49 protein-coding genes and 1 tRNA gene (1 of these 50 running past the window's edge) are annotated in these 57,671 nt (G+C 61.4%); 27 read left to right on the top strand and 23 right to left on the bottom strand.

The features are described from left to right. The 5 genes from QMC96_00250 to QMC96_00230 form a co-directional block, all read right to left on the bottom strand. Positions 1-250, bottom strand: the 5' end (the start) of a protein-coding gene (locus tag QMC96_00250; protein ID MDI6875189.1) for an Mrp/NBP35 family ATP-binding protein. The gene continues 695 nt to the left of window position 1, outside the view; the window shows 250 of its 945 coding nt (coding positions 1-250); its start codon is at positions 248-250; its stop codon lies off the left edge, out of view. 713 nt (positions 251-963) lie between these two features. Then, positions 964-2,004 (bottom strand): fasciclin domain-containing protein, encoded by a 1,041-nt coding sequence (locus tag QMC96_00245; protein MDI6875188.1) that lies wholly within the window; start codon positions 2,002-2,004, stop codon positions 964-966. A 181-nt stretch (positions 2,005-2,185) separates the two neighbouring features. Next, entirely contained in the window at positions 2,186-2,494 is a 309-nt protein-coding gene (locus QMC96_00240) for a cupredoxin domain-containing protein (GenBank protein MDI6875187.1), read from the bottom strand. Positions 2,495-2,709: 215 nt separating this feature from the next. Continuing rightward, positions 2,710-3,144 carry a tRNA (N6-threonylcarbamoyladenosine(37)-N6)-methyltransferase TrmO gene (gene tsaA, locus QMC96_00235; protein ID MDI6875186.1) on the bottom strand — a complete coding sequence of 145 codons (435 nt, stop codon included), beginning with the start codon at positions 3,142-3,144 and terminating at the stop codon, positions 2,710-2,712. Beyond that, positions 3,141-3,689, bottom strand: a complete 549-nt coding sequence (locus tag QMC96_00230) for a ribonuclease HI family protein (protein ID MDI6875185.1) — start codon at positions 3,687-3,689, stop codon at positions 3,141-3,143. The genes tsaA and QMC96_00230 overlap by 4 nt, the downstream gene beginning before the upstream one ends. A gap of 104 nt (positions 3,690-3,793) precedes the next feature. Between QMC96_00230 and QMC96_00225 the strand changes: the two genes are divergently transcribed. From QMC96_00225 to QMC96_00190, 8 genes are all read left to right on the top strand, one after another. Continuing rightward, positions 3,794-4,504, top strand: coding sequence for a phosphoribosyltransferase family protein (locus QMC96_00225; GenBank protein ID MDI6875184.1), 711 nt, complete (start codon positions 3,794-3,796; stop codon positions 4,502-4,504). A gap of 99 nt (positions 4,505-4,603) precedes the next feature. Beyond that, the gene (locus QMC96_00220; protein MDI6875183.1) at positions 4,604-5,074 is read left to right on the top strand and encodes a YbhB/YbcL family Raf kinase inhibitor-like protein; all 471 of its coding nucleotides are present in this window, start codon (positions 4,604-4,606) and stop codon (positions 5,072-5,074) included. An 894-nt stretch (positions 5,075-5,968) separates the two neighbouring features. Next, positions 5,969-6,211 (top strand): hypothetical protein, encoded by a 243-nt coding sequence (locus QMC96_00215; protein MDI6875182.1) that lies wholly within the window; start codon positions 5,969-5,971, stop codon positions 6,209-6,211. A gap of 559 nt (positions 6,212-6,770) precedes the next feature. Then, positions 6,771-7,469 (top strand): PrsW family glutamic-type intramembrane protease, encoded by a 699-nt coding sequence (locus QMC96_00210; GenBank protein MDI6875181.1) that lies wholly within the window; start codon positions 6,771-6,773, stop codon positions 7,467-7,469. A 289-nt stretch (positions 7,470-7,758) separates the two neighbouring features. Beyond that, on the top strand, positions 7,759-9,198 hold the full coding sequence (locus tag QMC96_00205; protein MDI6875180.1) for a tetratricopeptide repeat protein: 1,440 nt from the start codon (positions 7,759-7,761) through the stop codon (positions 9,196-9,198). Positions 9,199-9,238: 40 nt separating this feature from the next. Then, positions 9,239-9,904, top strand: a complete 666-nt coding sequence (locus tag QMC96_00200) for a VTT domain-containing protein (GenBank protein ID MDI6875179.1) — start codon at positions 9,239-9,241, stop codon at positions 9,902-9,904. A gap of 607 nt (positions 9,905-10,511) precedes the next feature. Further along, positions 10,512-12,071 carry an MFS transporter gene (locus QMC96_00195; protein ID MDI6875178.1) on the top strand — a complete coding sequence of 520 codons (1,560 nt, stop codon included), beginning with the start codon at positions 10,512-10,514 and terminating at the stop codon, positions 12,069-12,071. A 1,011-nt stretch (positions 12,072-13,082) separates the two neighbouring features. Next, a complete protein-coding gene (locus QMC96_00190; GenBank protein ID MDI6875177.1) occupies positions 13,083-14,165 on the top strand; it encodes a mechanosensitive ion channel family protein in 1,083 nt (360 codons plus the stop codon). A gap of 617 nt (positions 14,166-14,782) precedes the next feature. On the opposite strand, the gene QMC96_00185 is transcribed toward QMC96_00190, so the two are convergent. The 4 genes from QMC96_00185 to QMC96_00170 form a co-directional block, all read right to left on the bottom strand. Then, the gene (locus tag QMC96_00185; protein ID MDI6875176.1) at positions 14,783-15,199 is read right to left on the bottom strand and encodes a hypothetical protein; all 417 of its coding nucleotides are present in this window, start codon (positions 15,197-15,199) and stop codon (positions 14,783-14,785) included. Beyond that, positions 15,186-17,081, bottom strand: coding sequence for a malto-oligosyltrehalose trehalohydrolase (gene treZ / locus QMC96_00180; protein ID MDI6875175.1), 1,896 nt, complete (start codon positions 17,079-17,081; stop codon positions 15,186-15,188). The genes QMC96_00185 and treZ overlap by 14 nt, the downstream gene beginning before the upstream one ends. Before the next feature lie 84 nt (positions 17,082-17,165). Beyond that, positions 17,166-18,323, bottom strand: coding sequence for a glycosyltransferase family 4 protein (locus QMC96_00175; protein MDI6875174.1), 1,158 nt, complete (start codon positions 18,321-18,323; stop codon positions 17,166-17,168). A gap of 322 nt (positions 18,324-18,645) precedes the next feature. Next, complete coding sequence (locus QMC96_00170; protein MDI6875173.1) at positions 18,646-19,077, bottom strand: HEAT repeat domain-containing protein; 432 nt, start codon at positions 19,075-19,077, stop codon at positions 18,646-18,648. Positions 19,078-19,709: 632 nt separating this feature from the next. Here QMC96_00170 and QMC96_00165 point away from each other — a divergent pair. After that, positions 19,710-20,576, top strand: a complete 867-nt coding sequence (locus QMC96_00165; protein ID MDI6875172.1) for a hypothetical protein — start codon at positions 19,710-19,712, stop codon at positions 20,574-20,576. Between the two features lie 139 nt (positions 20,577-20,715). On the opposite strand, the gene QMC96_00160 is transcribed toward QMC96_00165, so the two are convergent. Next, positions 20,716-21,258, bottom strand: coding sequence for an arginine decarboxylase, pyruvoyl-dependent (locus QMC96_00160; GenBank protein ID MDI6875171.1), 543 nt, complete (start codon positions 21,256-21,258; stop codon positions 20,716-20,718). 1,013 nt (positions 21,259-22,271) lie between these two features. On the opposite strand from QMC96_00160, the gene QMC96_00155 reads away from it, so the two are divergent. Further along, positions 22,272-23,183 (top strand): tyrosine-type recombinase/integrase, encoded by a 912-nt coding sequence (locus QMC96_00155; GenBank protein MDI6875170.1) that lies wholly within the window; start codon positions 22,272-22,274, stop codon positions 23,181-23,183. An 82-nt stretch (positions 23,184-23,265) separates the two neighbouring features. Here the strand turns inward: QMC96_00155 and ilvA are convergent, their stop codons facing one another. The 3 genes from ilvA to QMC96_00140 form a co-directional block, all read right to left on the bottom strand. Further along, positions 23,266-24,489 carry a threonine ammonia-lyase gene (gene ilvA / locus QMC96_00150; protein ID MDI6875169.1) on the bottom strand — a complete coding sequence of 408 codons (1,224 nt, stop codon included), beginning with the start codon at positions 24,487-24,489 and terminating at the stop codon, positions 23,266-23,268. Between the two features lie 224 nt (positions 24,490-24,713). Then, the gene (locus tag QMC96_00145; GenBank protein ID MDI6875168.1) at positions 24,714-25,145 is read right to left on the bottom strand and encodes a CBS domain-containing protein; all 432 of its coding nucleotides are present in this window, start codon (positions 25,143-25,145) and stop codon (positions 24,714-24,716) included. A 188-nt stretch (positions 25,146-25,333) separates the two neighbouring features. After that, entirely contained in the window at positions 25,334-27,304 is a 1,971-nt protein-coding gene (locus QMC96_00140; protein ID MDI6875167.1) for a beta-propeller domain-containing protein, read from the bottom strand. A gap of 318 nt (positions 27,305-27,622) precedes the next feature. Here QMC96_00140 and QMC96_00135 point away from each other — a divergent pair, with 318 nt between their 5' ends. Further along, entirely contained in the window at positions 27,623-28,222 is a 600-nt protein-coding gene (locus QMC96_00135) for a PH domain-containing protein (GenBank protein MDI6875166.1), read from the top strand. A 238-nt stretch (positions 28,223-28,460) separates the two neighbouring features. On the opposite strand, the gene QMC96_00130 is transcribed toward QMC96_00135, so the two are convergent. Both QMC96_00130 and QMC96_00125 read right to left on the bottom strand, forming a co-directional pair. Next, the gene (locus QMC96_00130) at positions 28,461-28,919 is read right to left on the bottom strand and encodes a hypothetical protein (GenBank protein ID MDI6875165.1); all 459 of its coding nucleotides are present in this window, start codon (positions 28,917-28,919) and stop codon (positions 28,461-28,463) included. A 79-nt stretch (positions 28,920-28,998) separates the two neighbouring features. After that, complete coding sequence (locus QMC96_00125; GenBank protein MDI6875164.1) at positions 28,999-29,271, bottom strand: hypothetical protein; 273 nt, start codon at positions 29,269-29,271, stop codon at positions 28,999-29,001. Between the two features lie 512 nt (positions 29,272-29,783). On the opposite strand from QMC96_00125, the gene QMC96_00120 reads away from it, so the two are divergent. Beyond that, a complete protein-coding gene (locus QMC96_00120) occupies positions 29,784-30,086 on the top strand; it encodes an Hsp20/alpha crystallin family protein (protein MDI6875163.1) in 303 nt (100 codons plus the stop codon). Positions 30,087-30,216: 130 nt separating this feature from the next. Here QMC96_00120 and QMC96_00115 read toward each other — a convergent pair whose 3' ends face one another. After that, the gene (locus QMC96_00115) at positions 30,217-30,576 is read right to left on the bottom strand and encodes a hypothetical protein (protein ID MDI6875162.1); all 360 of its coding nucleotides are present in this window, start codon (positions 30,574-30,576) and stop codon (positions 30,217-30,219) included. Positions 30,577-30,878: 302 nt separating this feature from the next. Between QMC96_00115 and QMC96_00110 the strand changes: the two genes are divergently transcribed. Both QMC96_00110 and QMC96_00105 read left to right on the top strand, forming a co-directional pair. Further along, positions 30,879-30,951, top strand: a tRNA-Gln gene (locus QMC96_00110). A gap of 621 nt (positions 30,952-31,572) precedes the next feature. Further along, complete coding sequence (locus QMC96_00105) at positions 31,573-32,022, top strand: CBS domain-containing protein (GenBank protein ID MDI6875161.1); 450 nt, start codon at positions 31,573-31,575, stop codon at positions 32,020-32,022. Here the strand turns inward: QMC96_00105 and QMC96_00100 are convergent. From QMC96_00100 to QMC96_00090, 3 genes are all read right to left on the bottom strand, one after another. After that, on the bottom strand, positions 31,988-33,178 hold the full coding sequence (locus QMC96_00100) for a cation:proton antiporter (GenBank protein MDI6875160.1): 1,191 nt from the start codon (positions 33,176-33,178) through the stop codon (positions 31,988-31,990). The genes QMC96_00105 and QMC96_00100 overlap by 35 nt on opposite strands. A 530-nt stretch (positions 33,179-33,708) precedes the next feature. Then, the gene (locus QMC96_00095; GenBank protein MDI6875159.1) at positions 33,709-36,468 is read right to left on the bottom strand and encodes a NosD domain-containing protein; all 2,760 of its coding nucleotides are present in this window, start codon (positions 36,466-36,468) and stop codon (positions 33,709-33,711) included. 410 nt (positions 36,469-36,878) lie between these two features. Beyond that, positions 36,879-37,760: a metal-dependent hydrolase gene (locus QMC96_00090; GenBank protein ID MDI6875158.1), complete on the bottom strand. Its 882-nt coding sequence runs from the start codon at positions 37,758-37,760 to the stop codon at positions 36,879-36,881. A 903-nt stretch (positions 37,761-38,663) separates the two neighbouring features. Between QMC96_00090 and QMC96_00085 the strand changes: the two genes are divergently transcribed. Next, entirely contained in the window at positions 38,664-39,104 is a 441-nt protein-coding gene (locus tag QMC96_00085; GenBank protein ID MDI6875157.1) for a peptide-methionine (R)-S-oxide reductase, read from the top strand. Here the strand turns inward: QMC96_00085 and QMC96_00080 are convergent. Genes QMC96_00080 through QMC96_00065 form a run of 4 tightly spaced genes read right to left on the bottom strand, consistent with a single transcriptional unit; the run spans position 39,088 to position 43,090 of the window. After that, positions 39,088-39,678 (bottom strand): molybdenum cofactor guanylyltransferase, encoded by a 591-nt coding sequence (locus QMC96_00080; GenBank protein ID MDI6875156.1) that lies wholly within the window; start codon positions 39,676-39,678, stop codon positions 39,088-39,090. The two genes, QMC96_00085 and QMC96_00080, sit on opposite strands and share 17 nt — an antisense overlap. Further along, positions 39,675-40,607, bottom strand: a complete 933-nt coding sequence (locus QMC96_00075; protein ID MDI6875155.1) for a 2-dehydropantoate 2-reductase — start codon at positions 40,605-40,607, stop codon at positions 39,675-39,677. Before QMC96_00075 ends, QMC96_00080 begins: the two co-directional genes overlap by 4 nt. A 24-nt stretch (positions 40,608-40,631) precedes the next feature. Then, the gene (locus tag QMC96_00070) at positions 40,632-41,096 is read right to left on the bottom strand and encodes an MGMT family protein (protein MDI6875154.1); all 465 of its coding nucleotides are present in this window, start codon (positions 41,094-41,096) and stop codon (positions 40,632-40,634) included. After that, the gene (locus QMC96_00065) at positions 41,084-43,090 is read right to left on the bottom strand and encodes an ATP-dependent DNA helicase (GenBank protein ID MDI6875153.1); all 2,007 of its coding nucleotides are present in this window, start codon (positions 43,088-43,090) and stop codon (positions 41,084-41,086) included. Before QMC96_00065 ends, QMC96_00070 begins: the two co-directional genes overlap by 13 nt. A gap of 211 nt (positions 43,091-43,301) precedes the next feature. On the opposite strand from QMC96_00065, the gene QMC96_00060 reads away from it, so the two are divergent. From QMC96_00060 to QMC96_00005, 12 genes are all read left to right on the top strand, one after another. Then, complete coding sequence (locus QMC96_00060) at positions 43,302-44,255, top strand: mechanosensitive ion channel (protein ID MDI6875152.1); 954 nt, start codon at positions 43,302-43,304, stop codon at positions 44,253-44,255. Positions 44,256-44,495: 240 nt separating this feature from the next. Further along, positions 44,496-45,839 carry an adenylosuccinate lyase gene (gene purB / locus QMC96_00055; protein MDI6875151.1) on the top strand — a complete coding sequence of 448 codons (1,344 nt, stop codon included), beginning with the start codon at positions 44,496-44,498 and terminating at the stop codon, positions 45,837-45,839. Then, on the top strand, positions 45,827-46,837 hold the full coding sequence (locus QMC96_00050; protein ID MDI6875150.1) for an asparagine synthase C-terminal domain-containing protein: 1,011 nt from the start codon (positions 45,827-45,829) through the stop codon (positions 46,835-46,837). The genes purB and QMC96_00050 overlap by 13 nt, the downstream gene beginning before the upstream one ends. Positions 46,838-47,546: 709 nt before the next feature. Next, entirely contained in the window at positions 47,547-47,816 is a 270-nt protein-coding gene (gene gatC / locus QMC96_00045) for an Asp-tRNA(Asn)/Glu-tRNA(Gln) amidotransferase subunit GatC (protein MDI6875149.1), read from the top strand. Beyond that, positions 47,816-49,123: an Asp-tRNA(Asn)/Glu-tRNA(Gln) amidotransferase subunit GatA gene (gene gatA / locus QMC96_00040; GenBank protein MDI6875148.1), complete on the top strand. Its 1,308-nt coding sequence runs from the start codon at positions 47,816-47,818 to the stop codon at positions 49,121-49,123. The genes gatC and gatA overlap by 1 nt, the downstream gene beginning before the upstream one ends. Further along, positions 49,114-50,538 (top strand): Asp-tRNA(Asn)/Glu-tRNA(Gln) amidotransferase subunit GatB, encoded by a 1,425-nt coding sequence (gene gatB / locus QMC96_00035; GenBank protein ID MDI6875147.1) that lies wholly within the window; start codon positions 49,114-49,116, stop codon positions 50,536-50,538. Before gatA ends, gatB begins: the two co-directional genes overlap by 10 nt. Positions 50,539-50,541: 3 nt before the next feature. Then, complete coding sequence (locus QMC96_00030; protein MDI6875146.1) at positions 50,542-53,391, top strand: DNA topoisomerase I; 2,850 nt, start codon at positions 50,542-50,544, stop codon at positions 53,389-53,391. 7 nt (positions 53,392-53,398) lie between these two features. Then, positions 53,399-54,088, top strand: coding sequence for a phosphoglycerol geranylgeranyltransferase (locus tag QMC96_00025; GenBank protein ID MDI6875145.1), 690 nt, complete (start codon positions 53,399-53,401; stop codon positions 54,086-54,088). 11 nt (positions 54,089-54,099) lie between these two features. Continuing rightward, the gene (locus tag QMC96_00020) at positions 54,100-54,816 is read left to right on the top strand and encodes an RNA methyltransferase (protein ID MDI6875144.1); all 717 of its coding nucleotides are present in this window, start codon (positions 54,100-54,102) and stop codon (positions 54,814-54,816) included. 5 nt (positions 54,817-54,821) lie between these two features. Then, a complete protein-coding gene (gene dcd / locus QMC96_00015; protein ID MDI6875143.1) occupies positions 54,822-55,385 on the top strand; it encodes a dCTP deaminase in 564 nt (187 codons plus the stop codon). A 48-nt stretch (positions 55,386-55,433) separates the two neighbouring features. Beyond that, on the top strand, positions 55,434-57,266 hold the full coding sequence (locus QMC96_00010; protein ID MDI6875142.1) for a threonine--tRNA ligase: 1,833 nt from the start codon (positions 55,434-55,436) through the stop codon (positions 57,264-57,266). Positions 57,267-57,345: 79 nt separating this feature from the next. Next, positions 57,346-57,645 carry a YunC family protein gene (locus QMC96_00005; GenBank protein ID MDI6875141.1) on the top strand — a complete coding sequence of 100 codons (300 nt, stop codon included), beginning with the start codon at positions 57,346-57,348 and terminating at the stop codon, positions 57,643-57,645. The last annotated feature ends 26 nt before the right edge of the window (positions 57,646-57,671 follow it).

The raw sequence follows: 57,671 nt of genomic DNA, 5'->3' as shown, positions 1-57,671 counted from the left end.
CCAAATTAACGGAAACTGTACTCTTTCCGACGCCTCCCTTTCCGCTCAGAACCAGAATGACATGTCTGACGCTGATCCGGGCTTTCTCCGGCATTCCTGCCTGAACAGCCCTTTTCTGCTCGGGAGGACATCCCTGGGCATGCGGACAGGTTTCACAGGTTCCCGGGCACTCTTCCGCTCCGGGATTCTGCTTCTGCTCTGCCGCATTTTCTGGATTTTTTCTGCCTGTGTTCGAGGAATTTTTTACCATTTTCATCCTTCCTCTATTCTTGATATGCCAGATTATATAAATTTGGCTGGACAGTCCCGGAATCGGAGCCATATTCGTTCTTTTCCAAATTTTCGATACCCCGAATCTGCGCACCATCCCCGGATGGGCAGGCGCCGGCTGCCGTCCGACCCTCCCGAAAGGCGGCAAGAGCGGCAGTGCGAGCGTCCCTGAACAGCGAATCGTCCGCTCACCGGGGGAGCGGAATTCATGCGGGCGCAGGTGGGTTCTGCCGAATGCTCTGGCAGGCGGGCAATCTGACGCTGTTCGCAGGATTGCCGTTCAGAAGAGGTCCTCATCGCCCCCGTTGCGGGATCGGTCTCCGCCGTGCTCGCGGCGAAGCGGTGAACCGCGGCTGCGGGAGCCTGCTCTATCCGGAAACGGGGGTGCCAACGAATGGACCCGGTATGACGTCCTTACGTGCCTGGCTGAAAGGAAAAGGGCGGTTCAGCCCCTGTCCCCCTGCGGATATGAAAGGCCTGATCTGGAGAAAGCGGGGGATCCGGCGTTGCGAGCAGCCGAATTCTGCCGTGACAGTCAGGGGAGATCCTCGGGCCGGGGCAACGGACCGGTGGAATCGGATATCTGCTCTCCGGCAGCCTGCAAATGTCTTCGGGGGAGGCAATCCCTCCCCCGAAGACCGTTCGCCCGATTTCCTCTGCAGTCGCTGCTCTGGGTTATGCCGGTCGACGATCCTATTCCACGATGAACTCGCCAGTCATGGTGTCGGGTCCGGGACCCACCTCGAAGGCGTACGTTCCCGGCTCACCGGGAGCAATGAACGTGAACTCTTCCGTATTCCCCGCAGGGATCATCGTGCTCTGGAACAGGATGTCGTCACGGTTGTCGGCACGGTAGACGATGATATTGTGCTCGTCGTCGAGATCCTGGTTCTCCACGGTGAGACTCACCTGCGCACCGCCCGGAACCGTGACCGTCGCGGGGGTCACGGACTCGTTTGTAATTACCAGACTCGCATTCGCCGTCAGCTCAGACGGGACCGTCTCATTCGCGGTCACATTAGCCTCTCCCGGCATCAGAACGGCATCGATGGTATAGACGAACCCATTGCTGGCCGGGATAATACTCTCGACTGTGGCGTTGTTGACCGTGAGGTTGCCGTTTACTGTCCCGATCGTGAGATTCTCCCCCTGGAGCGTCTGCAGAGTGGTGAGATTCATCAGCTCCATCTCGCTGTAGTTCCCCGCCACGACATGGTAGAGCAGGATATCGGTTAGGTTCCCGGTCTGGTTTCCGGTCATGTTCTGCTGTTGTGTCATGTTCTGCTGTTGTGTCATGTTCCGCTGTTGTGTCATGTTCTGCTGCTGGGTGAGGTTCCCGGTCTGGTTCTGGGTAACGTTCTGCTGCTGCGTCATGTTCCGCTGCTCGGTCGCATTCCGCGACGCGTTCTGGAGCAGCGCATCCAGAACGCCCGGGGGCAGGCTGTCGAAGGCGGCATTTGTCGGGGCGAAGACCGTGAAGGGACCCGGCTCCTGGAGCGTCTGGTTGAGAGTGGTCGCCTCCAGGGCTGTGTTCAGTGTGGAGAGATCCTCGGTGGCGTTGACGATCTCTGCGATGTTCCTCTCCAGAGTCACATTCCCGTCGGTGAGGTTCATCCCTGCGGCCGTCTCGTTGGGGGTCACATTCCCCAGCCCCTCTTGAGCCCCCGCTACTGCGAGCAGGGCGAAGACGATCACTACCGCCAGGGATGCCAGGGTACGATAATGTCTCTTCATACGCCCGGCAGAGATCACCATCTCGTTTAAATGCTTTTCGGAGAGACCGGCAAGGGTTATGCACGATGCGAATCCGGTCGGGACTCCCGGATGCACCCCGGAAGTATGCCGAGCACCGCAGGAACGGGCACCCGGTCGTGAAGGAAAGAATTCTCCGGGCAGCCTCATCACGGCGTTTTCCTTAAACGCCCTCCTCCTCGACGATGAACTCTCCGTACATGAGGTCGGGGTACATATCGCATTGAAAGTAGTACGTGCCCGGCTCCCGGGGTGCCGTGAACGTATAGCTGGCGATCCCCGGACCGGAGATGGGCTCTCCCCTGAAGATCGTGTCCACCCGATCGGGCGAGCGGTAGACGGAGAGATTATGGGAGATTCCGTCGTCCAGGTTCCGGAACTGAACGGTCACCTCGGCAGCGGCGGGAACCGTTATGCTATCCGTGTCAAAGGCCATGTTGCGTGCGGTCAGGCATACAATCACCACAGACATCCCTCCCTGATGGGATCAGAAAGAGCCGGAACCCTGTAATAATGCTTTGGTGCATGCCTCGATGCCTGGAATCCAACCAGGTTGCCGGATCGAGGCGGATACGTTCGAAACGGATGAATATTCAATGCCGGCATGCGGCATCGACTTCGGATGCCTCGGTCCGTGAACGATGGTGTCGCAGCGGTATGGGAGAGAATCGCACCGCGTTCCGCTCTTCAGCGAGACGTACCTCTTTGCGTGACGTTCTCCTCCTGGTTCACGCAATCCAGATCGCGAGAGAACGGCTTGATATCGAGGAGAGGAGTGCCGTCGATCGCATCCAGCCACTGCACGAAGATTCGGTTTTTCTCTATGCCCAGCAGTTTCACTAATGAGATCCCTATGGGATTCGGTCGGTCGGGGGATCGGGTTGCAAAGACCCCGTGCTCTTCCTGCCGGTGCGGGGGCAGGACGCGCAGCGTGTGCCGCTCGGCGAGATGAAACCAGGTAAGAACGATCAGGTACCGGTTTCTCTCCAGGAGGTGGAGACCCTCGGTGTACTCGGGATAGATCTCCAGCTCGGAGACCGCATCGCCAAACCGCCCCTGACGCGGCGCATCCGTGCGGGTTCGGTAGAGAGAATGCACCACCCCTATCGGCTTCAGGATCAAGCAGTGCTCACCCCGCTCCGTCGCCTCTCTCTGTGCTCGTCCAGGCACCGGTTGCAGAGCGCATCCGCGCGCTGGATGTAGCGCTCTGTCCGCGGTGCGTGCTGGAAGCGCACCTGTTCGAAGCGGCGGGAGAGCGAATGAACCTGTGCACACAGGTCAGCCAGGTGGTCCTTTCGTATGCGGTACTCCCCCGTGATCTGGCGGATCACGAGCTCGCTGTCCGAGCATACCACGATGCGCGCACCACCCTGCCGCGCCGCCTCCATGAGCCCATGGATGATCGCCCGGTACTCCGCCACGTTGTTCGTCGTTACACCGGCATATCCGTGCCCTTCGAACAGGATCGCTCCTCCCTGCACCAGAACGAACGCGAAGCAGGCCGGCCCCGGATTGCCCCTGGACGCCCCGTCGGCATATATCCACACCTCCTCCTCGGCGCGCATCGCATCCACCGCCACGGCTGAGAACCGGTAACCGTACCCTTCGGCTATTGCCGGATTGTCGGCGCCCCGCGCCCTGAAGGCGGGCAGGGGACGCCGAACCATCCTGTCAATATGAGCTGCAAATATACATAAACTCCTGCGTCGTTCACCCCTTGCCGTCGGCTGGCGCAGGAGTGCGCTGTACCGGCGGAGTGAGGAAACCAGCCATGGGAAGAATAGTCGAAGATCCGGATCTGCGCAATAGAGTGCATGTCTTCGTCGATCGAGCTGACGCGGGGAGAAGACTGGCAGCGATGGTAAGGGAGATCCCCGAGATCCTGAATCCGGTAGTCTGTGCCATACCGTCGGGGGGTGTGCCAATCGGTCTGGAGGTGGCACGGACCCTGAACTGCCCGCTGAATGTGGCCGTCGTCCGCAAAGTGCATGTACCCTGGAACCCGGAGTCGGGTTTTGGTGCCGTGGCGTGGGACGGCAGGGTGATCATCGACGAGGATCTGGCCAACCAGCTCCGCCTGAACGAACGGGATATCCGCCGGGAGGTGGAAGCAACGCGGGCGAACGTGCAGGATAGAGTCAGAGCGTTCAGCGGAGGGAGACCCGTCCTGAACGTGGAGGGGAGGGATGCCGTCATCACCGACGACGGTCTCGCTGCCGGATATACTATGGTCGCGGCCATCGAATCGATACGCAGTCTCTCACCGGCACGCATCATCGCCGCCGTTCCAACGGGCCCGCCTGCCACCGTATCGGAGGTCGCGGAGAAGGTCGACGTGGTGGTGTGCCCGAATATCCGGAGCGGCCCCTTCTTTGCGGTTGCAGAAGCCTACGAACACTGGCACGATCTCACCGAAGGCGAGGTGATGCAGTATCTCCGACAGGCGAGGGCGATCGGTCACGCAGGAGCGGAGGCTGCCTAGCCGGAGGGAGATACCCTGGCCGGATTGCACCCGCACGGATGTATTCGTATGTGGGGGGTGGGGCTTTCCCGTTCCTGCCGCCCCGGCAGTCTTTATGGGATGGGAGAGCGAGAGGGGGATATGGAGGCGATCACCGTCCGGCTGGGGTTCAGCATTTTCCCCGCAGAACATACCTGCGAGGGAGGGAACCTGTCCCCTCAGATCCGGCTGAAAGGGCTGAATGCGCCCTCGATAGCAATCGTGGCGGTAAACCCATATGAGAGAGGCTGCTCCTTCTGCCCCTGGGCAATCTGGAACATTCCTGCAACTTTCCTGATACCCGCCGGCATACCCCACGAACCTATCGTCGAGTCACCCATCCGCGCGATTCAGGGGGTGAACGACTACGGCAACGTCGGGTATACGGGACCCTGCCCGCCTCCCGGAGAGACACACCGGTATTACTTCAAAGTCTACGGGCTGGACACGATGTTGGATGTGGCGCCCGGCTCGAACAAACACGATCTCCTCCATGCGATGCGGGGACATGTCCTGCAGTTCGGGAGCACGTTTGCCATGTGTACCCGCTGAATGCTCTGCCGAACAGACCCTTCCCTGGCAGACTCCGGCAGGATCCCTCCTATCGTTCGTCACCGGACGGGAGACGGTCGACCCTCTCGAAAATCGGGTCGGCGGAGAACCCCCTGTCCTCCTCCCGCAATCACATCGACATCCGCAGTTCCCCCTTCCGATGCCTCCGTGGCGATGCCAATGGCACGTCCGAGACGCTATCCGCTGAAGGCTCTCGACCGGACAGTTCCCACCTGCCGGCAGTGCGCTATCCCTTCGGGTCCCCGCATCCGCGTGAGCCGCTGCCTGCCCTTGTTCCCGAACACCTGAACCCCAAGATCTATCGTGATCCTCTCAAGGGCGGAAAATTTACCGGGCTGGCCGGCCCCATCCGCTAGCGGCCCCCCTTCAGCATGCGATCCCGGAGGAGAGGCTGTCTGCCCGGGACGCATCTAGCGCAGGATTCCTCTCCCCCGGGACGCGACCCGCAGGACGGATACATGCTGCGCCGTAGAGCGTTTCTCCGTGGAACCGAAGGTCCCCTCGCAGCTGAGCCACGGTCTCTCCTTCGTTGGGGAACCAGAGGTTCCTAGCCGGCTGAACCCCGGTGCAGCCATCAGCATTCCGATGCAGCACCCGTTTCCTGGAACCCCAGGGACGGCATACCCGGGACGGGTTGGAAAGCGAGGTATGCGATGAACACCGATCCTCAACCTTCCGCATGGGCCCGTGCATCGATAAACGGGTGCCAGCGTACTAGACTGGAGGCCTTTTAAACTACGTTTTGAGGACAACGGCAGGCAGACCTGCGAGGTGCTGCACCAACCAGGCATATTCACGCGGAGACTTCCAGAATCAGCATGGCTGCAGCAAGGATTTATATTTGTACGTTTTTATGTACGGTAAGATCGATACATGACATCGGTTGCAGCCCCGTATCCCCTGCCAGGATCCTACCTCTCTGCCGCCGACCTATACACGCTCCTGCAGCTCACAGATATGGCCGTTGCAGCACTGGAACGGCAGGACTTCGTTCAGTTGGATGCCGCCCTGACTCGAATCTGCGGTATCCGGAGGCGGTACGGAGACGTGCGCAGACTGGTCGATTCGCTCTCCCGCCGCCGCTCCATTACTCCGGCAGGAGTCCCCCACGATTAGGCCCGGTCCAGCTCGCTCCCATCCATCCGCCACTCCCATGCCGGCGTTCAGGGCGGAAGCAGGTAGGGAGGCCGATGCCATCGCAGCTGCATTCTCTCCGTGCGTCCCGATGACCCCTGCACAGTGCATTGCACGGATTCCGGGGGATACCCCGCCTTCGCAGGTGTTCGCAATCCTCCTGTCTGCCGCCTCCCGGTATTCGAATGTGCCGCACGCGGGGTAGGGAGGGAAGGGCAGTCGCCCCTCCATGTCCCCCTCACCGGGTCCCGGAAGGCCGGGGAGACTGAAACGCCAAATCGGGGACCTGGGGTCCCCGTTGCGCATCCGAACGGGATCGTGCAGACTGCCAGCCTCCGATTTCTGTGGAAGCCCGCTCTGACCGCCGGGAGAAGGGGTTCAACCCGCGATGGTTCGGACTGCCCCGACGGGGCCGACCTCGCCCCCTGCCCGCCGGGGGGCTTATCTCGGAGTTCACCCATTCCCGGTACCGGGGAACGGTCGTCTTTGATCGGACCACCGGGAACATTTTTCAATGCGCAGGGTGTGATCGGTGGCGAAAATGCATATTACGCTCACCGTATTTGCCATCGGCTTTGCACCCGGCGTCTTCTGGCTGTGGTACTTCTATTCCCGGGACAGAATCGAACCGGAGCCGCGGGCGATGGTGGCGAGGATTTTCCTCTACGGGATCCTGATCGCGTTTCCCGTCGCCATCATCGAAGGCATCCTGGCAGGGGTGGCCGGAATTCTCTTCACATCGGCGATCGGCGCATTCCTGCTTGCCGTCGCGATAGCGCCCCTCGTCGAAGAGTATGCCAAATTCTGCGTCGTCCGGAACACGGTGTACGAGAACAGGGAGTTCAGCGAACCCATGGATGGCATCCTGTACGGCGCCGCAGCAGCGCTCGGTTTTGCCGCCATCGAGAATGCATGGTACATCCTCTACGCGTTCCTCTCCTCGCCGGTCGATGCAGTGACCACATACACGTTTCGCGCACTCGTATCCGTCCCCGCACATCCGCTCATATCCAGCATGTGGGGTTTTTCCCTCGGACAGGCAAAATTCGGGGCGGCTCCGAATCCCGAGGGAGCGATCGTGCGCGGCCTGCTCCTGGCAATGTTCTTCCATAGTGTCTTCAATCTCCTGGCCAGCATCCAGCTCTTCATCGGTCTTGTCGCTCTCGTATTCTTTCTGGTGCCGATCCTGTGGCTCCTGGTGAACCGCAACATCCGCACCGCATTGGAGGAGAACCCATAGCGGCATTCTGTTGTTCCATCCGGAAATCCCGTCGATCGTTTCCGACCTGCAGAACCCTCCTGGAGAACATCCCGGCGGGAGGGCCGGCAGACGGGAATCATACCGGTTTTTAACCCAGCAGGTCCGATTCTATCGGCGGAGCATGAGCGAGAGGATCGGGAGATGGAGGGGGCTGTTGCGCCGCGGGCATCTACCGGGCAACCCGGATCTTCCGGAAAGTGCCTCCACGGTGCATCCCCAAAGGATACCGGCTGGCCATGACTGGCCAGCCGGGCGACCGCGAGAAGCGGTGCCGATCGTCTGGATCGAGCCCGCCCGTGGAAAGACGGAACCGCAGGAGAGGCATGCCGTCGCGGAGGGGCAGGATACAGGATCGGCCCGGCTCCGAAGAGACGATCCCGTCGAGGGGGATCCGCAGGCGGACGCCTCCCGAGAGATCAGGATCGCTGATCCTGTTGAGGATGCCGTTGCCGCAGTGAGAGCGGGAGTCCTGGAGGCAGCGGACCTGCTGCTATCCCCCGACCGCACGCTCTGGGAGTGCATGCGCCATGGCATCCTTCCGCCCGATGCCAGCGCATATCTCCTCGAGGCCAGGATTCTGCTTCTGCGGGCGGGCATATGCGAAAGCGGGCAGGGCTGTGCGCATTCCCGGCTCTCAGAACTCTCCTCCCGTATTGCACTCGCGAGGGGAAAACTGGAGAAGAGCCTGGAGAGGGTGGATACCGCAGGAAAATGTGGGGACGGGGTCGCCTGCACGCTGAAGGAATTGGGAGCGCCGATCGTCGAGGTGATCGGACGGCTCGCCGCTCTGGAATCCCTCGTCCGCGAGGCGGGAGGATCGGGTGGCGGGGCGACGGACTGCATGGATGGAGTCGATGCTCCCACGATGCCGGTGGTAGAGAACGACGCTCGAACCCGAAGCCCGCGGGGGAGATCCCCTCCTGCGGGTTCGAGCGTCGCACGCACGCGGGCGATGGCAAAGATAGAGATCCGCTGCGGCGAGGAGGGCGTAGGAGTCTACTCCTGCGCTGAAAATAACGCTGTCGCGAATCCCCCGCGCTCTCGCCCGGGGAAAGGGGAGATGCTCCCGGAAGAGGGGATCCCCGCAACGAGGGGAGGGCGGCGAGCTTCCGTGCCGCAGATCTCCGAGATCCCCGCAGTTCCGCTGCGGCAGGGATCGAAGGCGGAAGACCGCCCCCGCGGTTTGCCGGCATGGAAAACATCGGAACTGGGCTTCTACAGCCGCCCGCGGGAGGCGTCTCGGAAGGCAGAAGAGGGCGTTGAGATTCGGCGGAGCGACGTGGATGTCTATCTCCTCGTCGAGGATCTCAACGCCCGGGGAAGGGAGTACCGACGAACCGGCAGGCACGAGGAGGCGCTCTCCTGCTTCGATCGCGTCCTGGAGATCGACCCGGATCATCCGGTCGCCTTGACCAACCGGGGCATCGTCCTTCGCCAGGTTGGAAGGCTGGAGGAAGCCGAAGCCTGTTTTAACAGGGTGCTTTCCCGTACACCTTCCAGCGCCGCGGTCTGGATGCAGAAGAGCCTGCTCTTGATCCAGCTTGAGCGGTTTCCGGAAGCCCTGCAGTCCCTCGATCGGGTTCTGGCACTCGAACCCGACCGCGGGATCGTATGGAGGTACCGGGCAGATGTCCTTCAGAAACTCGGAAAAACATCCGAGGCTGCCGATAGCCGGGAGCGGGCCCGGCTCCTGGATGCAGGTAACTGATCGATTCTCGCACCCCGCCTCCGAATCACCCATATACTTTATGGCACACATGTACTGGTACGGAGCTGCCATGGACTTCCTGCCATTCATCGATGTTGGCCAGAATATGCAGGCGATCATCGGGGACTATGGCAGCTGGACATACATCATCTTCTTCCTCCTTATCTTCCTCGAGGCTGGAATCGTATTCACGCCATTCCTGCCGGGGAACACTCTCCTGTTCGTTGCCGGGGCGCTTGCCGCCAGCGGTAGCCTCGATCTCGGCTGGCTGATCGTCGTCTTTCTCTCGGCTGCAGTTGCCTGCGACACGGTGAACTATGGGCTGGGCAGGCATCTGGGACCGCGCATATTCGAATCCCGCTATCTCCGTGCGGTGCGGGGGGACTATCTGGAGAAGACCCGCAGATTCTATGCCAGCTACGGGGGAGCGGCCATCGTCCTGGCGAGACCGTTCCCCTATATCCGAACGTTCACGCCGTTCCTCGCCGGCACGGTTTCGATGCCCTATCGACGATTCCTGCGGTACAGTATCGTCGCATGTACCGCATGGGCGCTGCTGTTCCTCCTCGGAGGCTACTTCTTCGGCAACCTTGGCATCGTCAGGCAGGGGATCGGACTGCTGGTATATGCATTCGTTCTCCTGACGGTCATCACTGCGGCGGTGATCGCCGTGAAATTGACCCGCATCGTCCGAACATCCGCCTGAAACGAGCCGCGCCTGTCCGAACGGGGTTCGCTGGGGCATCCGCAACACCTCTCCGGCAGGCAGCCCAATCGTCTCCCGACTGCCAGATCCCCCACCCGGATGACGATACGCAGCGTGCCGGTTCCGGGAATCCCATCGCCCTCGATGCCGCAGTACGTCCCGAACCCCGGTCTTCTGACGGGTGGATCAGCGGCGGCAGCATCCCTTGAACGGACAGGCGGTGCACGCGCAACGTCGGCAGATGCCGGTTGGTCGCCCGAGAGGATAACCCTGGTTATAAAGCTGACGATATGAAACCTGACCCCTATGGTGCTCTGTTCTTCCAGCAAAGAAAGAAATTTGCATGCTCCTGCCGGAATGCATCTGCGCGGATGGCGATTCGCCCTCATGGGACAATCATGCCGGAATCATCCTTTTTATCCCCAAATATTGTCCTGTTTTCAGAATACGAGGATCTTAGTAATGCAATAAATTCCCGTTACCATCATAATGCTCCTCAGAAAATTCTCTTGGCACAATATGCGGGATGCTGGCTCTGCAGGAGCGACCTGAGAGGACAGAGTAACGAGAACTGCAGCGGCGCCCTTCGCACAGAGATGAGAGCGGAATGAAGCTGACGGATGTCAAGGATACCCTCACCGAGGAGGAGATCCGGCGCGGACTGAACGCGGTAATCAAGGATGGTCTCACCACGCAGACGATGACCACTCTCACCGGCGGGATCTTCCTGGTAGCATTCGCTCTCCAGCTGGGTGCATCGAACCTGATGATTGGACTCCTCTCCGCGCTGCCGCCGCTTGCCCAGTTGATCCAGATCCCCGGCGTGTACCTGGTCGAAAAGTACCGCGCGCGTCGGGCGATCTCCGTCTACGCATCCGCCCTGAACCGATCCCTCTGGCTGCTTGTCGCTGCCATCCCGCTCCTGTTCAGCGGCAGCACAGGCATAATCGTCCTCGTCGGTGCAGTCTTTCTGAACGCGGCGCTCGGCTCCATCGGGGGGTGCAGCTGGAACTCATGGATGCGGGATCTGATCCCGCAGGATCGCCTGGGAGCGTTCTTTTCCAAGCGGATGTTCCAGGCAACCTGCCTCGGGATCGTCGTCAGCTGGACTGCAGGCATGTTCATAGATCACGGCGGGTTTCTCTTCCCGGAGAATGCAGTCTACTGCTACTCGATCCTGTTCGTCATCGGATTCATTGTCGGTATGGTCGGCCTGTACTACCTTTCTATCATCCCGGAGCCGCGCATGGAGACCTATATGAAGGATCCCTCGTTCTATCGCCTGCTCCTGCAGCCGTTTGCGGATTCGAACTTCCGCCAGCTTATCCGGTTCATGGGATCCTGGAACTTTGCCATCAACCTGGCATCGCCGTTCTTCACGGTGTACATGATCCAGATCCTGCACCTCCCGATGTCGGCGATCGTAGCGCTCTCCATCCTTAGTCAGATGACGAACGTTGCATTCCTGCAGATCTGGGGAAGGTTCTCGGACCGGTTCAGCAACAAATCCGTGCTGCAGGTCTGCGGGCCCCTGTTCCTGATCTGCATCTTTGCGTGGACATTCACGACGATGCCCGATGCCCACATCCTGACGATGCCCCTTCTCGTCGCTATACATGCGTTCATGGGAGTCTCGACAGCCGGCGTGACCCTGGCATCCGGGAACATCGGTCTAAAGCTGGCTCCCAGAGGGCAGGCAACCTCGTACCTGGCCGGCAACAGCCTGGTGAATTCTATCGCCGCCGGAGTTGCGCCGGTAATCGGGGGAGTCCTCGCGGACTTCTTCTCGTCGAGGGAACTCTCATGGACGCTCCGCTGGACGAGCCCCTACAATGATCTGACCTTCCAGACACTGGATCTGACGCACTGGGACTTTCTCTTCGCGTTCGCGGTCATCATCGGCATCTACTCCATGCACAGACTGGCATTGGTGCAGGAGATGGGGGAGGTCCGCGAGAAGGTGGTCGTTGAGGAGCTCTTCTCCGAAGTGAAGCGGGAAATGCGCAACTTCTCCACTGCTGGCGGACTCCGCTACATGATCCAGTTTCCCTTCTCGGCGGTCAACAACCTCCGGGAAAAGGTGCGGCAGGCGCAGCAGAACGGGCTGTCCACCGAATCGCTGAGCAGCGGCGTGGATACCATCCTGCGGTGCCTGCAGTTCCGATGATCGGCATGATTTCGCAATTGTGCACGACCTGCCCCTGGCCATTCGTCGGGAAAGGGACAGGGAATCGGAGGGATTGGCGGGGAGTTCGGGGAGACTCGAAACCGTTGATCGGATCGCTCTCGAGCATCTCCGGAAGAGAGGAGGGCTGCCACCTGTCCCTCCTGCGGTTCCCGTCGGAGCAGAACCCCGGCGGGGATTGGGGTGATGAGCGGCGGCAGGAGATATGGCCCTGATGAACGGGATTCCCCCAACGCGTGATCTCTCGAGCACGACGAATCTCTCCCGTCACATGGTTCAGGTTGTCCTTCTCGGCAAGGAAAGTTTTCCCGGAACATGCACCATAGGGATCAAGACCACTATGCGAGCCTGTGATCGTCAGGCATTGGATAATCGAGATACTGGCGCGGACGAGATCCGGAAAGGAGAACGTGAGACAGACGAGGCGCACTTCGGAGGTCCGAGGAAAGAGAGGAGAGGGAATAAGCGGGAGACATGGCCCATCGAATTCGGCATGCCCGAGAGAGGAGGAGAGGTTTCGGCGGGGGATCGCCCGGGACGTCTCTGCAGCGAACTCCTCCACGACAGAAACGGTGAAGAGAGCGAGGAGAGGCTCTTTCGTGGTTACCGAAAGGTGGGAGGGCTGCGACACAGGCCCTATGGCGACGCGCATCGGAGCGTCTACGCTGCACGTCCGAGAGCGGGACCGCCCATGTCAGCGGGATCGAGGCATTCCGGCCGTTTGCCAGAGTGACCGATCGAACATCGCGGGATCACGAAGGTGAAGCTCCTCGTTCACGGAAGAGGGAATGGCGATGGAAAACAACAGAGAGGAAGATGCTATTTGATGTATTGGTCGGTTCGATGCCTGACGGGGGTGCGTTGGTGGGAAAAGTTAAATAATCACCGAAATTTATTATCCTGCCGGACCAACCATGCCGGCGAAATCGGTGCAGCCTTGCAGCCCGCACGGACATTGAAGAGCGATGCTTCGGGGCATCCACGGGGGCAGCAGTGAACGAAACGGATATCGTCCCGGTTCCCAATGATCTGGTGATCGAAGTCCTCTTCGCGCTTCTGATCGTCCTTGGCTCCATCGTTCTCACCCGCGCACTCTTCTTCTTCATCAAGCGGTATCTCTCGCGGTTCACCGTATGGACGGAGACCTCGCTCGACGACGAACTGCTCGCCGTTCTGCAGAGGTTCGTGCCCGTCGTGGTGATCCTGGCAGGCTGTTACCTCGGTCTGATCACGATCTCGCTCTTCGATCCGTATGCGGCACTCCTGAACGATCTCTTCGCCGTCCTCATCGTTCTCCTTTCCGCGTACCTGTCGGCCCGGATCGTCCACGTCATCCTGCACTGGTATTTTGATGAGTTCAGGAGCAGGACAAAGGCCGAGCTGGACGAGCACTTCATCCCCATCTTCCGGATTGCCATCACGCTCTTCATCTATCTGATCGCCCTCATCCTCGTTTTGAGCATCCTCGATCAGGAGGTGTCGCCATTCCTGGCAACGCTGGGAATCGGCGGCATAGCAGTCGCCCTGGCCGTGCAGGAGCCCCTCAGCAACTTTTTTGCCGGGTTCTACCTCAGCATCGATCGGCCGGTCAAGGTCGGCGAGCTGATCCGTCTTGAGAGCGGCGAAGAAGGCTACATCGAGGAGATCGGGTGGAGAAGCACCCGCATCCGCTCCCCATCCAACACCACCATCGTGATCCCCAACTCCAGGCTCGGCCAGTCGATCGTGACCAACTACGATCGCCCGACGCCGTTGATGGGATTCGGCATACCACTGGGAGTCAGCTACGCAAGCGACCTCGATAGGGTGGAGCGGATAACCATCGAGGTGGCGTCCCAGGTCATCTCCCGCGTACCCGGGGCAGTGCGGGATTTCCAGCCTCTCGTCCGCTACAGCGAGTTCGGGGCAACGAGCATCCGCTTTTCCGTGATCATGCAGGCAGAGACGGCCACGGACCGCTTTCTCCTCATCCACGAGTTTATCAAAGCCCTGAAGAAGCGCTACGATGAGGATGGGATTCAGATCGCATATATGCCTGCATGGATGGAGTACATGGCTTCGGGAAAAAGACCCTGATGCTCCGTAACTGATTCCCCGGCGCGGAAAAAGAGGGGAGGGCGTCCCCGTGAGGAGATGGGAGATCCCTGCACAGCCATTTCATGGACGCTAATCCCGGCGTTCCGCCCGCGATGCTGGCTCTTCCTGGTACAGGGCAGGATCTCCCGACTCCGCAACCAAAGGGGCAGGGCTGATGCGTGAACGAAACCTGTCACGGCTCCACGCGAGGATGGACCATCGTGCGCGAGAAATCTGCGAGCCGGCCCGGATGCCTGAATCGCATCGACCTTGCTGTTCCCGCCGCTTCCTGCCGCACCAACGAGAGGGGCGCTCACCCCTGTGCGATAGGAACTATTCCGGAATGCACAAACGGGCGATCCTGTTCCCTCCTCGCGGGAACGTCTGTGAACGATCCCCGAAATGGTACCCACTCATCGGCTGTATGAAGTATTCGCATCTCAGCCGCCGTGGCAGAGTATCGCCAACTGTTGACGTCCGAATAGGCTTCCCGGGAATCCAGGGGATCGGGGGCCGATTCTGCCCGGCCGATCCCCGTTCGCCCTCCCGCACCTCTTCCCATGCGGAGACAGGCAGAACGGCCCTGGCGGAATCTCCCGCTCCACTGCAGGCAGGATTCAGGATATCCGCTCGACATGCTGCGTCATGCATGCGGCACGGCATCCCGGCTGCGGACCGGCAACATACAGCCATTCCCGGGGCCGATGGTTTCTGCAGATCTCCGGTTTCGTCTCCTGGATTCTGCAGAGCAGCCGACCGGACGCCGGTTCGAGGAAAGGGCAGCATTCCAGCCGAACGCCCGTCCGCGGATCCACCCAGAAGTCGGCAAACGGCACCCTCTCCAGCTCTTCCCTGCTCAGGCTGTTGCAGGAGACCGCCAGACCTTCCCTCCGAGGAATGGAGAGATGCCGCAGTATATCGGATCGCCCTTCATCGAACCAGCGGAGCAGATCGGATCGTTGTGCAAATCGCAGCCCGCGATACTGCAGGCAACACCACCCGCAGCAGAGGCACTCGAGATCATCGCCCTGCATGACTCCGCTCCGGATCCGTCGTGTCCTGCACGGGACAGTCCTGCAGGTCGTGCTGATCGGCACGAACGTATAGCGCCAGAGAGAAGCGAGGGATCGTCAGGTCCTGCGGGGCATCGATGCGCTCCGGCATCCGGGAACCGGGGCCTCCCCAGCCCTCTGAAGCGGAATCTACGGACATCAGCCACGGTCCGCCCGGGAGATCCCCCCTGAATGCGACATCCCGCATATTGTAGTTGAAGATGCAGAATGCACCACTCCCGCCATACCACCGGTGGAGAAACACGAGCCGCTCCTCCTCGAGCCCCCATACATCCGTATTCTCCCTCGCCGAATGCGAAAGTGCGGGAATGGTCTTTCGCAGACGGAGGAGCGTTGAGTAGAATTTCAGAAGCACCGCGTGCTTCCCTGCCTTTCTCCTCTCCCAGACCAGCCGGGATCTCTCGAACGTCTCCACTGCCTGGGGATTGGGCGGCTCTCCGGACCACTGAAGAAGCTCCTCGAAGTCCATCCTGCGTCCGCGGATGCATGCGTCGATCAGTTCCGGATCCGAGTAACTGACGAAGAAGAGGAAGGGCGATCTCTCGCCGTACTCCTCTCCCATGAATAGCAGAGGGATGTACGGGGAGAGAAGGACGGTGCCGGCGGCTAGTTTCTGGGCCTCGAAGGGGACCAGTTCGCCGATCCGCTCCCCGAGCATCCGGTTGCCGATGAGATCATGGTTCTGGATGAACGCGATCAGTTTGGATGGATGAATGTCTGCCGTAGAACTCCCGTACCGCCGTTTCAGGCTGGGACAGTACTGCCCCGAGTATACGAAGCCCTCTTTCAGCGTTTTCACCAGATCCCCTGTAGCGCCGAAGTCCTGCCCGTACCCGAGCGTTCCCCCTCCCAGAATGGCAAAGATCGCATGGTGGAAATCGTCGCACCAGGTTGCATCCATGCCGTATCCTCCGCACTCGCGGCTGCGGATATACCGCGTATCGTTCCAGCTCCCTTCTGCGACCAGATGGATCTCTCTCCCCTGCTCGGCCGAGAAATCCCTCACCCTCTCGACGACCTCTTCCAGAAAGTGCTTGGCGCTGAAGTCGAAGATGAAGTGCACGGCATCGATCCGCAGTCCGTCGATATGGTAGTCTCGGAGCCAGAAGAGGACATTCTCCAGGAAGTAGTTCCTCACCTCGTCCGAGTAGGCCTGATCGAAGTTCACGACCTTTCCCCACGGGCACCCGTACACGCCGGTCCAGTAGGGGCCGAACTCATGGAAATGCGTTCCTTCGGGGGAGAAATGATTGTAGATGACGTCCAGATGCACCGCGATGCCATGCTGATGGCAGGCATTGACCAGCCGCTTCAGTCCCCTGGGACCGCCATAGGTGTTCTGGACGGCAAAGGGGTACACCACGTCGTATCCCCAGTTCCTCCCCCCGGGGAACTGCCCGACTGGCATGAGGACGATCGTATTCACCCCCACATCCCGGAGGTCCTCGAGGCGGGGCAGGATGCTGTCAAAGGTGCCCTCGGGGGTGAACGTTCCCACGTGCAGCTCGTACAGCACCAGCTCCTCCAGCGGTATTCCTCTCCAGTCGTCATCCGTCCAGAGGAACTCCGCATGATCCACCACCTCCGACGGCCCGAATATACCTTCCGGCTGGTAATGGGAGGCCGGATCCGGCCTCTCCAGCATATCCCCCAGCTGATACAGATACCGCGTCCCGGGAGGGATGCCATCGAGCGCCGCGGTCCAGTAGCCCCATGAGTCTTTGACCAGAGGAACGGTGCAGTTCAGCGGCGAGACGGTGTGCACCGACACCTCCTCGAGAAAGGGCGCCCAGACGATGAACTCGCATCTACTGTTTCCAAGATACCGGGCTCCGAGCCGCACCTCAAACCTCCTGCATTCACGATGACGCTCTCTCCATCACCGAGAGGGTGGAGAGTCTCCCCCTCTACTCTCCTGCCCGATGGATCAGTTCAGTCCGCAGGTCTGGTAGACCTCGATGAGTTTGTCGGTGACGATATTCCATCGGAACTCGCTCTCGATCTTCTTTCGCCCCATCTCGCCCATGCGGGCCATGTCGTCCCAGTTGCCCATCGCCCCACGGATGCCCCGGGCAAGGGAGTTCGAGTCGACCTGCACTTTCACACCGTCCACACCGTGATCGATGTTCTCGGATAGACCTCCCACATCCGATGCAACGACGCACTTCTTTGCACTCCAGCCTTCAAGCAGGATCAGCCCGAAAGGCTCGTTCCTGCTCGGGATGGACAGGATATCGCAGGCGTTGAGAAGCCGAACGAATTCACGATCCGGCACATAGCCCAGGAATTGCGCATTGCCATTCAAATCCCTCACGCGCCTCTTGAGTTCGTCATGCATCTGGCCAGCACCGGCAAAGACGAACCGCGCGTCCGGCTCGCTCCGCAGTATCTTCGGGATCGCCTCGAGCAGGAGATCGGGGCCCTTCTGGTAGGTAAGCCTCCCGGCGAAGAGGATGAGCGGTGCATCGGTGGGAATTCCGTAATCCGACTTCACCTCTTCGGGATTGACGTCGAACGCGTACAGCTCAGGCTGAATGCCGTTTCGGACTACATCCACCTTCCACTCAGGAAGGCCGTAGAGGGATGTCACCTCCTTTTTCAGCGTCTGCGAAACTGTGGTGACTTTTCTGCTCAAAAGTCCTGCCTTGCGCTCCTTTTCTGAGATCTCCTTGAATATCCACTCGTTTCCAATCCTGTTTCCGTTTCTACCGAATTCTGTTGAATGAAAGGTGAACACGGTTGCATTGTCCTTCAGGCTCTCAAGGGCGTCGGTCACATGCCAGTCGTGAAAGTGAAGAACGTCGAACTCACCGTCCCTCTCCTCGGACAGGAAATCGTCCACCATCTGGAGACTCATATCTCTGCAGTATTCCACGATATTGGAACCCTTCGGGATACATCGATGGTAATACACGCCATTAATCACGGCTTCTTTCTCCTGCCCTTCGAGAGCAGGTGTAAAATAATGCACTTCATGGTTTCTCGCCGCATTTTCTGCCAGATTCGTAGCAGCAACGGCAAGCCCCCCCACCTTTACGGACGGGAGTGATTCCCAGCAAAAAACAGCTATTCGCAACCTGTCCATACCAGACCGCTCCTCCGAGCCCCATACTGCGGTAAACATAATAAACGTTTCTTCCACCGCATCTTCGCACCCGCGACAGAGCACCATAAATGCGGCGAATCGATGAAAGGAGTGGTCTTTCTTGGAATTTTTATCGTGGAAATCTCTGTGGGCGCGAAGGTCCGGAGAGTCTCCATCCCGCCTCCGCAGGTACGTCCCGCGTCAGGGGAAGCTGCAACGCACCGTTTAAAAGCCTTGCACGGCAGACCCCCTCCCAGCCTCGCTTCTTCGGGAGAGACTTCGAGAGGGATCGTGCCCGCGTTCAGCCATATATGCGATGCCATCAAAGGATTGCCGTTGTGGACGGAGGCTCTCTGCTCTGGCTCTCCTCGATCTGCTGGAGAGCTTCCTGCGCGTTCGAGCGAACGAGTTCGCTCGGGTCCGAGAGCAGACGCGTCAGGATCGGGATGGCATCCGAGCTCAGAACCTGTCTCACACCCCCCTTCTTCGCTACTGCACCGATAACCGAGGCCGCACCGCTGCGGATGATCTCCTCCTCGTCCGAGAGGTGCTCGATCATGCTCTTGAGACCTCCTGCCGCCAGGAACGTCTCCGGGTTCCAGTCAGGTTCCCATGCACTCATCGCGAGCGACTCTATCGCGTCCAGCCGCACTTTTCGGTCATCCGCGGAGAGGTCCTTCAGGATCATCTCCATCATCTTTATCTGTGCGTTCTTCTCCCGGGCCATTGGATACACCGACCTCTTCGAACGCACTGCATAGTGCCATGTGCTATTTAAACTTTGGGGAAAACCGAACAATCTGGTAAGAGGTTCGTATGGAAAAGCGGTCTGATTCTCGACCAGCCTTACCGCATGCACATCACCCACCCTTCAAGTCGTCCTCGCTGCCGGGGATGGCGGCACGGACTGCCATTCCGGTTATGATGCGGATCCTGTCCACAGGCTCCCGCATCGGGGAAGGCACGGTGCGTGACCACTCCCCAGTCCGCTCATCCTTGTGCGTACGGAGGACCGTTCCGGAATGCAACGGGAGATCTGTCTCCTGCAGACGGGACGATCGTCGTGCGGATCAGGCGGTCTGCCGAGGGTGAGAGATACTCTGTTCTCGACAGCCGGGCCTGTGGCACGCAGAGAGGAGAAGGCGCTTCCCTCTCCCGCCTTCACCGGACCGCACGTACCGGAGACCACGACGGGGCTCCTGCAGCACACGCGGCGAATTCTGTCCCCTTTCCTGGGAGCGGGGCCGATTGTCCTGAACGGCGGCAGACGCGGCGATGGTGCAGGCCTTTGGATCCCGGAACGCTCGTACAAGACGATCACAGAGCCCGGGAGCAGGCTCCGCCCGCCGCATACTTTAAATATTACACTCCAGCATACAGGTCCTGATGCTCCTGACCATTCTGCTGCAGATAGATGCCGGGATCATCCTCAATAACCTCTGGATCCTGCTCTTCATTCTCATATTCATCATCCCCATGGCACAGAGGTACGCGATCGAGTTTGCACGAAGGAGGCTTCTTTCGCAGTTCGGTCGGAAGAGGGGATCGCAGGTGATCACCCTCATTCATCGGCAGGAGACCATCAGTTTCCTCGGAATTCCTATAGCACGCTATATCGATATCGACGATAGCGAACAGGTGCTGCGGGCGATCCGCACGACCCCGAAAGGCGTACCCATCGACCTGATCCTGCATACGCCCGGGGGTCTGGCTCTGGCTGCAACCCAGATCGCCCTTGCACTCAAGGCCCATAGCGGAAAGAAGACGGTCATCGTCCCGCACTACGCGATGAGCGGCGGCACGCTGATCGCCCTCGCCGCAGACGAGATAGTCATGGACCCGTTCGCTGCGCTAGGTCCGGTAGACCCCCAGTTGATGGACAGTTCCGGCGTGTATCCCGCCGTATCGCTCGTGAAGGTGATGGAGAAGAAGAGCATCAACCGCATCGACGACAGGACGCTTGTGCTTGCCGTCGAAGCCAGGAAGGCCCTGAAACAGATGGAGGGTCTTGTTCGCAGACTGCTCGGGGATAGGTACGACAGCGCTACCATCGAGCGGGTTCTCCAGACGTTCGTCGCCGGGGAATACCCGCACGATCGGCCGTTCATGGCCGACGAGATGAAGGAGATCCTCGGAGACCGTCTGACCATGGACATTCCTCCCGAGGTGTTCCCGTTGATGAAACTCTACCGCATGGAAGTGGGCAGGAGAAGACCCGGGGTCGAGTATGTCCCGGCTGCGCCCAGGGAATGAGGATGAGCGTATCCGTATAGCGAGGGATGGTTCATGGTCGCGATCGGGGCGCTCTGGAATCTTCCCGCCTCCGACCTCCAGGGGGACATCAGGCGCCTCGGGACGAATGGCGGCAGGAGCGAAAGATTGCAGAGGGGGATCAGAGGAAGACGGCAGCGGCGAGCACGGTTGTCCAGAGTCCGTTCTTCTCCCCTTCGGCGGACTGGCAGATGTGCGTGGTCTTGAATATCTTGCCGCTCGCCTTGTATATCTGCTCACGCTCCTGCCATGCAGAGTTGGGATCGAACTCGATTCCCTGTGTCGTGGCGAGCATGGTGGCGGCGAGATCTTCGGCATACTCACCGGACTTCTGGCTGGTCTCTCCGAATGCGTGATGTTCCGATAGGTATCCGTATTCCTTCACGTCCCTGGGCAGTGCCAGACCGATTGCCGCGGAGATGAGCCTGTTGGGCTCGCACGTGTCGCTCCTTGCCATGACGACATAGGTGATCTGACCGGGCTGCAGCTGCCGCAGTCCTTCATCGACCGTGATGAGTCGGCAGTTGGGGGGGAAGATGCTCGATACGTAGACCAGGTTCAGTTTTTCGATTCCTGCCTTCCGCAAGGCGAGCTCGAACGATGCGAGCCGGTCTTTATGGACCCCGACCCCCTTCGTGAAGAAGCACTTCTTTGGGACGAACATAATTTTCAATTTTTCATGTTGATCGGTTTAAAGGTTTAGTCCAGTACCGAGAGGCACGGAGTACGGCCTTCCGCCGTGCTCCGCATCAAATACCTGCATCCATCCCCCGATGCATCGATAAAGCCCCTTGCATTCGGATTCCGTGCTGCCTGGATCCCATTCTCCGTGCAGTCCATCCTGCGCTGGATACCGATGGGGGGAAGGGGTGCGCATCCGGCAGGGTACATGCCGAGACGATCCGCTGCGCCTGCACGGCAGAGGGGGATTGCCGGGGATAGTCCCGCCGGGTTCCGCATCCAGGGCACCGAGGACGCGCCGTCCGGGGAACGGGCAGGCTTCCCGTTCCGAGCATTTCCCGTATAGCAGTATATGGTTTATTGCTGTCTCGCGGACCCTCTCATCCCAGCAATCGCATGAGGGGGTTCGATGGAAAGAATCGCCCCTCGGACATCCTCCAGCATGGTGAATCGACGATGGAGGTGCGTTCCCGTATCCGCCGGGGAGAGAGCCGGATCCCTTCTTGCGACTCTCCGGCACTTCCCCGATATACCCGCATCCGGTTTATCCCTGATGCCTCCTTCGTACTCGCCGGTGAGAACGGTTGCGCGAGAACGTGCCCCCCAGCGCGTGCCCTACCGGACGGTACGAGAATCCCGGGAGACCCCGAAAGCGGGGACGCAGGAGCCCGTCTGGCAAACTCAGCGCCACTGGAGAGATATACCTCTGACAAAGACCTGCGCCACGGCGTCGGAGAAGAGCGGAACCGGTCGGAGGGCCCTGCTCAAAGAGAGACGGAACTGTTATCCGCGATCGCATGACGAATCCGACAGCGATGCCCTTTCATCGATGGGCAGATCGTCATGTACCTTCGCGGCAAAGCGTGGGAGGGGAGGACGAACGCTTCCGTGGACGTGCAACCAGCGCTCTCCTCTTCGGGGAGGTCTGCCCCATTATTTCGCAGAACATCCATTTTGCGAAAAAGTTTATTTATTACCAGAAACTAAATTTCAACCATGGAGAACGGCTTTTTTTCCGAGTGGCTCACGCGCTACCAGTACCACCTCCGCATGCGGAATTACTCGCCCAGGACCATCGAAACATACAGCGGCGTGATCCGCTACTTCGCCTGCTACGTCTGGCTGCGCAGAAACTCCGATCCGGAGAAGCTGGTGTTCTACTGGAAAGATCTCGGCCAGGCCCGCATGGATACCGAGGTCAGCGTGACACCCGTCCTCATCAACGACTATCTCGCCTTCCTCACATCGCTCCGCACGTACAAGCCCAAGACACTCCACCGCATCATCTCCACGCTCAGTTCTTTCTACCGTTTCCTGCAGTCGCAGGAGGCGATTGCAACGAATCCCGCTGCGAATGTCGAACGCCCGAAGATCAAGAATCAGGAACTGGTCTACCTCAAACACAGCCAGGTGATGAGGCTCCTCGATTCGATAGACGCCATTCGGGACCGCCTTATCGTCCGGATCATCTACGCCACGGGCGTCCGCGTTTCCGAGCTGTGCAGCATCCACATTCGGGATATCGATTTTGAGGAGCGGACAATCCGGATAAGCGGAAAAGGAGACAAAATACGAACCGTTTTTGTGGACGATGAGACACTTCGGGAGATCGAGGAGTACCTGGGGAATCGCATCGACGGCCCCCTCTTCGAAGGCCAGCAGGGAAAGCCCCTCTCCTCGCGGATGGTCCAGCTGATCTTCAGACAGTATGCCCCGCCCGGCATCACCCCCCACAAGATCCGGCACAGCTACGCGAGCGAGCTCTACAGGCGGTCGAAAAACCTGCGCGTGGTGCAGGAGAATCTGGGTCATACTTCGATCAAAACGACCGAGATCTACCTCCACACCGATCTCGACGAGCGGAAACGCGTTTACCGGGAGTATTTCCCCCTTGGCAACGGTAAATGAGGAAGGGACGGATCCCGCCACCCGAGGTAGACCATAAACCGCATGCTGCTATATGCAATGCACAGTGCGGTCAACCCTCTTCCTATCGCACCTCCCGTGGCGAATCCACCTCCACGGCATATCCACTCTCCGCGAGAGCTGCCCGTAGTTTCTCGATGTGCTCGAACCCCCGGGTTTCCACCTCTAGCTCCACCCCGGAGATGTGCAGAGGCAGATCCCAGGTGCCCCGTGCATGGCGAATGTGGAGGACATTGCCGTCCAGACGGGCGACGATGGCAAGGAGCCGCGCCAGTTCGTTGGGAACATCGGCGAGGCAGACATGGAACCGGGCGATCCTTCCGCTGCGAAACATCCCCCTTCGGATGATGCGCGTGAGCAGCGGTGCATCCAGATTCCCGCCGCTGACGATCAGCACGACGGACTCCCCCTCCCGGATCCTCACGTCTCCCGAGAGGAGGGCAGCCAGGGGAGCGGCTCCCGCCCCTTCGGCAAGCACCTTCTTCCTCTCCAGCAGCAGGAGGATCGCATCGGCGATCTGATCCTCGGTTACGAGCATAACCTCATCCACGAGTTCCTGCAACGCAGGGTAGTTGAGATCTCCCACTTTCCGGACCCGGATGCCCTCTGCAATCGTCTGCCCCGCCTCCACCTCCACCACGCCGCCCTGCTGTTTCGCACGGTAGGCGCACGGACATGCCTCCGCCTGGACTCCGACGATGCGGGTTTTAGAGCGGAGCGCTTTTGCTGCTGTCGCGATGCCGTTTATCAGGCCCCCGCCTCCCACCGGAACGATAAACACATCCGCATGCGGAAGGTCCTGGAATACTTCCAGGGCAATCGTGCCCTGACCGGCAACGATGGCCGGATCGTTGTAAGGATGAACGAAGGTCCTTCCCTCTTCCGCCAGTCTCCAGGCGAGCTCCAGACTCTCGTCCAGATCCCTGCCATGGAGGATCACCTCAGCCCCGTATCCCTTCGTCGCCTGCTGTTTGCTGTGGGAGACCCACTGCGGCATGACGATCGTGGCCGGAACCCCCGCCTGCGCTGCCGCCAGCGCCACCCCCTGGGCATGGTTGCCGGCCGAAGCCGCCACAACACCGGAAGGGCCGATTCTGTCCCTCTCCGAGAGGATCTTGTTTGCCGCTCCGCGCACCTTGAAGGATCCCGATCTCTGCATCGTCTCAAGCTTGAGGTACACGCTCGCCCCGCTCATCGCGGAGAAGGTGGGGGAGTATACGAGAGGCGTTCTGATCACCCGATCCCGAATCGTCCAGGCCGCCTGCTGTATATCGAAAAGGGAGACCATACGGTTATCTGTTGCAACTCAGGCATATGGTTCTTTGGACGGCAGGGAGACCTCGCTCGGCACTCCGTTTCGCCGATCGGCGGAGAGGAGCTACATCTTTCAACCCTATGCCGCTATACGGCTGATACGGGGTCGCCCCGATCCGTATCCTCGTGGGGGAATCGTCCGGGCCGGTAAAGGCGCGCCTTCCCCGAGATGCGCAACCCTGCAAAAAGAACGGAGTGTCAGGCCGACGCCTGCGGAGTGGATACCTTCTCAATGATGTGGGCGACCCAGCTGATCTCCTCCACCAGGAGACGGATGATGTCATCGAGAGTTATGATGCCGACCAGTCTGCCTTCCGCGTCCACGATAGGGAACCGACGCAGGTTCCAGTCGCGCCCGAACTGCATCGCCTCGTACAGCCCGGTCCTCTCGTCCAGCACGAGGGGATCCTCCGACATTATCTCCGTGACGGGCGTTCTCTCCGGATCCCGGAACTTCGTCAGCACCCGAACCACGAGATCCCTGTCCGTGATAACCCCGACAGGGCGGGAGTCCTCCACGATCACCACCATATCCGCATTCTTCTCTTCCATCAATCGTGCGGCATCATATGCCGTCGATTGCAGGGGGAGTGTCGCAACATCCCTCTGGCAGCATTCCAGCAATGGCATCCTTCCACATCCAGGACCTAATGAGGGACGTAATGGTCAAGGAACTATTTCAATGTAGCTTATCAATCCAGAATTCCCGATTTCCAGGAAGGAATCAGGGTATGGAGCCATTATCGCCAGCAAAATCGCTCTCGGGATTCGTACGCCGTAAACCAGCAGCTGCGATATCGAAAAGAGGTGAGATGCTGTCAGCGGTAGACGGGAGGATACACCCCTCCATGGCCGCGGTAGGGCAGCAGCACCTGGTTGATCTGCGTGTCGATATCGGTCAGGCGGTTCATGACGATCTTGCGGGAGGATACGGTGTAGAGCACATCGTCCATGTACAGGGATCTGCGAACGGCGGAAGGCGACCCCCAGTAGTAAACCGGTGCATCCTCGTCTTCGTGCGTAACGGTTCCCCTCAGCTCGAATCCGCTCTCCGGTGCGATGGAGAAGACGTAGGCTCCCTGCCATATCTTCTGGGCGTACGAGCCGTACTTGCTCTCGGGATTCGCGACCCTCTTCACCTCGCGGACCGGTATGACCAGGATATTCTTCTCCTTATCGAAGAGAAACGCCTTATGATCGTACAGGGCCTCGGAATCTGTCCCGCTTTCGCCGATCTCCACCCGATCCAGAAGCTTCGGGTTATTGACATCCGTCACGTCGAAGAGGGCGATCTTCAACCCCTCGACCGAGATGCCCCCCCACTGGTTCTCTGCAGTCTCTTTTCCGATGCCGATGATGTGGTTGTTGTCATAGGGGTGGAGGTAGTCGGAGTAACCGGGGATCTTCAGCTTGCCCAGTATGCCCGGCGCTTTCGGATCCGAGAGATCGATCACGAAAAAGGGATCTATCTTCTTGAACGTGACCATATAGAGGCGGTCGCCGACGAAGCGCGTCGCGTAGATCTGCTCATCGGGCGCTATATAGCGGAGCTCCCCGAGCGTCCTCATGTCCTTCCCGAGCACGGAGACGGTGCTGTACTGGTAGAAGTCCGCCTGCCTGTACTGGTAGGAATTCGTCTGCGCCCAGCCAGAGACCGTGGTTGCCACGCGGAGGTTGCCCTCCCATTCGTCCATCGAGAACTGGTTCAGGAGGCGGCCCGCCACCTCGCCCATCCCCGCGTACGAGATCTCGCCGCGATCGATCTCAAACCTGTGGATGATCGTCGCTTCCTCCTGCACCACCCCTGCGGGAGCAGCCCTCTCTTCCGCCGCTCCTGCCGTCCACGGACCCCGGCTCTCCTTCTGGTAGGCCATGTACAGGTTGTCGCGGGAGACGTACAGCGTGGTGGAGTAGCCGAGCATGAAGGTCTCCGCCGTCACGGACCTATCGTTCAGGATGTCGAAGGAGGACAGGGTGTAAAAGGTATACGATGAACAGGGGATATCGAAGTAATAGACGTCGGGCGATTTCACGACCTTCTCGCCCTCCCGCACCTCCGGCATGACAACCGTGTCACGGTACCAGGGAACCCCTTCGCTGGTGACGACATAGATGTCGCTGCCGATCATCCGCGCATCGTAGTAGGACCCGCTCAGCCCGATGTCCCGGATCTGCTTCGGAGCGGACCTGTTCCGAACGTCGTATACGGTTGCATGGGTCGTGGTTCGCCAGACGGGCACCGGGACGGCGCTGTTCCTGGGCGTCACGAAGGTCTCCCCCTGCTGGTTGGAGAAGATCACCAGCCGATCTCCCAGCAGGAAGAGTTCGACGGGCTGGCCTTCCAGTTCCGTCTCGGAGACGATCCGGGCCTTCTCAGCCGGGTAGGCGTCCACGATCGCCAGGGTGGATCCCGATATCAGGTAGATGTGCTTGCCATCGTTCTTGAGGAAATCGGCCTCATCCACGCCCTTCACCTGCACGTTGGTGGTGGAGTACTCGCCGGCGCTGCGGGACCCGGACGGGATTCCCTTGGCGGGGATGGGGGCCGGGGCGTAGTTCGCGGCTTCGTCATACGCGACCTTCTGGATGGCGCCGCCTCCGCCGTAGGCCGGTGCCGTGGCCTCCGCATGGCTCTCCAGAAAGGCAAGGATCTCCTCTTCCGAGGCAAACTTCTTCAGCTCGCCTGACACCTCCAGCCCCCGTTGCTCCCGGACAAGGGCTGCGCCCATGATGGCGGCGATCACCGCGATCCCGAGGATGGCGAACGCTGCTACCCGTCGATCCGACATAGAAATCACTCGCTCCTGCATCTCATTAGTATATGGCGTATCTGCTCGGTAGCGATATGTATTTTGCTTAAACTTCGAATTGATTCGTAATCTACCCGAAAGGAAGTCACACGGATTTCTCTGCGATGATCCTGCAGGTCGTTGAAGATCTGTTCCCCGGATCCTCGATTTCCGGGCCGTTTCCATCGCCCCCCTGCGGTCGCCGGGAAGGGGGGAGCGGCACCTCCTGCGGAAGGGGTGCCGCCTGGCGATCCCCATGGACCACTATTCTCCCGCCAGATCGATGGCTATTCATCCGATTGGATCCAACGTACAGCCATGGCTGGTCGCGAACAACCGAACCCCGTCGGCACAGGAGGAAACTTCCGGCCTGCGCCGCAGCTCAAGGCGCTCTTCTACGCCTACCTGGCGCTCTCGATTGCCGTGCTGGTCCTTCCGTATATGGTTCCGCTGATCCTCTTCGCGCCGTCCATCGTTGCCGCTGCGATTGCCATTCCGACACTGGCGCTGATCATCTTCACGGCCGCCTGGATCCCGCTCTACTACGAGACCGTCGTCTACCACGTCACCGACAGCGAGATCTCCTGGAAGAGAGGGATCTGGTTCCGCCAGACGGGGATCGTGCCGTATACGCGCATCACCAACATCGATATCATCCAGGGGCCCATCATGCGGGCACTGGGAATTTCCACCCTCCGCATCCAGACTGCGGGCTACTCCGGCCAGGCGGCCGCAGAACTGCGGCTGCAGGGTATCGAGGAGCCCGAGGCGCTCCGGGAACTCATCATGGGATTCGTGCGGGGATCTGCGCCGGTCGCCACCGGCACGTACGCAGAGACGGCATCCCCGGAGATGCAGTTGCTCCAGGAGGTGCGCGAGATCAAGCGTCTGCTGGAGATGCGTGCGGGCGGGCGGTGAGGGGGCAACGGCCCTGCCGAGATCGGCAGGGCATTCGAAAGGGTTCCTCCTTTTCAAGCCCCCGCCCGGCTGCGGATACCATGGCACCATCGCTTTCGCGGATGGGCGGGCCTCCACCTCGGGGCCCGTTCCCGATGGATAGATTTTCAGGAATTGGACACCCGGTACGACAGGGCCCTTCGGGCGTTCTGCTCCCGCCCCGCGCGGGGTGCGATAGGATCGGGACCGGGACGGAGGCTCATGATTCGCTCCTCCACGGTGACCGGCTGGAACTCTCCCGAATCCTCAATGAGGGGATTTCACGCACGAGGTGGAGCCGGAATGCATCGCGCCGACGGGCCAGGCCCGGTGATGATGAGGCGCACGATGGCGCCGACGAGGAACGGGGCGGAAAAGGAATATGCAGCACCACAAACCCCGGCGTGAAGGCGACGAGCGGAGGAACGTCCCACTGGATCCAGCCCCTGATCAGGGTGCCCCCGGAGGACGAGACGAAGAGGCCGGCTAGCAGCACGGAGACGCGAAGGAGTGCCCCGTATACGAGGAGCGCGAGCGGAAGGATCTCAATCGCCAGGGCAAGGATGACAATCAGGAAGAGGGAGAGGAGCAGCGGCCCCCTGCCGACCAGAATCCGGCTGATCGGCTGCCACCGCACTTCCGCCTCGACGGCTAAGAACGGGCCCGGGAGCAGAAGCACGAGAGCCTCCCAGGAGGTAGAATCGCGTAACCAGAAGGGAGAGAACAGCGAGGGCAGTCTCCCGCGCATCGCCTTCCGCCTACCGGATCCGCACGGGGCCGGCGGTTCCGCCATCCTCAAATTCCGTGGCCGTTCCGATCAGCCTTCCGTTCACGGAATCAGCATTCACCACGCCGCTGATCAGAGCGTCCCGAGCGACGGACGTAGTGCGGTCCAGGCGGACGGTTCCTCCCGCCAGCTGCGACGATCCTGCGCCGCACCGAGGCGTTGATACGGCTCTCCCCGCCTGCCGCAACGACGACGCCTGCACCAGGAGCGCTCGCCGTGATCTGCCCGCCGGCGGAAAGGACACTCTCCGCGGGGCGTCGATCGTCCTACGCTCGCGACGACGTCGTCGCCGATGGATTCGGCGATCACCCCCCGATCCCGGTTCCCGAGTTCCAGATCCCCTGTGTCTCAGAGATCGCAGAGAACGAGAAGCGGTCCCTTTGAGAGGGGCCCGTTTCCCATGAGAACCGCGCTCCTGTGGATTGTGCCCCAGTCCCGCGAAGAGGGGAAGGGATCGTGCACGATGTGCAGCCCGGGCGACCAGCCTCTCATTCTCCGCTTGCCCACACGAGAGGGTGCGGGATCGCTTCCGCCCGCAGATGGACCGCCCGTCCCGAGATGGGTCTGCCTTCTACGCAAATACCGACAGAGTCCGCCCGGCACCCGTCGGATGCATGCCTGACGCTCCGTCTGGCGAGGGGCGGATACCTCCACCCAGGACTATTTTATACGATACTCCCGGAACAGATCCCTGGCAACGGCGGTCGGGAAAAGATATATACCATGTCCGTATAGGACGTCCGAAGTGTGGGAACCATGGCGGAAGAGAAGTTACGGATCTCGCCGACCGTATATGCGATGCCGGACGACCGGCACGACAACCTCCACATCGAGATCGAGCTGCCCGGTGTCGACAAGGAGAACATCATGCTGCGGATGCACGAGGACAGTTTCTTCGTCACGGCGGAGAAGGAGGACGTGAAGTACGTCGCCTCGTATGCCGTCTGCTGCCCGATAGACTTCGAGAAAGCGCATGCCGAGTATAAAAATGGGCTTCTCACCATCGACGTGCCCTACAGGACTCCCCAGACCCGTGGAAAAGAGATAGCCATCGCATGACTGCATCGGTCCCCGAAACCCGCTCCCCCGGATGGGGGAGGGCGAGGATGGGGACGGCATCCACCTCCTCGGTCCTCGGCAAAGGGTGATCCTCCGCGGATTGGCGCGATCCAGACCTCCGGGAGTATCCCTAGCAGACGTTCACCATACCGAGCTTCTCCTGCACCTTCTGCGCGAGTATCGCGGAGCAGGTTGATAATGCGATCAGACGCTGCGCGGATCGCTGGAGTTCCCGATTCAGCGACTGGATCTGGTTGCCTGTAAGGTATCCCCGGGCATACCCCTTCTGCACTACCGATTCCGCGACCTGGTACGTGACAATGAGTCTCTCTATTGCCGTCTCGGCATCCAGCAGCACGAAGGGGAGAGGTCTGCCGGATGCCGCGAGAAGACTCTCCAGCTCCCTCATGCCGCCGTCGATGGCATCCAGGCTCTGGATGATGGACGTGATGATCCGGTCCTTCTCGCTGTGGCAGGCGGGATAGATCATGAGCTGATCTGTCAGAGGAGGACGATCATATACTTTCATCAACATCCGTTTGCAATTTCCCCGAAGATTGTCTCGAACTTTGCCGCAACGGTCCACGATTCGACCGCAACTGTCCTGCGGGCGCATCCGGGGGGATCGCCCCTTCCCTTTCCGCAGCCGGATGGTGCCCCAGACTTCGTATCCCGCGGAATCTTCTCCGGCCTGCAGGGAAAAAACGTCCCCCATAGAATTCTTCATCATGTTTCACGACCATTAATGATACCGAATAGGGGGGTGGCCGGCGCTCCTGCCACCCTGTCCGCACCCCCGTAGTGTAGTGGTCAATCATACCGGCCTTTGGAGCCGGTGACGGCGGTTCGAATCCGCCCGGGGGTATCCGCCGCCGCCGTCCCCGATCCGATGGGACGAGATGTCCTGCGTACCGGCAAGCGGGTCGCGCTCGGGCGGTCGCATTCGCCCGGGCCTTTCCAGGGCACCGGGAGGGAGGCAACGTACCGGTTCTGCGGCACCGTCGACCCGAATACAGGGAGTCCGCGCCGTCCCGCCCCAACACGGGCACCGCATACCGTCCTGACAGCTCCGCGCCAACCCGCACGAAGGGGAGTAAGCGCGGATCGAAATATACTCTTGCAGTAGGATGCGGAAGAGAGGTCTGCATTACCCCGGGGGGATCTTTCCCCTCATGCGTCGATACCCTGCGTCTCTCGGGAACGACCTTCGATCCCGCATTCTCCCCAATCCCGTCCGCTCCTATTCTGGCATACGAGCCCCAGGCCCGTCACCTGCTCTCCGCAGGATCCGTGGGCGTTATTTCCGAATTCGCTCGAAGGAACGGCAGGCATCCCCTCCTCGAAAATCGTATCGATCGTTCGCACCTCCGGCGCAGGTGCCTGCCTCCCTGACCCGTCCCGGCACGAGGGTCGTACGCTCAGTATTTATACACATCCGCACCATCCTTCGATTCGGCAGCAGACAGGTGCCGCCGCGGGAGTAGGAATGGCAGAGAATGAAGAGGCGACCGCAGGAAGCATCATGCAGAACAAGATTGTGACGGTTCCGCAGGATGCCCCGATCGAGGTTGTTCTGGAGAAGTTCTCGAAAGAAGGTTGCCGGGACCTGGTTGTTCTCGACCGGAGCGGCAGATACCTCGGTGTCATCATGGCACTGGACCTGCTGGGTTCGGTAAGCCCGATCATGGGTGTGCGGGGGAGGAAGAGGCTCCCCTGCATCGAGTGCCTCGTCCGCGGCGGGGCATCGACCGCAGAGACCCTCATGACCCGCCGCCACATCACCATTCATAAGGATGCCCCCATCGAGGAGGTGATGCGGGCGATGGAGAAGAACCGGCACCCCGACCTGATTGTGGTCGACGATCGGGGGATGGCAATCGGCCAGATCGAGGTCTGCAACGTCATCTCCCTCCTGCGGCTGGTCGGCCGCCTGTAGTCTTCCGGGATGAAAGATGTTGAAAGGTGCGTTTCAGGAGGAACGGGGTGAGGATGATGCTCACGATGATGACGAGGGTGACCGACGCATAGAGGGAGACGGATATGAAACCGGAGAGGAGCGCGATCTTCGCGACCACGAGGGTTATCTCGCCTCGTGGGTAGAGACCCAGACCCACGATGAGCGCCTTCAGGGGGTCACGGCAAAAGAGGATGGATCCAAGGTAGCCCCCCAGCACCTTGCTCAGAAGAGAGACGGCGATCAGGAGCAGGACGAGGGGCGACAGCAGGGCATCCAGGCTGAACGCGAAGAGAAGGCCGATGGACGCAAAGAATATGGTCACGAAGAAGCCGAATCCGAGATCGACCAGGCTGTCGAAGAGGATGCGATCGTTTCTGACCTGGTCGCCGAGGATCAGCCCTGCCAGAAAGGCACCGATGGCATAGTGGAGACCTACGGCATTGGACAGGAACGCCACCAGCAGCGCGATGATCAGGGCGGCGGAGAAAGACATCTCTTGGAGACGGGAGCCCCGCGTCCGGGCGAAGATCCACCGAATCCCTCTCCTTCCGCCCGTCAATACGAGGGCGAGAAAAATGATCGTCGCCAAGATGGTCTCTGCAAAGCCGACCAGCGAGAACTCCTGTCCGCTGGTAACCGCCGTGAGAAGGGTGAGCATCAGGATGCCGAAGACATCATCGAATACGGCAGCGCCCACGATCGTGGTGCCGAGCGCCGTATCCAGCCTCCGCAGATCGATGAGCGTCCGCACCGAGATGCCGATCGACGTTATGGAGAGCGCGATCCCGAGAAAAAGCACCTCGTAGAGGGTATACCCGGCCAGGCTCCCGAACAGGAACCCCATGAGCACCGGAACCAGCACCCCGCCAAGGGCCGTTGAGAGCGAAGGCACTTCTGCGGCAACGAAGGATCGCAGGTTCAATTCGGCCCCGCTGATGAACAGGAGAACGATCACCCCGATATCGGAGAAGAGTTCGATCGTCGTGTCGAATGCGACCAGGTTGAGCAGTGAGGGGCCGAGGATGATGCCGGCTGCGATCTCCCCGACGAGCGAGGGATAACCGCCCCTCTCCACGAGTTCCCCGAAGAGCTTTGCGACGACGAGGATGACGATGATCTGGAGGATGGCGTCCATCGAACAGGGTATTCCGACGTTATCTTAAAAAGAATTGATTGGCCGGCCCTGGATCCCCCGCGGAGGGGGAGAGAACCCCAGCCAGGAGGGAACTCGCGGGGAGTGCCGGCCCGGGGCCATTCTGGACGAGAGGATTGCAGCCGGGGCGATGGCAGGGGACCGGATGGCGCAGGACTGCGAAAGGAAACCGATCCCCCATCTATCCTCTTCTTGAACGACAGAGAGGATAGGAAGGGGGACGCTCCCCGATCGCAATCCAGGACAGAACAATGAATCCCCGAATGTCTTCCGCTGTATGCAGCCGCTGTGAGGATCCTGCACGCCGCAGTGCTCCCCTCGCCGCGCCTTCACCCGACAGGGGCTGCCCGCGGGGGGAGAGGCGAAACGACCCTGCACAGGACTCGATTCGGGCGCGCACTGCGGATCTGCCATCCGGCGAGATCGTGACCCCCGGGTCTCCTCAGGATCGCCGCCGTACTCGTGCTTCGTGAAGTAACCGGGGCCTGGCAGCGGCAGGGGGGCTCTCGATCTCACCGGCTGCGGGCACGACGAAGACCGATCGCGAGCAGGCTCGCGCACAGGCCCAGAGCCCCGCCCAGCGGCATCACCGGACCGGCCCGTCGCGTCTCCTGCGCTGCTGCGGCGGGGGGAGCGGTTGGGGTCATGGTGGGCGAGCCGGCGGTATCGTCAGTCGGGACGACCGATGCGGTGCGCGGATTTGCCCTGATACAGACGTGACCGGAACGGGAAATCTCGGTCCGAACCTCTCCCATGTCCTCTCCACCCGCCAGTTCGGTGCATCCCCCCGGCGCTCCGTTACCATTGCACCAGATCCACGCCGACCCCTCTCCTGCGGGAAGGATCTCCATCCGCAGCGGAGGATCAAACCGCAGTCCCGGCTCCCCGATCCGGTACGGACACTGCGGGACGTCCCGATCCATGCAGGGTTCCGAAGTCGGCTCCGTGATCTCTTTGCCGCATACGGTTCGAACAGACAGCTCCTTCACCGGCTTGCCGTCTGCGTCCAGTATCCGCGTTCCCGAGGGGATCACGAGCCTCACCACCCCGTCCTCCGACGTCAGGGTGACCGTCCGCAGCACCTCCCCCCAGGCTGTCGTGGCGAGCGTGGCATTGCCGACGAACCGCGTTATGACGGGCTGGCTAGCCCTATCGGATCGGCTGCGCTGCGACGGCTGCTCGGGTGGCGAAGGTGGCGTCGGGGTGGGTGTCGCGGTAGGTGCGGCAGGCCTGTAGAGGGTCAGGTATATGGTGTTTATACACCCGATCCGGTCCGTAGCCCGAACGACGATCGTGTTCCAGCCTTCGGCAAGAGGGATCGTACAGTTCCAGGCGTCCGTGCCGTCGGCGATCGTCCAGTCCCCGCCGTTCACCTGCACCTCCACGAGCGAGACGCCGGAGGGATCCGAGGCCGTGCCCCGCAGAGCAATGCGATCGGACGAGAAGGTCGCACCGTCTGCGGGGGATTCCACGAGGATCTCCGGACCGTTGCCGTCCGCGTGATAGCGGGTCCAGTGGGGGACGTCGAACCGCAGGATCTTGGTCGCGTTGTCCCAGCGCACGTTGCTCGCAACGGAGCCGGCCGCAGGGGTTCCGTTCGCATAGGTGTCGGGCTCGCCGTCACGGAAGATCCCGGGGGTCGTGGTGAAGGCGGGGGCGTGCATCGTCAGGGTCGCACTCGCGTTCAGGATCGCGAGCCCGGGTGCGGCGGCATCCAGGGCAATTGCATTCCCCTCGATCCGGACGTGGTCCCAGAGAGACGGCATCGCGTCGGCAAACGCGGCATCGCAGAAGTTCAGCGGACCGGGAAACTGTATCGATCCCACCATCTCCGTGTCGACTCCTCTCTGGACGCTGAACCCTTCCACCGCCGTAAAATCCTCGATATCGCGCAGGTCCGTGCTGGTGAAGCCGGGAGGACCGATCCACGGATTCACCGCGACTGCGAGCGGTGGCGGAGATCCGGAGGACCCGCTGGTGGAGTTCTGGAACTCTCCGATTCTGGCGTGAATCGTGATGTTCCTCGTGTTTCCGTTCACCGTTCCGAGAGAAGAATCTCCAAACGGATGCTCGAAGTAGTACTCCGTGTCCCTGACGAAGTATGGCGAGAGGGGAGTCGAATTGCCATCCAGTTCGGATACGTCCGCTGTCAGCGTCAGACCGCCGTCCAGCATCTTCACGACGAAACGCAGGGTGTCGGGGCGGTCTCCCTTTCCCTCCGGCGTGGAGGCGTCGAAGAGGTAGTAGAACGCCGTTGGGTGAGCGGTCTCACCGCCGTCGCCGGGCCGCAGGAACCGGAGCGGCCACTCCGGTGCGAACAGGGGGGTGTGCTGGCCCGGGATGGCGGCAAGGGGAAGGTGATCCATGGCATCCCCGCCAAGGGCGTGGGGCTCGTCGCAGATTCCGTCGTCGTCCCGGTCCGCTGTGGTCGATGAGAATCCGCTGCCGTCGGGGAGCAGCCACAGGTTACCGCCCAGGGTCGGACCCCCGTTGATCGCAGCTCCCGCTGTTCCAGTGGTGTTCCAGGTGTTGCCGTTTCCCGGCACCGCGTTCACAGTGTTGTTGAGGAGGTTGTTATAAATGATATTTCCGCTGGATGAGGTAACATTGATGCCATACTCGTTGCCGTAGATCCGGTTGTCAAATAGCCTGTTGTTGTTGCTAACCACAGAGATTCGAACTCCATTCATGTTCGAATAGGCAGAACCCCTCTCAATCGTATTGTTATCTGAGTAGTCCATGAATATGCCCGAGTTGCCATTGGTAGATGTGTTCCAACCAGTCACCGTGGAGTCGTCCGTCATCGAGAGGTAGATCCCATGCTGCACGTTCGAGTTCGCTGTGCAGTTCTCGATAAGACCTCCTATTGTGTTATAGTAAAAGAATCCGTAATAGCAGTCTTTCACGGTCAGATTGCGTACCGTGACATTGGACACAGTTTGGCTTGTAATATGCACATAAATGCCATACTGGGAGGGCTGATCCAGGCCGTCAATGGTATATCCGTTGCCGTCGAAGATCACATCGGATGCGGCTATTGTAATGATCCTCGACTCCCCTCTGTTCAGGAGGTCTTGTCGAAGAGTGTACATGCCAGAACTGCTGATCACGGTCGGCGCGGTAATATCGACACCGGCTGCGGGGACCTGCAGCGCGGCAAGGATGAGGAGGAGCGTGCAGGTATAGACCAGGTGTGAGCCGAGATTCGCAGGTCTTCCGATAGAGATGCGGCACCGGCACTCCCCGATATGAAGAATTATCCCTTTTGCCATTGTATTTTAGGTTAAACTCCGATTTTAAGAATTTTATACTATGGATTCTGCCAGGTATGGCGAACCGGTTTCGGATAGGCTGCACGGCCTCCTGTGCAGGAGACGGGAATGGTCGAAGGTGCGATGAACGTCTTGACGAACTACCGCGAGGGATTCGCAGGCGTGATCCTGTACCCGGGAATCGACACGATCGTCCCGCCGCCTTCATGGCGGCATCCGGGAACCCGACCCCGCTGGCGAGGGCTTTCCTGCACTCTGTCGAGATCCACGCGATCGCGGCGCATCCGCTCCGGGGGATGCCAATATCGGTTATCTTCGGGGCCTATCGCATCCGCCCTGGCGCCGCAGCCCCGAAGAATCCCGAACGGATACTCCGCCATACGCGCCCTCCACGGATATCCGGGATCCGCCTACGGGACGTCGTCCCGCACCCGCACCTGCCGATAATAGGGAGGGTAAAAGATGAACCCCTCGTCCCGCAGGGGATCGCGGAATATCAGGGTGTTCCCGTCCCGCTGCACGACAACCATATACGAGTGGTAGTACTGCCGCCTCAGTTCGGGCATCGTCAAAAACCGCCGAACTTCATCGCCTGTGACACCGGAGTACTTCAAGTACGTCTTCCCGTCGAGCCGTCCCCGGAGGAGGTGGTACGAGGAGACGGTGTAGGAGTCGCCTGTATCCGCGACGATCAGCCACCGCAGCGGATGCCGCGTCGGGACGGTCCTGCCCGATGCCCTGACAGATACAGTCACCTTCATCCCGATGGCGAAGAGCAGAAAGAGCAGGACGATGCCGCCATACAGAGGAATCGCCTGCATACCCGTCAGTCCGGAGAATACCAGCGCCAGGAAGAGCGTGGTCAGGCCGAAAAGGGCCATGCTCGGCCCCGGGAAGATGCCCAGAGTATACTTCCGGTCGGATACGGGGTAGAGGAGCGGTATGCCGGGATATGCCAGGACGTCCAGGAACAGGTGCAGGAGCGTTCCGCCCAGGAGGAAGAGGAGCGCTTCGGCGCTGAACAGGATTCCTCCCGCCTGGAATGTGGGCACGAGAGCGGCGATGCCTGCAGCGGCGCAGAGAACCATCAGGGATACCAGGCAGCCGCCGATCAGGCTGTGGGTCACGCCTCCGTGGGTGAGGATGTACCAGCGGTGATGCCTGTCAGATACGAATGTGAGCAGGACGTCCAGGTCAGGAGCGATTGAACCCAGTACGCCGACGAAGAGCGCGGACCGGACGTCCAGCGCGAGGAGGAGAGATGCGGTGAGACCGTGCGTCAGGACGTCCATGGAGGGGCATGTACCTTCTCCGCTCGAAAAAGGTTATCGGATCGGGTATCCGTTGGCACATTCGAATCGGGATCCGAAGGTGCAGGATAGGACCCGGCCGCGTGTTCCAAACCAGGCCTGCGATTCAGGTCAGCCATCGCCCCGTGAGTATTCGGATCTGCTCGCCATAGCACCGGATTCGTACCACATTCCGGGGCCAACGGGGAAAGCGGGGGCCGCGTGCATACCCTGCACGCGGCTGGTATTCCCCCGCCCTCGAGGGCGGGGGAGTGGCATCTCCTGTTCACGGTCCTCCGACCACGCCCGACGCAGCGACGGAGGAGAGATCCCTTCCCGCAATTCCCTGCGGTACAGCAGCCCTCCTCCGGGATGCCGAACAGACCGCCGGCACTGCGGCAGCGAGAAGGCGGATCCGGGGATCGGGAGGGGACCCATGCATGAATTGCTTGGCGAATGCCGGGACCTGCCGCCCCCAGGACGAGGGAGTTGTGGAGGCAAGCGCACCTCCCCGTCGGTGCAATGAACGGATGAACCACAGAGGACCTCGGGGGAGCAGTATTCCGTATGCTGCCATACCGTGCAGAGGTCTTTGCGGAAATCCGATCCTTCCACCATCCCGCGTTCTCGATCGCGGCCCGCTTCAACGTTGAGGAGAATACAGCGGACGACCCGCCGCCTCCTTTCCGAGAGACGATCTGGAAGATCGCCGGATATCCCTCAACCGCAGACCCCGGAGCATGCTCGCATTCGGGGATGGACTCTATCCCTGATGCGTCCATCTGGATGCAGGCGGTGAAGCATGTCGACAGGCCAGACGGAATCGAAGACCAGAACCGTGCCCGTATATGACGCCCGCACCGGCCAGGTGGAGGACGTGGAGCGGATCGAAAGGAGCGATGCGGAGTGGCAGCGCATCCTCCCGCCGGAGACGTACCTGGTTGTGCGGAAGGCTGGCACGGAACCCCCGTTTACCGGCAATATCACGACTTCCACGGAGAAGGGCTCTACCAGTGCGCCTGCTGCCGCACGGATCTCTTCGGCTCCAGCACAACGTTCGAGTCGGGGACGGGCTTGCCCAGAAACTGGGCCACGATATCGGACCTGAACGTCCGGCAGAGAGATCTTCTCCCTTCCTTCATGCGGCGGATCGAGGTGCTCCGCGCACGCTGCGATGCGCATCCAAGGATATATCTTCGACGACGGTCCGCCACCCACGGGCAAGCGCTGCTGCATCAATCCCGGCATCGCCCGTCTATGCAGGGATGCATCCCCACAACTGCCGGGATTTCTTCCTGGTTCGAAGGCAGGAACCCGGTGCCGTGCAGCATTACACTCTGCTGTTAAACGCTTCCAGCTCCTCGACCTTGTTGATGTTGATGAACGTCGTGAGCTCGGGATCGAACCTCCGTATCTCTTCCACGTTGACATAGCGGGAGTTCAGGGCCCGCACCATGGCGCGGAGGGATAGGGCTTCGTGCTCCTCCAGGTAGGCGAGGAGCGCGGAGCGGCGGTATACGGCATGGAGGGGCTCCATCCTCTCCCCATCCCAGACCGGGATGACCGCGTCGTAGTCTTCCAGGCGGGAGAAGAGGAACTCGATCACCTCGCGGTTGATGCAGGGCATATCGCATGCGGCGACAAACACCTTCTCGCCCCGGGCCTGCACGACGCCGGCGTGGAGTCCGCCGATAGGCCCGATTCCGCGCCGGATATCCGATATGCAGATGATGCGGGGCAGGTGGGAGAACCGTTCGCACTGCTCAATATCTTTTGCCACCAGGATGATCTCGTCCACTACGCCCTGCAACGTGGAGATCAGTCGCTCCAGGAACGTCTTACCCTGGTACTCGAAGAAGTACTTCTCCTGACCTCCTGCGCGGCGCGCCTCGCCTCCCACGAGCACGATCCCCGATCTCACCGCTTCGAGCCTCCGCGGGCGCTGACCGTCTCTTTAAACCGTATCAGGTCTGCAATAACGGCATTCACGGGTGCATCCATCTTCCGCCCCCGGGCCCTGGCCGCTACCGCCCCGTTCAGGAACTCGATCTCGGTCCTCCTGCCCCGCTGGATGTCCTGTAGCATGGAGGAGTGGTGCGACGCCGTGGCCGGCAGCTGGTAGGTGCGGAGATAGTGGAGGTAGGCATCGGCATCGCTCCAGGGAAGGTGCACCCCCTCGGCATGCACAACCTCGAAGGCCTCGCGAACGATGCCTTCGATGATCCTCCACGCAGCCGGATGCGCCAGCTCGCCATACGGAACCTCCGCAATCGCCCCGATCGGATTGAGGGCGCAGTTATAGAGGGTCTTCGACCAGATATCGGCGCGGATATGTTCGCTCCCCTCCGCCCGCATGCCGGCCTGCCCGAAGAGATCCACCAGGGTAAGAACAGCGGGATCCAGGCCGTCGGGGAACCTCCCCAGCCGTATCGGCCCCGCCTCCACGGTCACCCGCACCTCCGCCGTGCCCCGCCATTCGAACCCGGTGATGATCGTCCCCCCGATCACGCGGCGGGCGTACTGTGCGATGATCTCCTCGTTGCCGATTCCGTTCTGGAGGCTCGCCACCTCGCTGTCTGCGAGCAGCCCTGCGAACTGCTCGCAGATGGAGGCCGTATCGATGGACTTGGCCGTTATGACGACATAATCGAACTTCGATTCTTCCGGTGCCGACTCGCCGCAGCTGAAGGTGAACCTCCCCTCCCCCCATATGCCCGTCATCCGAAATCCTTCGTTCCGGATCAGGGCGGCATGCTGCTCACGGCAGACGGCATGCACGTCGCATATCTTCGAGAGCTTGGCCGCCACCGTCAGCCCCACGGCGCCGGCACCGAGCACCAGAACCTTCATGGATATCACTGGGACGCGATTCGATTAAATACATCCCGTTTGCAGGGCGGAAAGACCCGATACCTCCTTCTCCAGGGAGAGCAGGGCCTCCTTGATCTCGATATGCGGTGTGAACCCTCCCAACCCCCGGGCCCCCACGACGCGGTGGCAGGGTACGACGAGGGGGGTCGGGTTCCTTGCCAGCGCCAGACCGACCACGCGCGGGAACGTCCCCGCCGAGCGGGCAATCTCCCCGTAGGTCGCGGTGCACCCGTACGGGATCCCCCTGACGACCCGATAGACCGTTGCGTAGGGGAATCCCTCCTCCGTTGCCGGCGTCGAAAGAACAGTAGGATCGGTCTTCTGGCCGCTCAGATACTGGCGGAGAACGGGCGGGGTCGGTCCGGAGGTGCCGCTCTTTGTGAAGGCGATCCGGTACACGCTCTCGCCCTGCCAGGATACCTGGACGAACCAGAGACCGAAGCGGATGGAGCCGGTCAGGATCTCCATGCCCTGAGCACCCCCGGGAACGTCTCCACGCTGCACACCTGCAGCTCCTCCTGCATCCAGGGCGGCAGCGCCGATCGGACCCTCGGTTCCAGGAACCTCCTCTCCCCGAGCACCAGGACCCCGCGATCCTCCGGCGTGCGCAGCACGCGCCCCAGCGCCTGGAGGGCGCGGTTGATCGCCGGCAGCGTGTAGCAGATGAACTCCCCCTCCTCGCCGAACTTGTTCCTGAAGTAGTCGATGACGGTCCTCCGCACCCGGTTGTAGGGGGCAAGCGGCAGCCCTACGACCATCGCGCCGCTGAGCATCTCTCCGCGATAGTCCAGACCCTCGCTCCATTTCCCCCCGCAGACGGCAAACAGCACGCCGGACTCCCCGCTGTCCGGCAGGGAGAGGAAAGTCTTTAAGGCGGCGCTGGCCTGCGCGGTGTCCCGCGGCTCCACGAATACGGTCCTCTTCTGCAGCTCCGGCATGCAGCGTTCAACGAATGTGTCCAGGATCTGGTAGGAGGGGAAGTAGACGGCGCGGTTCCCGTCCTCGCGGGCGAAGGTCTCGATATACCGCTGTATACGGTCCAGGTTGTCATTGTTGCGCCGCATGCTGAACGCGGAGGTGATGTCGCTGGCACACAGGATGAGGCGGTTCTGCGCCGGAAAAGCGTTCGGCAGGGAGAGGGTCGTTGCCGTTCTATTGCCGAAGTAGTAGCGCCTGTAGCTCTCCACGGGAGAGAGCGTGCCGCTGATCAGGACGCAGGCTGCATGGGACTCCCCGATCGCCTCCAGCGTGCTGCCGGGGTCGATGCTGCGCACCTCCAGGGTGATACCACTCTCGCCTTTCCTGTATACCGTCAGGAACGCGGGATTCTGGAGGGAGAGATACACTTTGTAGAGGAACTCTGTCAGCCGTTCGACCGCACTCTCCCGAAACGTCCCGCTCTTCCTGTTCTTCTCCTGGATCGCCTCGCTGATATCCAGGAGGTCGTCCACCACGCCCTCCAGGTCCTGATAGAGGGTCTCCTTGATCGCCATCCGGGTGAAGATCGCCGGATCGAACCAGTCCTCCGCCTCCCTCGAGCCCTTCAGGATCTCCATGAACTTCCGGAGGGGGGGCAGGATCTGCTCTGCCGCTTCGACATCACCCCTGTTCCTGCGCATATGGGCAAGTTCGTGAGAGGCCTGATCCACAAGAGTCTCCTCAAGCGCAACACTCTCGATGTCCTGCACGGCATCGCCGCAGTTGTGCGCCTCGTCGATCAGCAGCAGCACACGGGACGCCTCGACGTTCAGCGCCGAATAGAGCTGCTCCCGGATGCCTTCGTTCAGGAGATGGTGGAAGTTTAAGAGCACCACATCAGAACCCCGTGCAGCATGGATCATGGTCTCGTAGGGGCAGATCTCCCCGCACACCTCCGCGAGCCGGTCCGGCCAGACCGTCTCCGAACTCACCTTCTCCGCCCGCGCCCGCAGGGAGGGGGACGGGACCATGCGGAGCCCGGCGTCCTCCTGGTTGACGAATATGCGGCTGTGAACGAAATACGGGCAGATGAGGGGATGATCTCGGGACGACCGGCGGATCTGCTGCTTGATCAGGATGTCCTTGGACGGCGTGAGAGAGCCCTTCTTCGCCCGCTCGGTCATCAGAGAGGTGGAGTAGGTCTTCACGCCCTCGCAGCGCCGGTAGACATCCCCCTCGCCGCCGAGCGGGCACATACTCGATTTCCCGATCAGATAGGCGAACCGTATCTTCCTCTTCTGCCGGATGAGCTCCAGCTCCCGGATGAACGTATTCAGCTGGCTCACCGTACGAACGGCCACAAAAACCGGTCTTCCGCGGCTCTCCGAGAGCAGTGCGGACACGACGCTCGACTTGCCGCTGCCGGTCGGCGCATCGATGAGGGTGATGCCCCCTCTCCTGGCAGTCTCTGCCACCGCTTCCAGCATCCGACGCTGGTACGGCCGAAAGCTGGGGTAGGGGAACCAGTCCTCAAGAGCACTCATTGTTTATGCATGTGTTCTGAAGATGCTTTTTAGTATTGCCTCCCCAGAGACGGCTCGGCAAGGGGATATTTATATGGAGGGGATAGGATGTATTGCGATCTCCAGGAACCGCGAAGAGAAGCCGGCGAATAATTCTTCCGTCACCTCGAGGAGCCCAAACGTGAAGCCTGAAGCAGAACAGGGAATCCGGCCACGGCATGGGTGAGAGCGCATGCGCCCCATCACCGAAGACGCGCTTCGCTGGATCGGGTTGGTCTCGATAACATTTATCCTCTGGTTCCTCTATCTGAACTATCCAGACTTCTGGCTCGGCAGACTGGTCCTCACATTCCTTGGGATCTCCATCATTCACCTCTTTATCCGGGTCCTGTTTGAAAACCTTGCCCTCTTCAGTATCGAAGATCCCAAGATGCGGTATTCCTTCCGGAAGGGCGTATCTGTTCTCTTTTATTCTCTTATCACGGTAACCGTCTTGGCCATCTGGGTACAAAATACCCAGGCCCTGCTGGTATCCTACGGTATTATCGCTGCAGGAGTGGCCATCGCCCTTCAGGATGTCATCCGGAACTTCGCTGGAAGCGTCTTCATTCTCGTCTCAAGGCTGTATACCGTGGGTGACAGGATCGAGATTAACCGGGTTTTTGGCGATGTCATCGACATCGGGATCTTCAACACCACATTAATGGAGTTCGGGGGATGGGTGGAGGGCGACCTGCCGACCGGACGGATCACGCTGATCCCGAACGGCTATGCACTCTCGAACACCGTGTACAATTATACCAAGGACTACAACTTCATCTGGGACGAGATTGCCGTCCCGATCACCTATGAGAGCGATTGGAAGCAGGCGATCTCGATATTTTCAGCAATCCTGGAGACGGAGACTGTGGAAGTCTCGGCCTATGCACGGGGAGAGATCGAACGAATCGGAGAGAAGTACTATTTTCCCAGAAAAGTGGTCGATCCTCGTCTGTTCGTCACGCTAACGGACAACTGGATCACGTTCTCTCTGCGGTACGTCACCCCGGTGCGGGAGCGACGAGTACTCCGTGACCACCTGAGCCGCCGCATTCTGGAGGCCGTGGAGCGATCCGGATCCCTGCAGATCGCCAGCGAGACGATGACGATAACCGGCAGGCACCGGGTCCGCCTGGAGCAGCCGTAGAAGGCGGACGGGGATGCGGTAGCGCCAGATCCTCCATCAATCCTCAACTCCTTGGCTGTCCCCACCAGCCTGGAGCAGCTCGGGATTCCGACGATAGTGCCGTCGGGCAGGCGTCCGCCCCGGAATGCGGCTGCTCCTCTCCCTGGCAGACGGGGGCAATCCCTACCGCTAGACGGTCCCTGCCGCTCCGGAATGCTCCGGCCTTCTTTTTATACCCGGGCGCCAACATCTTATCCAATCATGGCAGTCCATCCGATAGAGTTCCGGTACGGGTCGCCGGAGATGCGTGCGGTCTGGTCCGAGGAGAACCGCTTCCGCTGCATCGTGCAGGCTGAAGTAGCGCTGGCCTTTGCGGAAGCCGAATGCGGCCTTATTCCGCCCGAGGCGGCACGGACAATCGAAGAGCGCTCTCCTGCGGCCTCCCTGGAGCGGGCCAAGGCGATCGAGAGCGAGATACACCACGACATGATGGCCGTGGTAAAGGCCGTGGCCGAGGTATGCGGGGACGCCGGGCAGTGGGTCCACTACGGCGCCACGTCCAACGATATGCTCGATACCGCCACGGGTCTCCAGATCAAGGCTTCTCTCGCCCTGATCGAGGAGAGGTTATGCAGTCTTCTCTCCGTCCTGCTGGCCCGGAGCCGGGAGACGCGGACGCTCGTCGCCGCCGCTCGGACGCACGGGCAGATCGGGGTGCCGACCACGTACGGGCTTCGGTTTGCCATATGGGCGAGCGAGGTCGGGCGGCACATCGAAAGGCTCCGCGAGATGCGTCCCCGCGTCGAGGTGGGGCAGCTCACCGGGGCCGTCGGAACGCAGGCGGCGCTGGGCAGGGCGGGGATGGTGGTGCAGCGGAGGATGATGGAGATCCTCGGCCTCTCCGCCGTCGATGTGTCCAACCAGCTGATCCAGCGGGATCGCTACGCGGAGTACTTCATGTTCCTCGCCAACGTCGCCACCACGCTCGACAAGATTGGAATCGAGGTGAGGACGCTCCAGAGGACGGAGATCGCAGAGGTCGAGGAGCCGTTCGGAGAGCGGCAGGTGGGCTCCAGCACGATGCCGCACAAGAGGAATCCCATCAAGAGCGAGCAGATCGGCGGCCTCGCCCGCATCGTCCGTTCGGCGGTGGAACCCGCCCTCCTGAACAACACACTCTGGGACGAGCGGGATCTGACCAACTCTTCCGCCGAGCGGGTAATCTTCCCCGAGGCCACGATCCTGACGGACCACATCCTCCGGGTGATGGAGTCCGTGCTGCGGGGGCTGCGCCTGAACCACGAGAACATCGAGCGGAACCTCGCCCTGCTTCAGGGCGTCAACATGGCGGAGGCGGTCATGATCCGTCTGGCCGATCGCGGCATGGGCCGCCAGGAGGCCCACGAACGCCTCCGGGTCGCCAGCATGCGGGCTCTGGAGGAGGGGCAGGGGCTTGCCGACGTTCTTGCCTCCGACCGCGACGTACTCCGGTACCTGTCCCCGGAGGAGATCGCGAACCTGCTGGATCCCGCCCAGTACATCGGGACCGCCGTCCAGCAGGTGGATCGCGTGATCGAGAAGCTCACGCCTCTATGCGGCTTATAGGCTGGGTTGAGGTCGACGGACGGATTCTGACCCGCTCCGAAGTCGAAGAGGCTGTCGCTTCGCAGCCCGGGAGTATACGCAGGTTCGGCGGCGAGTTTTTCCTCGCCTTCGGGAACTGCCAGGCCCGGGATCGCTTCGGGATCGTCCCGGGCAGCATCCCTCCGGGCTCTATCGTGTGCGACGGCCGGATAAGGGGGGAGGTGGATCCGGCACCGGAGCCCCTCGATCTCGAGACGGCGATCTGCACGGCAGTCAATCTGCGGAGCGACGAGGGGATCGTCGCCTTCTCGGGCGGCCTGGACTCGAGCCTGATCGCCCGCCTCGCCGGGCTGGAGTGCGTCACCGTGGGCATTCGGGATTCGCACGACCTGCTGAGAGGAAAACATGTTGCGGACCGGCTGGGATTGCCCCATACCTCGGTCGCCGTCTTGCACTCCGACGTTGAGGCAGCCCTGCATGTGGTGGTGCGGGCGATCCCCTCGGTAAATCCGCTCACCGCCTCCATCGCCACCACACTCTTCTTCGTTGCGCGGCATGCGGCCGAGCTGGGCTACCGTCGGGTGTTGACCGGCCAGGGGGCCGACGAGCTCTTCGGCGGCTACTCGCGGTACCTGCGATCGGTCGACCTGGAGGCAGACCTGGAACGGGACTTTCTCGCTTTGCAGGAGCAGGTGGCCCGCGATCAGGCCGTCGCTCGCCTGCACGGCGTCTGCCTATCGCTGCCCTACATGGACGTGCGGGTGGTGCGGGCGGCACGCGCAGTTCCCGCTGAAGAGAAGATCGCCGGAGGATTCCGCAAAATTCCCCTCCGGATCGTGGCGGAGCGGCATCTGCCCTCTGACATCGCGTGGTACGAGAAGAAGGCAATGCAGTACGGAAGCGGCATCTGGCCTGCAATCCGCACCCTCGCACGCAGGAAGGGGCACCGAACGGTCGCTCGGTATCTGGGTGCGTTGAGAGAGACACCTCCCGGCGATAGTCCCCCCACCCCCCACTGAAGATACTCTGAATATGCCTCGGTTGCGCCGGGGAATATCGCAGCATTTTTTCCGTAATTCGGGTCTCCGGCCGGCCCCGGTTCCGTGATCGGTGGAATCGGGATCACAGGGATGGATGGAAGCTCGTTCCCGGACGATCCATTGTCCCCTTGGCGAGAGACCTCCCATCCGCCGTATCGGCCGGGAAGGATATCGGAACCCGTGCGGCCGACAGGACGGATGCGGGATCCAGGCTGCAAACCTACGTTCGAAAGCTGCATCCCTCCGTCTCGTCACGTGCAAGCCCTATCGTATTCGTGGGATATCAAGAGGGAAGGAGGCGCACCCCCTCCCCTCACCCTGCAGGTCACGACATGCTCGGAGGGGGCGGAAGGTTTTCATCCTCACTTTCGGCCCGGCAGCCCGCCGCCTCCCCGTCCATCAGCCTCCGTACGAGACCGGATCAGGAGGGTAATCCCGATCGTGCGCACGCACGGAAACCGCAACGGGTTCCTTCCTGCCGGGCGGCATCGCGCGCTCCCCTCCGGCAGCCCGATTCTTTTAAGAGGGTACCGAGCACATGTATTCTGACACGTGCTGATATGCTCCAGGAAAATATCTGTTGCAGTCTTTCCTTTTCGGGATTATGACAGAAATTTACGCGTCCAGGCGAAACATAACGGTTATAAAACCCCCAGCGGTACATGGATCACGGAAGGGAGGAAGTGGCGTGGTATCCAGTCAAGAGGTAAAGCACATCGCGGAACTGGCGGACATCGGGATCACGGGGGAGGAGCTCGAGGAGTTCACCCGGCAGTTCAACGGCATCCTGGAGTATTTCGGCATCCTGGACCGGGTGCCCGGGGCGGGATCCGTCCGCTCCGCGGCGTGCAACGTGATGCGGGAGGATGACGTCGTCCCCTCCCTGTCCCACGAGGACGTGGTGCGCCTGGGCGGCGAGACGGAGGACGGGTATATCAGGGCCCCCAGAGTGATGTGATGGCAGAGACTCTTGTATTCGATGCGGAGGATCCTTACAACGCCTTCATCTCCCGGCGGGATAGGGTGCCCTGCGGCGAGGGGAGACTCTCGGGGTGCATGATCGCGGTGAAGGACAACATCTCCACGCGTGCGTTCGAGACCACCTGCGGCTCGAGAATTCTGAAAGGCTACACGCCTCCCTACGATGCCCACGTGGTCACCCTCCTCGAGGCAGCCGGGGCCGCGATCGTGGGCAAGACGAACATGGACGAGTTCGGCATGGGCACCACCACCGAGAACAGCGCCTTTGGCCCCACGCTGAATCCCCGCGACACCACCCGGGTCCCCGGGGGTTCCTCCGGAGGAAGCGCCGCCGCGGTTGCCGCCGGCATGGTGCGGATGGCGCTCGGCAGCGATACGGGGGGCTCCATCCGCTGCCCTGCCGCATTCTGCGGGATCGTCGGTCTGAAGCCGACGTACGGCAGGGTCTCCCGCTTCGGCCTGGTGGCGTACGCAAACTCCCTGGAGCAGATCGGTCCGCTCGCAGGGACGGTGGAGGACGTCTCGCGCATGATGGAGGTCATCACCGCCCATGATCCCTGGGACTCGACATCCGTCTGCGCCCCCTACACCCATCGCCTGTCCGGCGACATTCGGGGGATCCGCATCGGCGTCCCCGCAGAGTTCTTCGGTCCCGGCGTCGATCCCCGGGTGGCAGATGCCGTCAGGAAAGCGATCGACACCCTGGCGTCTCTGGGGGCGGAGGTGACGGAATGCCGGATGCCCAGCATGGAGTATGCCCTCGCCGCCTACTATGTTACCTGCATGAGCGAAGCATCCTCCAATCTCGCCCGGTACGATGGGGTTCGCTACGGCCTCCCATCCGATTACAAGCGGGCCTGGCATGACGCCTTCCAGGATGTGCGGAGGGCAGGATTTGGGAAGGAGGTGCGAAGGAGGATCATGCTGGGGACGTTTGCACTCTCGTCGGGCTACTACGGCAGGTACTACGGCAAAGCCCAGGTGGCGCGCCAGAACGTAAAGGCTGACTTTGCACGCCTCTTCGACTCGGTGGACCTGATCGCCGGCCCCACCATGCCCACGGTCGCCTGGAAGCTCCGGGAGAAGTCCGATCCGCTCTCCATGTACCTCTCGGACATCCTCACGGTCCCTGCGAATCTGGCGGGCGTTCCCGCAATCTCGGTCCCCTGCGGGAGCGTGGATGCGATGCCGGTCGGTCTGCAGCTGATGGGGAGGGCGTTCGAGGACGAACGGGTGATCGATGCGGCCTATGCGTACGAACAGGAGGCGGGACCATGCAGGTGATCATCGGGCTCGAGGTGCACTGCCAGCTGAACACGGCAACCAAGCTCTTCTGCGGCTGCTCCACAGACTACCGCGACGATCAGCCCAACACCCACGTCTGCCCGATCTGCATGGGGCTCCCCGGTGCCCTGCCTCTCCTCAACAGAAGGGCGGTCGAGTATGCGCTGCGGGTGGCGAAGGCGCTGGAGTGCGAGGTCCTGGAAGAGTCGGAGTTCGCCCGGAAGAACTACTTCTACCCCGATCTCCCGAAGGGATTCCAGATCACGCAGTACGACAGACCTCTCGCGGTGAGAGGCCACTTGGAGATCGAGGGTGAGGACGGCACCGAGAAGAGCATCCGCATCACCCGCGTCCACATGGAGGAGGACCCGGGGCGCCTGGTCCACGTCGGTGCCGCCGACCGCCCGCGCTACTCGCTCGTGGACTACAACAGAAGCGGCGTCCCCTTGATCGAGATCGTCACCGAACCCGATCTCCGCTCTCCCAAGGAGGCCCGGCGATTCCTGAATGTCCTGCGGGCGACGCTCGAGTACCTGGGCGTGTTCGATCCCGACAGGGAGGGATCCCTGCGGGTGGACGCCAACGTCTCCCTGGAGGGGCACGAGCGTGTGGAGGTAAAAAACATATCCTCGTACAAAGGCGTGGAGAAGGCCCTCACCTACGAGATTACGCGGCAGAAGAACCTGATCCGGAGGGGGCAGACGGTAGAGCGCGAAACTCGCCATTTCCAAGAGGGTCGGGGCGTCACCGCATCCGCCCGGAGCAAAGAGATGGAGCACGACTACCGCTACTTCCCCGAACCGGATCTCCTGCCGCTCCACGTGAGGGGCTGGGCGGATGGGATCGTGCTCCCCGAGCTTCCGGCCGCCCGGAGAGCCCGCTGCATGCGGCAGTACGGCATCTCGGCCAACCATGCCCGCACACTGACGGGCGAACTCTCCGTTGCCGACTTCTACGAGCGGGTCGCCCACGTGGATCCGCTCCTCGCGGCCACCTGGGTGGCGGACACACTCCTCGGAGAACTGAACTACCGCTGCATCGATATCGGCATCCTGCCGCCGGAACGGTTCGCCGAGCTCCTGATGCTCCTGAAGAGCGGGACGATCACGGATCGGGCCGGGGTCGAGGTGCTGCGCGTCATGCTCGATCAGGGGCTCCAGGGACGGGAGATCGAGCCGCCTGCCGCGATCGTGGAGCAGCAGGGGTTGGCGAAAGCCGCCGGCTCCGCGTTCGCGGACGCGGTGAGGGATGTGATCGGCGAGAATCCCCAGGCGGTGAAGGACTACCGGGGCGGCAGGAAGGAGGCATTCAACTACCTGGTAGGGCAGGTCATGAAGAAGACCCGAGGACGGGCGGATCCGAAAGAGATCCGCGAGCTCCTGAAAGGCACACTGCAGCAGGGCGAGGTGGAGTGAACAGTGCACCTGATCATTACCGAGAAGAACATTTCAGCGCAGCGCATTGCCCATATCCTGGCAAATGGACGCCCCGTCGCCACGCGGAAAGAAGGGGGCGTATTCACCTACGCCTTCGACAGAACCGTGGTCGTCGGGCTGAAGGGTCACGTGGTGGAGGTAGATTTCATCCCCGAGTATGCGGACTGGAGGAGCGAACGCTACACACCGAGGAGCCTCATCCATGCCCCGACGATCAAGGTGCCGACCGAGACGAGAATCGTGAGCCTCATCCAGAAGCTCTCCCGGCGCTCGGATCGCGTGACCATCGCGACTGACTTCGACACGGAAGGCGAGCTGATCGGGAAGGAGGCCTTTGAACTGATCCGCGCGGCGAACCCCGATGTGCGGATCGACAGAGCCCGGTTCAGCGCCATCACCCCGACGGAGATAAAACGGGCCTTCGAACAGACGACCGATCTTGATTTCGACCTCGCCGCCGCCGGCGAAGCCCGGCAGGTGATCGATCTGGTATGGGGGGCATCCCTCACGCGGTTCATCAGCATTGCCGCACGGCGGGGCGGGAAGAACATCCTCTCCGTGGGGCGGGTGCAGAGCCCCACGCTGGCGATGATCGTGGACCGCGAGAGGGAGATCGAAAAGTTCGTTCCGCAGAAGTACTGGACGCTCCGCCTGGAGACGGAGAAGGCGGGCCAGCCGTTCGAGGCGCGGCACCGTGTGAACCGGTTCGCTGACAGGGAGGCTGCCGTGCGCGCGCGCGATGCCACCGTCGAGCCTCTCACGGTCACGGAGGTCGTCGAAGGCGAGAAGACGGACCGCCCCCCGGCCCCCTTCGATACGACCGCCTTTATCGTCGCGGCCGGTCGGATCGGATTCTCCGCAAACCGCGCCATGTCGATTGCCGAGGATCTCTACATGAACGGGTTCATCTCGTACCCCCGTACGGACAACACTGTATATCCTCCGTCCCTCGACCTTCGAGGTATCCTGAAGACACTTCAGGGCTCGGACTTTCGTGCGGAGGCGGAGTGGGTCTCCGCCCACCTCCGCCCTGCACCCACCCGCGGCAAGAAGTCGTCGACCGACCATCCCCCCATTCATCCCACGGGCGCCGCGAACCGTCAGCAGCTCTCCGAAGAGAGATGGCGCATCTACGAACTGGTGGTGCGCCGCTTCCTGGCGACACTCTCCCCGGATGCCCGCTGGTGCACCGTGAAGTGCTCCTTGAAGGCGGGAGGAGAGCCCTACATCGCCACCGGTGCACGGCTGCTCGAGGAGGGGTGGCGCAGGATCTATCCCTACAGCAGGGCGGAGGAGCACATACTCCCTGCGCTCGCCGGGGGCGAGCGGCTTCCCATCCGCAACGTCATCTTCGAGGAGAAGGAGACCCTTCCCCCTTCCCGATACTCGCAGAGCCGCCTGATCCAGCAGATGGAGGAACTCGGACTCGGCACCAAGAGCACCCGCCACGAGGTGATCGGTAAGCTCCTCTCACGGCGCTACGTCGAGGGGAATCCCCTCAAACCGACGCCTGTGGGACGGGCAGTGACCGAGACCCTTGAGAACCATGCGGACACCATCACGAAACCGGATATGACCCGCACCCTGGAGCAGCACATGCAGCAGATCCGTGAGCGCGGCCGCCATCGGAACGACGTGGTCGAGGAGTCGCGCCGCATGCTCGACCAGGTGTTCGACGAGCTCGAGTCGCACGGAGGAGAGATCGGCGACGAGATCATGGAGAAGACCGACCAGGAGCGGATTCTCGGCAGGTGCCCGGTCTGCGGCGGCGATCTGCGGATCTGCACACCGCGCGGCCCCAGCCAGTTCATCGGCTGCAGCCGGTACCCCGACTGCGGCTTCAACATCAACCTCCCGGGCTCCCAGTGGGGCAAGGCGATCCGATGCGACGCGATCTGCCCGGAGCACGCCCTCCATCATATCCGTCTCGTCCGGAAGGGCGCACGCCCCTGGGAGTTCGGATGCCCCCTCTGCTCCCACATCAGCTCCAGCCGCGAGGCGCTGTTCATGATGCCCCACATGACACAGACCCTGCTGGAGAAACTGCATCGCCGCCATATCTACACCGCATCCGAGATCGCGGGGAGCCTTCCGGAAGGCCTCTCCGATATCCTCGAGATCGGACTCGTGGAGGCCGCCACGCTCATCACCGAGGCGAAAGAAGTGCTCGTCCTCCTGCGCCGCCGCTCCGAACTCCGCAGTTTCGTGCGAAAGCACATCCGACCGCGCCGCGGTCGGAGCCTCTCGGATCTGATGAACCGGCTCTATATCAGAAACATCTGCGATATCCGCGCCCTCTCGGCCACAAGTGCGGCAATCCTGCAGGAGGCCGGGATGAGCGAGAGCGAAGCAGGTGCCCTGCTCAACGATGCCCGTGCGCTCTGCCGGGAGCGCATCCTGCGGGACAGCGGCATCCCCATGGTCAGCCTGAAGAAGTACCAGAAGGCAGGGATCGTCGATCCCGAAGAGTTCTGCACCCTGCATCCCGTCTACATAAGCAGCCGGACCGGCATCCGCCTGGATACGGTATACAAGCACGTGGAGAAGGTGTGCAGCTTCCTGGGCAGGAGGAGTCCCGAGAAGATCGGCCAGGCGGCGGTGGAGCGGGGGCGAAAGGACCTCCTGCGCATCCCCGGCATCGGGGAGAAGACTCTGGAATCCCTGTACCGGGCGGGAATCGTGGATCCCGACGGCCTCGCCCGCGCCGATCCGGAGCAGGTCTCGATCCAAAGCGGCATTCCTATTAACGCACTCAATGAGTACATCTTAGCGCTGAAGAGATCGAGTCGCACCGAACCGGCCGGTCCGGCCGGGCAGGCGGCTACACGGTGAGATGCGGATGCTCCCGAGATGGAAGAACTGGGTCCACGTGACCAAGCTGGATCCCGAAAAGACGCTGCCCCCGCAGAAGCTCGAGGCGGTGATCACCAGCGGCACCGATGCACTGATGCTCTCCGGCACCCTGAACGTCACGCGGGAGAATCTGGCGAACCTCCTCGAACAGGTGAAGGCCTACCAGATACCGCTGGTCGTCGAGCCGGCGGATCCCCAGGGGGCGCGATTCGACGGCGTCGACCTGCTCTTCGTGCCCAGTGTCCTGAACAGCACGGATACGCAGTGGGTGGTCGGGAAGCACCGGGACTGGGTGATGAACCACGCCGTGGACTGGAGCAGGGTGATTCCGGAGGCGTACATCGTTCTCAACCCGAACTCGGCGGTGGGAAGAGTGACCGCATCCACCTGCAGCCTCTCTCCCCGCGAAGCGGCCGCATTCGCGCTCATCGCCGAACGCTACTTCCGGTTTCCCATCGTTTACGTGGAATACAGCGGCATGTACGGGGATCCCGCCATGGTGAAGGCGATCTCCGACTGCCTGGGGGGCGACGCGGTTCTCTACTATGGAGGCGGGATCGACTCCGCCGAGCGGGCTGCCGAGATGGCGAAGTACGCGGACACCATCGTGATCGGCAACGCGGTCTACACGCACGGTGCCGAGATCCTGAAGGCGACGGTCAGGGCCGTCCAGTAGAGCCCCGGGATATGGCCGACGTCGAGATCGTGCTGGTGGAGCCCCTGAACGAAGGGAACGTGGGGTTCGCCGCGCGCGCCATGAAGAACTTCGGCTTCGAGCACCTGGTCCTCGTCAACCCCTGCCCCCTCGGGGGCATGGCACGAGCCTGTGCATCCCATGCGAGAGACGTTCTTGAGAACGCCCGAATCGCCACGTTCGGGGAGGTGTACGAGAACTCTGACATCATGGTCGCGACGACGGGCGAGGTGAGCCGATCCGTATGCACCTCCATGCGCATGCCCTACTACAGCCCGCGGGAACTACGGGAGATCCTGGAGGAGATCGGGGGAAGAGTCGCCATCCTTTTCGGGCGGGAGAACTGGGGCCTCAACAACGACGAGGTGGCGATGTCCGATCTCATCTGCACCATTCCCGCATCGGAGGCGTACCCGATCCTGAACCTCTCCCATGCCGTTGCCATCGTCTGCTACGAACTGGCCAATCTTCCCCGCGGCGCCTATCCGGTTGCGAGCCGGCTTGAGATGGACCACCTCTACAGCCATATCGACCAGTTTCTGAATCGGATCGAGCATCCCGCCTTCAAACGGGAGAACACCATGCTCATGGCTCGCAGGATCCTGGCCCGAACGAAACTCACCACCCGCGAGGTGAGCACCCTGCACGGGATTCTCCGCCGCGCCGAGTGGCATATCAATAAGGGTAAGACCAGAAAGACCGAGATCTGATCCGGATGATCCTTGTCGACTGGCAGATCGTTGATCGAATCCGCAGGGGGCATATCCGCGTGGAGCCCTTCGACGCGAAGTACGTGCAGCCCAACTCCCTGGATATCCGCCTCGGGGATCACTTCGTCTGGTACGAGCGGGGGGATGCGGTTATCGATCCCTATGACCGGGAAACCGTCGTCTGCGGCGTCCGGCAGATGCACGCCCCTTCGATCGATATCCCGCCGGGTCTGTTCGTGCTGGCAGAGACGCTGGAGACGATCGGACTCCCGGACAACATCGTGGCGAGCATCGAGGGCAAGAGCAGTATCGCCCGGCTCGGCATTGAACTGCATCAGACGGGGGGCTGGATCGACGCCGGCTTTCGCGGCACGATTACGCTCGAGATGTGCAATGTCAACCAGCGCCCCGTGCGGGTGTACGCGGGGATGCCGATCGGTCAGCTCGTATTCTACACGACGGAGCGCGCCGAACGGCCTTACAACCTGAAGGAGGATGCGAAGTACCGGGACCAGCGCCAGGCGACGCTCTCCCGCTACCACGAGAACCCGAGAGACTGTTTGCATTAATAAACCCCTCTCTCCAATACTTTACCGGAGTACTTCGAGGTCACTACCATGCGGCTTCTTCTGATACATTCCGATTATATCGAATACGAGGCCCAGAAAGAGACACCGGTGGCTGAATCCGGTGCCGTACTGAAGGATGCGCTAGAAGAGGCGCTTGTTGTCTTCTGCGCCGTGGAGGAGTCGGATACCCAGGATCTGGACGATGTCATCCGCCAGGCGGCAGACGAGATCGCCGCCTCGGCACAGCGGGTGAACGCGAAGAGCATCATGCTGTATCCCTACGCGCATCTGAGCAGCGAACTCGCCCCTGCGGAGACTGCCGTGGCGACCCTTCGTGCCCTGGAGGAGCGGCTCCGATCCCTGGACGGCATTACGGTGAAGCGAGCGCCGTTCGGGTGGTACAAGGCGTTCCGGCTCTCCTGCAAGGGTCATCCCCTCTCGGAGCTCTCGAGAACCATTCTCCCCGGGGGCGAGACCCGCCTGCAGGAGAAGTCGAAGGTCCTGCACGAGTTCTTCGTCCTCACCCCAGATGGGAAGCTGCACGACCCGGGGAAGTACGTCGATGACACCCCCTTCGGCAGTCTGCTGAAGAAGGAGCTGGGTCTGCCCGTCTCCCCCGGCGGGGAGCCCATCCACGTGGATCTGATGCGGAGCAAGGAGCTCGTGGACTACGAGCAGGTGAGCGACGTGGGTCACCTCCGCTGGATGCCGAGGGGAAAGCTGATGCGGGATCTGCTCGCCGACTATGTGCTCACCATCCTTCTCCCCTACGGTGCGATGCCGGTGGAGACGCCGGTGATGTACGACCTGGGGGAGAAGGCAATCTGCGAGCATGCGGCGAAGTTCGGCGAACGGCAGTACCGCTTCAAGAGCGGAACGCGGGACATGATGCTGCGGTTTGCCGCCTGCTTCGGGATGTTCTCCATCATGCACGGGATGTACATTTCCCCGAATTCGCTGCCCCTGAAGATGTACGAGCTCTCCACCTACTCCTTCCGCCATGAGCAGCGGGGCGAGGTGATCGGGTTGAAGCGGCTGCGGGCGTTCACGATGCCCGACATGCATACCCTCTGCCGTGACATGGATCAGGCGCTCCAGAGTTTCGAGGAGCAGCTCCACATCGGATACCGGACCGGAAGGGATCTCGAGATCCCCTACGTGAGCGCGTTCCGATGCACGCGGGACTTCTTCGAGCAGCACGGCGACTGGATCCGGAAGGTCGCCCGCGATATCGGCGAACCCATCCTCCTTGAGATCCTGTCCGAGCGGGTGCACTACTGGGTGGCGAAGATCGATCTCGCCGCGATCGACGCCCAGGGGCGCCCCATCGAGAACCCGACGGTCCAGATCGATGTGGAGAGCTCGCACCGCTTCGATATCAAATATTATCAGGACGGTACCGAGATCCATCCCCCCATCCTGCACTGCTCCCCCACCGGCAGCATCGAGCGGGTGATCTGCGCACTCCTGGAGAACACTTCTGCCCGGAAGGTTCCGATGGTCCCAACCTGGCTGTCCCCCACCCAGGTGCGGCTGATACCGATCGCCGACCGGCACAAGCCGGTCGTGGAGGAGTACGCGCAGGAACTGAACAGGGCGTGCATACGCACCGACATGGACGACCGTGAGGAGAGCGTGAACCGCAAGGTGCGTATGGCCGGCATGGACTGGGTCCCCTACGTGGCAGTGATCGGCGATCGCGAGGCGGAACGCGGAACCCTGACCGTCACCGTGCGGAGGCTCTCGGACCCCCAGAAGCCCTACAAGACGGAGATGAGCGTTCAGGACCTCATCGCCACGGTCAAAAAAGAGACAGAGGGCATGCCATACCGCCCCCTCTACACGCCCGTGAGACTCTCACAGAAGCCGCGGTTCATCTAAGGGTATCCGGTTCCCCCCTCCGGCCCGGTCCCCCCTCCCAAGAGAATCTTTTTTGGCGAGCCGCATCCAACCGGCGAACATGTGTCAGATACTTGTTCCCCTGAAGGGAAAGAGCGGGGCGGGCTACGTGATACCCCTCGGCCCGGCCAACCTGGTCTTCGTGATCACCGATGCTGGCATGGTCGGGTGCGGTGCATTCGACGTGATGGCTCTGGAGAAGTTCGGGTATCCGGCGGCACGGGTGGGACCTGCGACCGGTCCCGCGATCTCGTCGATCGAGGATCTGCTGGAGGGGATCGTCCGGGATGCCAACCCCTCGGCGGAGCGGCGCGGGATCCGGGGCGGCATGACGGGAAGGGAGGCGCTCGATCGCCTCTGATCCCTCTCGTCCGTTCGGGGAGGCGC

This window comes from Methanomicrobiales archaeon (assembly GCA_030019205.1).
Lineage (GTDB): Archaea > Halobacteriota > Methanomicrobia > Methanomicrobiales > JACTUA01 > JASEFH01.
The sequence above is the reverse complement of the archived record's forward strand: the minus strand, read 5'-3'. Positions and strand labels throughout refer to the sequence as shown.

Coding starts and splice junctions, on each gene's coding strand:
- QMC96_00245 (MDI6875188.1), bottom strand. CDS start 2,004: ATGAAGAGACATTATCGTACCCTGGCATCCCTGGCGGTAGTGATCGTC.
- QMC96_00240 (MDI6875187.1), bottom strand. CDS start 2,494: ATGTCTGTGGTGATTGTATGCCTGACCGCACGCAACATGGCCTTTGAC.
- QMC96_00230 (MDI6875185.1), bottom strand. CDS start 3,689: ATGGTTCGGCGTCCCCTGCCCGCCTTCAGGGCGCGGGGCGCCGACAAT.
- QMC96_00225 (MDI6875184.1), top strand. CDS start 3,794: ATGGGAAGAATAGTCGAAGATCCGGATCTGCGCAATAGAGTGCATGTC.
- QMC96_00220 (MDI6875183.1), top strand. CDS start 4,604: ATGGGAGAGCGAGAGGGGGATATGGAGGCGATCACCGTCCGGCTGGGG.
- QMC96_00215 (MDI6875182.1), top strand. CDS start 5,969: ATGACATCGGTTGCAGCCCCGTATCCCCTGCCAGGATCCTACCTCTCT.
- QMC96_00210 (MDI6875181.1), top strand. CDS start 6,771: ATGCATATTACGCTCACCGTATTTGCCATCGGCTTTGCACCCGGCGTC.
- QMC96_00200 (MDI6875179.1), top strand. CDS start 9,239: ATGGCACACATGTACTGGTACGGAGCTGCCATGGACTTCCTGCCATTC.
- QMC96_00195 (MDI6875178.1), top strand. CDS start 10,512: ATGAAGCTGACGGATGTCAAGGATACCCTCACCGAGGAGGAGATCCGG.
- QMC96_00185 (MDI6875176.1), bottom strand. CDS start 15,199: ATGCAGGGCGATGATCTCGAGTGCCTCTGCTGCGGGTGGTGTTGCCTG.
- QMC96_00175 (MDI6875174.1), bottom strand. CDS start 18,323: ATGGACAGGTTGCGAATAGCTGTTTTTTGCTGGGAATCACTCCCGTCC.
- QMC96_00165 (MDI6875172.1), top strand. CDS start 19,710: ATGCTCCTGACCATTCTGCTGCAGATAGATGCCGGGATCATCCTCAAT.
- QMC96_00160 (MDI6875171.1), bottom strand. CDS start 21,258: ATGTTCGTCCCAAAGAAGTGCTTCTTCACGAAGGGGGTCGGGGTCCAT.
- QMC96_00155 (MDI6875170.1), top strand. CDS start 22,272: ATGGAGAACGGCTTTTTTTCCGAGTGGCTCACGCGCTACCAGTACCAC.
- ilvA (MDI6875169.1), bottom strand. CDS start 24,489: ATGGTCTCCCTTTTCGATATACAGCAGGCGGCCTGGACGATTCGGGAT.
- QMC96_00145 (MDI6875168.1), bottom strand. CDS start 25,145: ATGCCATTGCTGGAATGCTGCCAGAGGGATGTTGCGACACTCCCCCTG.
- QMC96_00140 (MDI6875167.1), bottom strand. CDS start 27,304: ATGTCGGATCGACGGGTAGCAGCGTTCGCCATCCTCGGGATCGCGGTG.
- QMC96_00135 (MDI6875166.1), top strand. CDS start 27,623: ATGGCTGGTCGCGAACAACCGAACCCCGTCGGCACAGGAGGAAACTTC.
- QMC96_00120 (MDI6875163.1), top strand. CDS start 29,784: ATGGCGGAAGAGAAGTTACGGATCTCGCCGACCGTATATGCGATGCCG.
- QMC96_00115 (MDI6875162.1), bottom strand. CDS start 30,576: ATGATCTATCCCGCCTGCCACAGCGAGAAGGACCGGATCATCACGTCC.
- QMC96_00105 (MDI6875161.1), top strand. CDS start 31,573: ATGGCAGAGAATGAAGAGGCGACCGCAGGAAGCATCATGCAGAACAAG.
- QMC96_00100 (MDI6875160.1), bottom strand. CDS start 33,178: ATGGACGCCATCCTCCAGATCATCGTCATCCTCGTCGTCGCAAAGCTC.
- QMC96_00095 (MDI6875159.1), bottom strand. CDS start 36,468: ATGGCAAAAGGGATAATTCTTCATATCGGGGAGTGCCGGTGCCGCATC.
- QMC96_00090 (MDI6875158.1), bottom strand. CDS start 37,760: ATGGACGTCCTGACGCACGGTCTCACCGCATCTCTCCTCCTCGCGCTG.
- QMC96_00075 (MDI6875155.1), bottom strand. CDS start 40,607: ATGAAGGTTCTGGTGCTCGGTGCCGGCGCCGTGGGGCTGACGGTGGCG.
- QMC96_00070 (MDI6875154.1), bottom strand. CDS start 41,096: ATGGAGATCCTGACCGGCTCCATCCGCTTCGGTCTCTGGTTCGTCCAG.
- QMC96_00065 (MDI6875153.1), bottom strand. CDS start 43,090: ATGAGTGCTCTTGAGGACTGGTTCCCCTACCCCAGCTTTCGGCCGTAC.
- QMC96_00060 (MDI6875152.1), top strand. CDS start 43,302: ATGCGCCCCATCACCGAAGACGCGCTTCGCTGGATCGGGTTGGTCTCG.
- purB (MDI6875151.1), top strand. CDS start 44,496: ATGGCAGTCCATCCGATAGAGTTCCGGTACGGGTCGCCGGAGATGCGT.
- QMC96_00050 (MDI6875150.1), top strand. CDS start 45,827: ATGCGGCTTATAGGCTGGGTTGAGGTCGACGGACGGATTCTGACCCGC.
- gatA (MDI6875148.1), top strand. CDS start 47,816: ATGGCAGAGACTCTTGTATTCGATGCGGAGGATCCTTACAACGCCTTC.
- gatB (MDI6875147.1), top strand. CDS start 49,114: ATGCAGGTGATCATCGGGCTCGAGGTGCACTGCCAGCTGAACACGGCA.
- QMC96_00025 (MDI6875145.1), top strand. CDS start 53,399: ATGCTCCCGAGATGGAAGAACTGGGTCCACGTGACCAAGCTGGATCCC.
- QMC96_00020 (MDI6875144.1), top strand. CDS start 54,100: ATGGCCGACGTCGAGATCGTGCTGGTGGAGCCCCTGAACGAAGGGAAC.
- dcd (MDI6875143.1), top strand. CDS start 54,822: ATGATCCTTGTCGACTGGCAGATCGTTGATCGAATCCGCAGGGGGCAT.
- QMC96_00010 (MDI6875142.1), top strand. CDS start 55,434: ATGCGGCTTCTTCTGATACATTCCGATTATATCGAATACGAGGCCCAG.
- QMC96_00005 (MDI6875141.1), top strand. CDS start 57,346: ATGTGTCAGATACTTGTTCCCCTGAAGGGAAAGAGCGGGGCGGGCTAC.